Genomic DNA, 55,241 nt, shown 5'->3' with positions numbered 1-55,241 from the left:
TAGGCGGTGATAAACCCGATCAACCGTGGCTCGGTGACGGTGAGGTTGAAGGTCACGGCGGAAACCTTCGCCGGAATCCCGTGGGCCCCGCCGGCCTGGAAGGACACGCTCCCGTCCGGGCGCACTGCAGCAGAAGTCCGCGTGTCCAGTGCCCGGAAGGGCGTGACCGGGACCAAAGCACCCGGCACGGTCGGCTTCGCGTACGTCTCGGCCACCGCGACAGGGGACGTCAGCACGTCGTTTGCCTTCGCCGCTGGCGCGGCCACCGCTGATGCTGCAAGCAAGACACCCAACGCGGCAGCCAGACAAGCGGTCCGCCGCCGAAATTGCGCACTCAAAGTAGCCATGATTCCCCCAAAACATGGCCCCGGGACAGCAGACCTCGGATACTTCTCGCGAAACTACCACACCTGCGCGCGCGGTCAAGGTTCACCCAGGACCTGTCGGCCGCGGGAAGGGGTTGACGGCCGGGAGCCGCACCCGTAATCTAGTTATTAGACGTCTGACGACTTACGCAGATGGTGATGGCTTCGGGGGAAGGCCGCTGGGATACAAAGGAGTATTTCATTGGGATATGTAATTGGCTGTGATCTTGGCTCGCAGAGCGCGAAGGCGGTGCTGATGTCGCCGGAGGGCGTGATCGTCGCGACCGCAAGCAGCGGGTATGCGATGGCGCACCCGCACAGCGGCTGGGCAGAGCAGGATCCGGCGCACTACCGGCACGGGATTGCCTCCAGCGTCCGTGCCGTGCTGGCCCGGACCGGTGTAAAGCCGGCCGAGGTGACCCATATCGGGCTCTCGAGCCAGGTGGACGGCGTCGTGCCGGTGGACGCCGACATGCGTCCGCTGCGGCCGGCCATTATCTGGCTGGACCGGCGCGCTACCGAGCAGGTTGCCCGGCTCGGGAACGCAATCGATCCGGACCGGCTGTTCGCCCGGACGGGGCTGAACCTGAACGCCAGCCACACCGGACCAAAGCTCATGTGGCTGGCCGACAACGAGCCCGAGGTGTACCGGAGGGCCGCGTCGCTGCCCTCGGTCGGGGGCTACGCCGTCGCGTGGATGACCGGCCGTTCAATCCAGGACCACGCGAATTCCTCCTCCTCGCTGCTCTATGACGTGGTGGCCCGGGACTGGAGCGATGAACTCATCGACGCCGCCGGGCTGGACCGGGCCAAGCTCCCGGAGATCGGCCGCGCCACCGACGTCGCCGGGACCCTGACCGCGGAGGCGGCTGCGGCGCTGGGGCTGACCACGGGCTGCGCCGTCGTGGTCAGCACCGGCGACGACCACGCCGCATGCCTGGGCGCCGGCGGAGTCCGGCCCGGGGTGGTCGTCGATATCCTCGGCACGGCCGAACCGGTCGGGGTCTCCAGCGCCTTCCCGGTCTTCGACGAGACCAAACTCGTCGAGACCCACGCGCACGCCGTGGACGGCACCTACCTGATCGAGAACCCCGGGTTTGTCTCGGGCGGCAACACGCTGTGGTTTGCCCAGAACGTCCTCGGCGTCAGCCAGCAGGAGTTCTTCGACCGCGCCGCCCGCTCAGAACCCGGCGCCCGCGGGGTCCGCTTCATCCCGGCACTGACCGGCTCCATGGCGCCCCGGTGGAACGACTCCCTGCGCGGGACGTTCGCCGGGCTGTCGATGAACCACGACTCCACCGACATGGCCCGGGCGATCATCGAGGCGAACTGCTTCGCGTTCCGCGACATCTACGACCGGATCGACGCCATGGGCCTGGCCCAGTCAGTCCGGGTCGTCGGCGGCGGGGCCCGCTCCGCGCTGTGGCTCTCGGCGAAGGCCACGCTCTGCAACACCCCGATCCAGAAGGTGCTCACCGAGGAGACCAGCGCCACCGGCGGGGCCCTGCTCGCCGCCGTCGCCGCCGGCACCTTCGCCAGCCTCGAATCCGCCGTCGATGCCGTCGTCGAACTCGACCCGGTCAGCATCGACCCCGACCCTGCCCATGCCGAGGCCCTTGAAATGGCCTACCAGGACTACCGCTCCCTCTTCGACGCCGTCGAATCCATCCCGCAGAAAGAAACACGCCATGACGCTCTCGTCTGACCTCGACCGCTACCTCTCCCACCCCCTGGTCGGCCTCGAGCAGGTCGTCATCGGCGCCGACGTGCTGGACTCCGTCCACGACATCGTCGCCGCCCTCCCGGCCCATAACAGCATCGCCGTCCTCACCGACGAGGACGTCTACACCACCGGCTCGGGTACCCACCTCAAGCCCGCCGTCACGGCCCTCCTGGAAACCCTGGGCACGGTCACCACCGTGGCCCTCCCGGGCCACGTCCACGCCGACGAGACCACCGTGAGCGCTGCGACCGCCGGCTGTGCCGGCGCGGACGTCATCGTCACCATCGGCTCCGGCACCCTGTGCGACATCGGCAAGGTCGCCGCCGGGACCCGGCCGCACGTCGTCGTGCAAAGCGCCGCCTCCGTCAACGGCTTCGCCGATGACCAGTCCGTGCTGCTGATCAACGGCGTCAAGCGCACCGCCCACTCCGGCTGGCCCAACGCACTGGTGGTCGACAGCAACGTCCTGGAAGGGGCGCCGGCACTGCTGAACCGCTCCGGACTCGGCGACATGATCTCGATGTTCACCGCCCCCGCGGACTGGTACCTGTCCTCCCTCGTCGAGATGGACCGCGGCTACTCCGCCGAGGCCGCGACCATGACCCGCCGCCACGGCGCCGAACTCCTGGGCCTTGCCCCCGGCGTGGGGACCTCTGACCCGGAGTCCTTGTCGACGCTGGCCAAGTTCGTGACCTTGTCGGGCATTTCAATGGGCGTCGCGGGACAAACCTCCCCGTCCTCCGGCATGGAACATGTCATCAGCCACCTCCTGGACATGGCCAGCACGGCCCGCGGCACAGACACCGCCCACCACGGCGCCCAGGTGGGCGTCGCGACCGTCATCGTCGCGATCCTCTGGCGGAACATGAACGAGAAGCTCCGCACCGGAAGCCTCGGCGCCCTCCGGCTCCCCGAGCCGGACGACGCCGAACGCACCGTCCGGGAGGCCTTCGACTGGATGGACGAGGCCGGTTCCACGAGCAACGAGTGCTGGTCCGACTACTCCAAGAAACTCGAACACCTCCGCGCTGTCGATGCCGGGGCCAAAATCCGCGACGCCGCCGCAGCCTGGCCGGCCCACGCCGAGGTGCTCTCGGGCCTGCTGGGCGAACCGGAAGCCATCGTCGCGGCACTCCGCGCCGCCGGCGCGCCGACCCGCTTCTCCGAACTGGAAAACCCCAGCAAGGAAGACGACGTCATCTGGGCGCTCACGAACTGCCACCTCATGCGCAACCGCTTCAACATCGCCGATCTCGCCTACCTCACCGGAGCCTGGACCAAGACCGACGTCCTGGCCGCCCTCGCCGAGGCAGAACGGATCGGCGCCGGACTGTAAACGCCGGGCCCCACCGCAAGCGAAGCCCATTCCCGAACCAACAATACCCACTTTTATTCGTCAGACGTCTAATGACATCCCACGCTGATGACGCCTGGCCACGAAAGGCAGGCAGACCCATGGAGGCCACAATGAGCAAGACCGCCACTTCCGCCGGAACCGGGCGACTCAACACTGCGCAACGCGAATCAGCCCGCGCTGCGATGAAGTCACAAGTACTCGACGTGCTTGTTATTGGCGGCGGCGTTGTCGGCGCCGGCGCTGCCCTCGATGCGGCATCGCGGGGACTTACGGTCGGCATTATCGAGAAGAGCGACTGGGCCAGCGGCACCTCCAGCCGGTCTTCCAAGTTGGTGCACGGCGGAATCCGCTACCTTGAGCAGCTCAACTTCAAGCTGGTCAAGGAGGCTCTTGTGGAGCGCGGCCTTCTCCTGCGCGCAATCGCACCCCACCTCGTCAAGCCTGTCTCGTTCCTCTACCCCGTCACCGCGCCGCTGGCCGAGCGGTTTTATGTGGGGGCCGGGATGGCCCTGTATGACCTGTTCAGCTATGCCGGCGGCCGCCACCCGGGCGTCGGCCTGCACCGCCACCTCAGCCGCAAGCGCGTCAGGGCTGAACTGCCCGGCCTGAACCGCGCTGCATGCCGTGGGGGCATCAGCTACTTTGATGCCCAGGTCGATGACGCCAGGCTGGTCGCAACGATCGTGCGCACTGCGGTGTCGCGGGGCGTCCATGCGATGAATCGCGCCGGCGCAGTGGAGATCATGCCCGGCACCGGCAGCGCGGACCACACAGTACTCGTCTCGGATGAAGAGACGGGTGAGCGGTTCGAGGTGCGGGCCCGCTCCATCATCAACGCAACGGGTGTGTGGACCGCAGAATCGCAAACCATGATCGGCGTCGACTCGGCAGTCGAAGTCACCATGTCCAAGGGGGTTCATATCCTCGTTGACCGTGATCGCTTCCCGTCCACCATGGGATTGATCCTGCGGGCAGGGGCAAGTGTCCTTTTCGTCATCCCCTGGGGCAACTACTGGATCATCGGCACCACCGACACGCCATGGGACCTGGGAAAAACGAATCCCTCCGCCACCTCCGCGGACGTCCAGTACCTGCTCGATCACGTCAACAAGGTGCTCGAGGTCCCGATCGTCCACGAGGATATCCTCGGTGTCTACGCCGGACTCCGCCCGCTCGTGAAAGGCAAGGCAGGCTCGACCGCGCAGCTGAGCAGGGAACACGTCGTTGACGTGCCCCACGAGGGCATCGCGGTGATCGCCGGCGGCAAACTCACCACCTACAGGGTCATGGCAAAGGACGCTGTGGACGCCGCGACACAGGGGCGAAGCACTGCCCGCCCCTCGCAAACACTGGACCTGCCCCTCCTCGGTGGCGAAAACTTCGTTGCCGCCGAGATTGAAAGCGTCTGCGCCTACATGCTCGAAACCCTCGGACTGCCGTCCAGCCACGCAGCACGCCTGGTCGGTCGATACGGAAACATGGCCACTGAAGTCTTGAAGCCTGTGGCCGAGAACAGGGTGCTCGGGCTGGAGATCTGCGGCGGCGGCGGCGCCCTTCTGGCTGAAGCGCTGTACGCAGTGACGCACGAAGGGGCCCTGCATTTGGAGGACGTCCTTGAGCGCCGCCTGCGTATTTCCATTGAATCCAAGGATTTCGGCGAAGAAGCCGCATCCGAGGTTGCCAGGGCCGTGGCCCCGGCCCTGGACTGGACTGCGCAAGACGTCGACGACGAACTGGAGCGCTATCAGGAATTCGTGCGCCTCCAGCGGGAAGCGATCTCCGTACCCGATGACGCCTCTGCCGATGCTGTCATGAAAAGGGCAGTTCCTGCCGCCCGCGCGGCGGCCGGCCTGCACGCTTAACCGTCCCGGAAAACAACAAAACTTTCTCTTGTCAGACGTCTAACGACTTGGTATGCTTGATGAACAAGGTCGCGAAAGCCCCTTCCGGACACTTTCCCTGCCGATGACGCCAGAGAAAAGCCAGGCCCGCCGCCCCCGCGGCGGCCGTTCGTAACACCCCTTCGAAACACCCGGTCCCGGAGCGCTGATTTCAGCCCGGCACCCAGCCACCGGAGCAATCCCGCGGCTTCCTCGTCAAACATCAGACGGCCCGCCTCCCGTGGCGCCGATGATGGATACAACCCGCAAAGGAGCAGGTCAGTGTCACAAGCCACAATTTCGCCAGTGCAGGCGGAGCACAAGAAGAAGAATCTTCACAAGGTTGCAGGGCCCGTCCTGCTCTGGGGCATCGGCGTCGGCGCCGTGATCTCCGGTGATTACTACGGCTGGAACGCGGGCCTGGGCCTGACCGGCTACTGGGGTTACCTGATCGCAATCGCGATCATGGGCCTGCTCTACGCCGGCCTCTCAACCGTGATCGGCGAACTGTCCGCAGCAGTACCCCACGCCGGTGGAGCCTACGCCTACGTCCGCACAGCACTGGGCCGGGTCTGGGGCTACCTCGCCGGAGTCAGCGTCCTTCTGGAATTCGTGTTTGCCCCGGTCGCGGTGGCGCTGACCGTCGGCGCCTACGTGCAGGTCCTCTTCCCCGACGTGCCGGTCCTGGTCAGCGCCGCAGTCCTCTACATCGGCTCGACCGTGGTCCATCTCCTGGGCGCCGGCAACTCGATGAAGATCGAATTCGTGTTCACCGCCGTCGCGGTCGTCGGCCTCATTGTCTTCATGGTGATCGGTGCGCCGAAGATGTCACTGGATAACCTGAACGCCTACTCGGGCGGAGCCATCCTGCCCAACGGCATCGGCGGCCTCTGGGCCACCCTGCCGCTCGCCGCATGGTTCTTCTTCGCCATCGAAAGCCTCCCCATGGCTGCCGAAGAGACCAAGAACCCGGCCAAGGACATCCCCAAGGCCCTGATCATGGCCTTCATCACCCTCGCCGTGATCGGCCTCGGCACCCTCACCGTCGCCGCCGGCGTCGGCGGGTCCGACTTCCCCGGCGCAGCGGCCCCGCTGACCGTGGCCCTGTCCAACGTCGTGGGATCCCAGACCTGGATCGTCCCGGTGATCGCGATCTTCAGCCTCGCCGCCCTGGTCGCCTCGTTCCACGCGATCGTGATCGCCTACTCACGCCAGACCTTCGCCCTGTCCCGTGCAGGCTACCTGCCGGCATCACTGTCCAAGCTCAACAAGCATCACGCCCCGGTCGGCTCGCTGATCGTGCCCGGCGTCATCGGCTTCGTCTTCGTCATCCTGGGCGCCACCATCCTCCCGGACGCCATCCCGGTCCTGGTCACTCTCTCCGTGCTCGTCGCGGCCGTGTCCTACATGCTGATGATGGCCGCAGCCCTGGTGCTGCGGAAGAAGCGCCCCGACCTGCACCGCCCCTACAAGGCACGCGGTGGACGCGTCACGATGTGGATCGCCCTGATCCTGGCCGGGATCCTGATCCCCGCAGCCCTGGTCAGCTTCCCCCTCGCGTTCGTCATCGCCGTGATCATGGTGGCCCTGTTCATGGCCTACTACTTCGCCGTCGGCCGCAAGCGCGTCGGCAACTACACCGCCGAAGAAGAACTCGCCCTCACCGACCAGGCCCTCACCGCAGACGCCTGACCAACCCAGCCCCACCAAAGAGCCCGACAGCCCGGCCAGCCCGGCAGGCTGATCTGGCCGACCGCCCGGCGGGGGCGCCGCGACCCGGCAGCCCCCGCCCGGCACCAGCACCACCGGCACCACACCGCGAAACTTTCTTCCAGAGATTCCATCATCGACTTGAGTCGTTAGACGTCTAACGTTAGACTTATATTGTGCCCCGCAAGGGGCCGAAAGGAGGGCAACGATGCCCGTTGAACTACTGGCCAAAGAAGCCGGCCGCCGCGAAGCGGCCCCGCTCTACCGGGGCTACGCCTTCGACCTGGACGGCACGCTGTATCTGGGCGATGACCTGATCGAGGGCGCGGACACCGTCGTGGCGGCGCTGCGCAACTCCGGGGCCCGGGTGGTCTTCGTGACCAACAAGCCGCTCGAGACCGCCGAGGCCTACGCCGCGAAGCTGACCCGGCTCGGCATCCCGGCCCAGGCCCAGGACGTAATCTCCGCGCTCGACGCGCTCACCCTGTACCTCGCCGGCCGCCATCCCGGGGCCCGTGTCCTGGCCGTGGGCGAACCGGTCCTGATCGAATCGCTGCGCGGCGCCGGGTTCACCCTGACCGATGACCCGGCCCAGACCGACGTCGTGGTGGTCTCCTTCGACCGGACCTTCGACTACGACAAACTCACCCGCGCCTACCAGGCCGTGAACGCCGGCGCCGTGATCGTGGCCACCAATCCCGACCCGTACTGCCCCACCCCCGACGGCGGCCTGCCCGACTGCGCCGCGATGCTTGCGGCCATCGAGGCCTGCACCGGCGGACGCGCCGAAGCGATCGTCGGCAAACCCAGCGTCCATATGGCCAACGCCTTCCTGCACCGCCTCGGCATCCCGGCCCACGAGGCCGTGATGGTCGGGGACCGGCTCCTGACCGACGTCGCCATGGGCCTGAATGCCGGCATGGCCTCGGCCCTGGTGATGTCCGGAGCGACCACCGATGACCACCTCGCCGCCTCCGGCATCCTGCCGACCCACGTCCTGGACGACGTCCGCGGACTCCTCCCCGCCTGACCCACACACGCACCACCCCACCAGCAGCACCACCCCACCTGGCAGTACCCACCCAGCAGCACCCACCACAAGCGAAAGAACAAGAACAATGTCTGAATTCATCTTCATGCTCACCCACAACGACCGCACCGTCGACAACGCCCTGGAGGTCCTCGAGCAGGTCAAGGACACCGGGCTGCGCCACATCGGCTTCAAGGACGTCGGCGCCACCGCCGAGAAGGCCCGTGAGCTGACCGCCGCCGCGCACGCCGCGGACCTGGTGGTCTACCTCGAGGTGGTCTCGGTCGACAAGGCTGATGAGATGGACTCCATCGACGCCGCCATCGCCGCCGGCGTGGACTGGATCGTGGGCGGCAAGTTCGCCGCCGAGGCCGTCGAGAAGCTCGCCGGCACCGGAATCAAGTTCGCCCCCTTCCCCGGCCGCGTCGCCGGGCACCCCAGCGCACTGCTCGGCACCATCGAGGAGATCACCGCGCACGCCGCCGAACTCTCCAAGCTCGAGGGCGTCCACGGCGTGGACCTGCTCGCCTACCGCCACGCCACCGTCGATCCGCTGGAACTCACCGCCGCCGTCGCCCGCGTTGTCGATGGGCCCACCATCGCTGCCGGCTCGGTCGTCAACGAGGACCAGGTCCGCGGTCTCGCCGAAGCCGGCGTCTGGGGCTTCACCATCGGCGCGGCCATCTTCGACGGCAAGCTCCCCGGCGAAAAGGACGTCGTGTCCCAGGTCCGCACCGCCCTGTCCTACGCCGACGCCGCCGCCGGCGCCCGCGTCTAACCAGAACCCGCACCGCCAGTACACTGGATTTATTGCCCCAGGGAGGACACCATGTCAGGTCGCCGGCCAAATCTTGCAGAACAGGTTCGAGATGAACTCACCGAGCTCATCAGCAACGGCACGTATAACGTCGGCGACCGGCTCCCCAACGAGGACGAAATGTCGGTGAAGTTCGCGGTGAGCCGCGCCACGGTCCGCGAAGGCTACCGGGCATTGATCGACGCCGGGTACCTTTCCCGCCTCCATGGCAAAGGCACCTACGTCACCAGGGTGCCGCAGCGCCACGCGCTGGACCTGAACGTCAGCTACACCGCGATGATTCAGGCCGCCGGATTCACCCCCAGCATCCGGATCATCTCCCAGCGCGTGGTACCCGCCGATGACGGCGACCGGGCCCGGCTCCGCCTGGACCGCGGGGCCGAGGTCGTCATCGTCGAACGGGTCCGGTTCGCCGATGCCCGGCCCGTCGTCTACAGCCTCGACCGCGTCCCTCTGGCCCTCGTGCCCGAAGCGGCCCGGTCCAACCTCGGCCCGTCCCTGTTCGACCTGCTCGAGACCCTCAACTACGGCGTCCGGAACGGGCGGGCCAAGCTGCTCCCCGTCCTCGCCGGACCCCCTGAGGCCGCACAGCTCCAGGTCAAAGAAGGCGTCCCGCTGCTCTACTTCGACGAGGTCGACTACGACATCAACGGCACCCCGGTGCTCGCCTCCTTCGAGTGGCACACCAGCGACGTCTTCGAAATGTGGCTCAACCGCCGCGCCCAGCCACCCGCCCAGCAGGTCCAGGCCGCTCCGGCCCTCTCAGAGTCACGGACCTGACCGGGCAACAACCACAACCACCGGACACACGGCCGGGCACGCTCCCCAGCGTGCCCGGCCGTTCCCGTTGTGGAGGTTGTTCGGCTCGCAACCGGCCGATCACTTGAAGATCACCTGGAGATCACCGGCGGTATTCGGCCCAGATCCCTTCCACTGCCGCTCCACGGGCATGCAATGGGGCCCCGGCCCGGGGCCCTTCTGTACCGAGTGGCAGAGGACTTCAAAGCCGGACGCTCACCCCGGGATTTTCCCGAAGAGCACTATGAAGCCGACTGGGATAACCGGTTCCATGAGAAGGAACTCAACCCCATCGGCAGGCGCGGACTCGGGCTGGAGGCATAGCCACGCCCGCTCGAACGTGACTGGGCCGCTTCCGCCAGCGGAAACGGCCCAGTCACTCGCCAAACATCAGCAGAATGCGGCTACCCGATCAGCGCGAGCACCGCGCCGGCCGTGACAACCCCGCCCGCTTTGGTGCGGACGTCGGTGACGGTGCCGTCCCGGTGCGCGGAGACCTGGGTTTCCATCTTCATGGCCTCAAGGACCACCACCGGGTCCCCGGCCGAGACTTCGGCTCCCGGCTCGACGAGCCATTTCACGACTGTCCCTGCCATGTCCGCGCGCAGCTCCCCAGGGTCGCCAGCGGCGGCGGCACCGCCGTCGGACGCTACCGACACCCCGGCGGGCGCGGAGCTGCCCGAGCGGGCCCAGGCGTCCAGCAGATCGGCCGGAAGGCCGACGGCGAGGCGCCTGCCGTCCACGTCGACAGTGATGGTGCGGCGTTCGCCGTCGGGCGCGGTGGTGCTGTAGTCCGGATCGGCAGGGATGCTGTCCGCGAAGTCGGTTTCGATCCATCGGGTGTGGATGCCGAGGCCGTCCTCGGAGGTGAAGTCCGGGGATTCCAGCACGGCCCGGTGGAAGGGCAGCACGGTGGCGACCCCGGTGATCCGCATTTCGGCGAGGGCCCGGCGGGCACGGCGCAGGGCCTGCTGGCGGTCCGCGCCGGTGACGATCAGCTTCGCGAGCAGGGAATCGAACTGCGGCGCGACGAAGGACCCGGAGCGGACGCCGGTGTCGAGGCGGATGCCCGGGCCGGTGGGACCGGCGAATTCGCCGATGGTGCCGGGCGAGGGCAGGAAGCCGCGGCCCACGTCCTCGGCGTTAAGCCGGAATTCGAAGGCGTGTCCGTGCGGTGCCGGGTCTTCGGCCAGGCGCAGCGGCTCCCCCGCGGCGATCCGGAACTGTTCCTGGACGAGGTCGATCCCCGTGGTTTCCTCGGTGATCGGGTGCTCCACCTGGAGCCGGGTATTGACCTCCAGGAAGGCCACGGTGCCGTCCGCCGCGACGAGGAATTCCACCGTGCCGGCGCCGGAGTAGCCCGCTTCCCGGCAGACGGCCTTGGCGGCGTCGTAGATCAGCGTGGTCTGCTGGTCGGTCAGGAACGGCGCGGGGGCCTCTTCGAGGAGCTTCTGGTGCCGGCGCTGCAGGGAGCAGTCACGGGTTCCGACGACCACGACGTTGCCGTGCGCGTCCGCCAGGACCTGCGCCTCGACGTGGCGCGGACGGTCCAGGTAGCGCTCCACGAAGCACTCGCCCCGGCCGAAGGCGGCAACGGCTTCGCGGACGGCGGAGTCGAAGGCTTCCTCGACCTCGTCGATGACCCGGACCACTTTCATGCCGCGGCCACCGCCGCCGAAGGCGGCCTTGATGGCGATCGGCAGGCCATGCTCTTCGGCGAAGGCGCGGGCCTCGGCCGCCGTGTCGACGGGACCGTCACTGCCGGCCACCAGGGGTGCGCCGGCCCGGACGGCCGCGTCGCGGGCCGTGATCTTGTTCCCGAGCAGCCGGATCGCGTCCGGCGTCGGACCGATCCAGGTCAGCCCGGCGTCGAGGACGGCCTGGGCAAAGTCGGCGTTCTCGGAGAGGAAGCCGTAGCCGGGGTGGACGGCGTCCGCACCGGACTGGGCCGCCACGGCGAGGAGCTTGGGGATGTTCAGGTACGTGTCCGCGGGCGAGTTGCCGTCCAGGCTGAAGGCCTCATCCGCGGCCGAGACGTGCAGGGCGTCGGCGTCGATGTCGGCGTAGACAGCGACGGACGCCAGCTGCGCGTCGTCGCAGGCCCGGGCTATGCGGACCGCGATTTCTCCACGGTTGGCGATCAGGACCTTGCGCATCAGTTACTCGCTTCTTCTGTGGTGGTGGCGTGTTCAGTAGTGCCGTGTTCGGTGGGGTGTTCGGTGGTGGCGGATTCGGCCCAGCGGAAGCGGATCCTGCCGCCGATCGGGACCTGGGCGGCGAGGTCCAGCTGGGAGTCGACCACCACGGCGATCACCGGGTAGCCGCCGGTGATCGGATGGTCGGCCAGGAAGAGCACGGGCAGGCCCTCCGGCGGGACCTGCAGGGCGCCGGCGACGGTGCCTTCGCTGGGCAGTTCGCCCTGGCGGCTGCGCTGCAGCGGCGTACCGTCCAGCCGCATGCCGACGCGGTTGGACTGCGGCAGCACGGCCCAGTCCTGGGCGGTGAAGGAATCCAGTGCCGCCTGATCGAACCAGTCGGCGCGGGGGCCGGGGACGACGTCGAGGACGGTCGCCCCGGTGCCCGGGTAGTCCGGCTGCAGTTCGGGATTTCCGACGACGCCGGTCTCGGCTTCTCCGCCGGCGCCCAGTTGCTGCCCGGCGGCCAGGGGCGCAGGACCGATCCCGGACATGGTGTCCGTGGAGCGGCTGCCCAGTACCGGGGCGGCATCCACCCCGCCGCGGACCGCAAGGTAGCTGCGGAAGCCGCTGTGCGGCGCACCGATGCTGAGCGTTTCGCCGTCGAGCAGCGCGAAGGCAGTGGCCACCGGCACGGTGCGCTGCCACGTATCGCCGGCGTCGTCCGGTGCGGACGCGATGCTCAGTTCCGACGGCGCCCCGGCGACGGCGAGGACCTGGTCCCCCACGGCCTGGACCTTGAGTCCGCCCGCGACGGTCTCGATGCCGGCTGCGCCGGGGGCGTTGCCGACGAGGCGGTTGGCCCGGCGCAACGAGGCCCGGTCCAGCGCGCCGGCGGCGGAGACGCCCAGGCCGGAGTGGCCGTCCCGGCCGAGGTCCTGGATCAGGCTCTGAAGGCCCGGTGAAACGATCCGGATCCCGGCCATGACGTCCTGCCCGGCAACCGGTTCCGGCGCGGTGCCCTCGGCCGCAGGCGCCGCGGCCGGCTCGACAGCTGGCTCGGTGGCTGGCTCGGTGGCTGGCTCGGCCGCGAGGGCGAGTGCATCCCGGACCGGACGGAACTGCACCCGGTGGCCGGGGGCGGCCAGGGCGGGCGGCTCCCGGTCCAAGTCCCACATCTTGGCGTTGGTGCGCCCGATCAGCTGCCAGCCGCCCGGGGAACGGCGCGGGTACACGGCCGAGTAGTTGCCGGCCAGCGCCACGGAGCCCGCGGGAACTGCGGTGCGGGGCGAGCTGCGGCGCGGCACTTCCAGCTGCTGGTTCTCCCCGATCATGTATCCGAATCCGGGGGCGAAGCCGGCGAAGGCCACGGTCCAGACCTGCCCGGAGTGGGCGGCGATCACGCCGTCCGTTCCCAGGCCGGTGAGCCGTCCGACTTCGGCGAGGTCCTCGCCGTCGTACACGGTGTCAATGACCACCAGCTCGCCGTCGCGTTGCACGGGTGCGGTGAGGTCGAGCTGCATCAGGCGGGCGGCGATGCGCCGGGCCGAGGCCGGGGATTCGGCCTTGACCAGGACGGTCTCGGCCGCGGCCAGGATGTCCTGCTGGCCCGGCAGCGGTTTCTCGAGGAGCAGCGCCTGGAGGGCGAGCACGTCCTGGGTGCCGGAGAGCTCAGCGAGGACCGCACGCGTCCCCACGGCCCGCACGGAGCGGACCTTGTGAACTGCGGTTTCGCCTGCTGCGGCGGCTTGTGCCTTCAGGGGTTCCCCTGCTGTCTCAATCACGGGTTGCCTCAATCATTGTGCCGGTGAAATCATGCCGGCGGACAGGATCCGCCGAAGAAGATCCGCGCCGCTCAGGCGCGGGCTTCCTGCAGGAGCCGCTCCTCCTCGTCGGTATGCGGGTTGCGCCCGATGGCCAGCCCGATCACGGTCACGATGGAGGCGACCGCGAGGTAGCCGGCGATCAGGAACCAGTTGCCGCTGACAGCGAAGAGGGCAGTGAAGACCAGCGGTGCGATAGCGCCGCCGACCACGCCGGCCAGGGTGTAAGCCAGCGAACTGCCGGCGTAGCGCAGCCGCGCCGGGAACTGTTCGGTGATGTAAGCCGCCTGCGGGCCATACATGAAGGCGTGGAAGGCCAGCCCGATCACGATTCCGATGGTCAGCGTGAGGACCGACTTGTCCTGAATCATGAGGAAGAACAGCGGAATGTAGACGGCGGTTCCGACGGCGGCGATGCCGTATACGAGTCGGCGGTTGACGCGGTCCGTGAGGGCGCCCGCCGCCGGGATCAGGAACAGTTGGAAGGCTGAGCCGATCAGGATGGCGGTCAGTACGTTGCTGGTGCTCATGCCCAGTTCCTTGGTGGCGTACACGGCCATAAAGACGGTGAGCAGGGAGTACAGCACGTCCGGGCTGATGCGGGACAGGGCGGCCGAGACGAGGGCGCGCGGCTCCTTGGTGAAGACCTCCTTGATGGGGGCCTTGGGCTGTTCGCCGTGGGCCTGGATGGCCTTGAAGACGGGAGTTTCCTCGAGCTTCAGCCGGATCAGCAGGCCGAAGCCCACCAACACCGCCGAGGCGAGGAAGGCCACGCGCCAGCCCCAGGAGAGGAACTCTTCGTTGCTGAGCGTCGCGGCGAGCACGGCCAGAACGCCGTTGGCCATCAGGTTGCCGGCGGGCGGGCCAATCTGCGCGGCGGAAGACCAGAAGCCGCGCCGCTTCGCGTCGCCGAATTCGCTCGAGAGCAGCACGGCCCCGCCCCACTCGCCGCCGACGCCGATGCCCTGCGCCAGGCGCAGCAACACGAGGATGATGGGTGCGGCTATACCGATGGTGGCGTAGCCCGGGAGCGCGCCGATCACCACCGTAGCGATGCCGATCAGCAGCAGGGTGGTCACGAGGACCTGCTTGCGGCCGATCTTGTCACCGAGCCGGCCGAAGATCACGCCGCCGATGGGACGGGCGAGGTAGCCAACCGCAAAGGTCGAGAAGGACAGCAGCAGCCCGACGTATTCGTCGTTACCCGGGAAGAAGACCTTGGGGAACACGAGGGCCGAGGCCACGGAGTAGATCGCGAAGTCGTAGTACTCCAGCGAAGTGCCGGTGAGGCTCGCGACATAGGCCTTGAGGGCACCAGGCGGGATCCTCCTCTTGCCGGCGGCCGGGGTGGCCTGATGCGGTGCTGCAGTCATGGTTTTCCTCCAGGTGTGCGGGGTGCTGCCTGTTGCTTGGGTTTAGGTGCGGGTGGTCCCGGCAGAACCGGGGTGTGAAGCGTGAAGCTGCGGCCTAGACGAAGGCGGCGGTGGTGATGTCTGCGGCGTTGAGCGCTTCGCGGACGGCAGCGGCCATGGCGACGGCCCCCGGGGAGTCACCGTGCACGCAGATGCTTTCGGCGCGGATTTTCAGGATGGAGCCGTCGATGGTGCGGATGGCGGAATCGGTGGCCATCCGGAGGACATGCTCAGTGACGAGAGCGGGGTCCTCCAGCACGGCTCCGGGAAGCGTACGGGACACGAGGGTGCCGTCCGGGTTGTAGGCCCGGTCCGCGAAGGCTTCGGTCACCGCGCGGAGGCCGGCGGCCTCGGCCAGGCGCAGCACTTCCGAGCCCGGCAGGCCCAGGATGGGCAGGTTCGGGTCAACGGATTTCACGGCGTCGACGACGGCCTTCGCCTGGCCGGTGTGCGAGACGATCGCGTTGTAGAGGCCGCCGTGCGGCTTGACGTACTTGACCGTGCCGCCCTCGACGGCAGCCAGCGCCTGCAGCGCACCGATCTGGTAGACGACGTCGTCGGCCAGTTCGATCGGGTCGATGTCCAGGAAGCGGCGGCCGAAGCCGGCGAGATCGCGGTAGCCGACGTGGGCGCCGATCACGACGCCGGCGGCAACCGCCTCGCGGCAGGTCCGGCGGATGACGCTGGGGTCGCCCGCATGGAATCCGCACGCCACGTTGGCGCTGGAGACCGAGCGGAACATCGCCGAGTCGTCGCCCAGGGTCCAGCGGCCGAAGGACTCGCCAACGTCGCTGTTCAGGTCAATGGTTGCCATTTGTGATCCTCGTCTCATGATAGCCCCCTACTAGGATGCATCAATTTCTCGGATTGTTCAACAATCCGACGATTCAACATTGGGACAATCGTGTAGATTCGGCACTATGACCACTCCCGATGCAGCTGCCGGCTCTGCCCTAGGCGCAGCTGCGGCGCGGCTGCGCGTGGCCGTCCCCTCCGTGGCGGACCGGGTGGCGGCCGAGCTGCGCCTGCAACTGGCGGAGGGCCTGCTCCTGCCGGGAGCCCGGCTCACAGAGTCGACCATCGCCGAAGACCTGGGCGTCTCCCGCAACACGGTCCGCGAGGCCTTCGCCGAACTGGCGGCCGAGCGCCTGGTGGTCCGGCACCCCAACCGCGGCGTCTTCGTGGCCAGACTCGAGGCCGGCGACATCCACGACGTCTACACCGTGCGCCGCGCCATTGAAGTCAGTGCGATCCGCGGCGGCGGTAGCCCGGAGCGCGTGGCCGTGGTCCGCGCTGCCGTTGAAGAGGGCAAAGCCGCCGCCGCCGCCAATGACGAGGAGGGCCTGGGCAGCGCCAACCAGCATTTCCATGGCGCGATCGTGGCCCTGGCGGGCAGCCGGCGGCTGGACACGATCATGTCCCAGGTACTGGCTGAGATGCGGCTGTTCTTCCACAAGGCCACCGTGGACGCGCACTTCTACCGGGGCTACCTGCCGGACAACGAGGAAATCTGCACCGCCCTGGAAGCCGGAGACCTGGACCGCGCCGGCGCGCTGCTGCTGGCCTATTTGAACCGGTCCGAGGAGCGCCAGGCCGCCGTCCACGGCGAGTGAACGATTCCATGGAATCGATTCCATGATTCGTTTTGAGCGCGGGAGGCGGCAGCAGTGACGGGACCATCCATCACCATCAAGGACGTGGCGGCACTGGCCGGTGTCTCCCCCGCCACGGCGTCCGGGGTGCTCTCCGGAAACCCGGCGACCTCCGCCGAGTCCCGCCAGAGAGTGGCCGCCGCCGTCACAGAGCTGGGCTTCCACCCCAACGCCCAGGCGCGCGCGCTCCGTTCCACCAGGACCAACGTCATCGTGACGGCAGCGCCCCTCAATTCCGCCCCTATGTACTGCGGCTTCGGGCACCGTCCCGCACCACCGAAGGAGCAGGTCCAATGAGCACGGTTTTTGTGGTCGGAAGCCTCAATATCGACCAGAACATCCGCGTCAGCGCCCTGCCCCGGGCGGGCGAAACCGTCCGGGGCTCGGACGCAACGTACAGCCCCGGGGGCAAGGGCGGCAACCAGGCCGTCGCGGCCGCCCGGGCCGGCGCCGCGGTGAGGTTCACCGGCGCCGTCGGCGACGACGCCCATGGCCGGCGGATTCTTGAGGTCCTCGCCGAGGCCGGCATCGATGCCGGCCACGTTCGGGTCAGCGGCACCGCCGCCACCGGAACGGCGGTCATCGCGGTCGATGACCAGGGCGAAAACCAGATCATCGTGAGTCCGGGCGCGAACGCCGGGCTTACCGCCGCCGACGTCGAAGCGGGACTCGCCGGCGTCCAGCCCGGCGACGTCCTGGTCCTGCAGCTGGAAATCCCGACGGCGCTGGTCCGGCAGGCCGCGCGGACCGCGAAGAGTCGCGGGGCATTCGTCATCCTCAACGCCGCGCCGGCCCCCCGGCAGATCGAGGCGCTGCTCGACGACGTCGACCTCCTGGTGGTGAACGAACAGGAAATCCAGGTTCTCGCGGGCCTCACCGGCCTGGCCGGAATCCAAGGAAACCACCGGGAGCTGGTCGTGTCGCTCCCGCCCGTCCTGGGGCCCGCCATCGTGTGCACCGCCGGCGCGGAAGGATCCTTCACCGTCGTCGACGGCAGTCCCTTGCACGTGCCAGCAAGGAAGGTGGACGCCAGGGACACCACCGGAGCCGGCGACACGTTCGTGGGCTACCTCGCCGCATCCCTCGCCGGCAGCGACCGCGAGATGCCTGCGGCAATGCTCCACGCCACCCATGCCTCCGCTGTCGCCGTGACGCGCCCCGGCGCTATGGAATCGATTCCATGGCGCGATGAAGTACCGGCATAGCCGCCAAACCCCGCAACACCCCGCCTGAACGTCCCGCACTAAGTCCCACACGAAGGAGACCCATGAAAATCGCACTCGGCAACGACCACGCCGGCTGAACACCCGCGAAACCTGGGGCGCCAAGGAAAAGGCTGAAGTGGACGCCATCATCGCCGGCGAGCCGGCCGCCGCCGGGAACCAGACTGCGCCATCGGCTGCCCGGTAGCCGCACAGCAAAGACCCGCAATAAACGTCCGACCGGGGCCGCCCTCTTGGAGGCCGCCCCGGTCGCAGCAGTCTGAAGTATCCCGTGCTACTTTCCGGCCGCTACCGGGACCGGATGCTCTGCCGCCGGCTTCCCGGCGTCGACATCAGCCGCTGGCGGGGTTTTCAGTTTGAGACGCTCGATGATCGAGATCCCACCGCCCTTGCCGCTGCGGTTCTTGTTGAAGATGTCGAAGCCGACGGCGAGGAGCAGTACCAGGCCCTTGATGAGCTGCTGGTAGTCGGTGCCGAGGCCCAGGATCGACATGCCGTTGTTGAGGACACCCATGATGAGACCGCCGATCATGGCCCCTGCCACGGTTCCGATGCCGCCTGTGACTGCGGCGCCGCCGATGAATGCCGCTGCGATGGCGTCCAGTTCGAAGCCCGTGCCGCCGGCCGGCTGGGCGGAGTTGAGCCGGGCCGTGAACACGAGGCCGGCCAGTGCGGCAAGGACGCCCATGTTCACGAACAGCCGGAAGGTGACGACCTTGGTTTTGATGCCGGACAGCTCAGCCGCGTGCAGGTTGCCGCCGAGTGCGTAGGTGTGACGGCCGAAGACGCTGTTGTTCATCAGGGCCGTGTAGACGATCACCAGGACCGCCAGCACGATCAGGACGATTGGGGTTCCCCGGTAGCTGGCGAGCAGGAAGGTGATGGTCAGCATGAGCAGGGCAATGAACGCGGTCTTGGTGGCGAACCAGGCCATCGGCTCGTTCTCGAGTTCGAACTTCTTGCGGATCCGGCGTTCCTTGACCGCCTGGATCACCAGCGCCAGGGTGGCGCCGACGCCAAGGATGACCGTCAGCCACTCCAGCACCGACGTGCCGCCGGAAATGTCCGGCAGGAAGCCGCCGCCCAGCGCCCGCAGTTCGCCGGGGAACGGCGTGATCTGCTGGTTTTTGAGAACGATCAGTGTCAGGCCGCGGAAAATCAGCATCCCGGCGAGGGTGACGATGAAGGCGGGAATGCCGACGTACGCGATCCAGTAGCCCTGCCAGGCACCCACCAGCGCGCCGATCAGCAGGCAGGCCGGAATAGCAAGCCACCACTCCCAGCCCCAGTGCACGATCATGACACCGGCACAGGCGCCGATGAAGCCGGCGACCGAACCGACGGACAGGTCGATGTGGCCGGCGATGATCACCATCACCATGCCGATGGCCAGGATCAGGATATAGCTGTTCTGGACCACCAGGTTGGTGACGTTCTGCGGCTCCAGCAGGATCCCGTCCGTCAGGATCTGGAACAGCAGAACGATCAGGATCAGGGCGACAAAGATGCCAACCTGGCGGAGGCGGCTTGTCAGGAAGCCCAGGGATTCTCGGAGGGCGGACATGTTCGCTATTCCTTCTCTTTGGTCATGTAGTGCATGAGGGTTTCCTGTGATGCTTCGGCGATCGGGACCTCGCCGGTGATGTGCCCGGCAGACAGGGTGTAAATCCTGTCGCAGATGCCCAGCAGTTCGGGAAGTTCGGAGGAGATCACAATGACCGCCTTTCCTTCCGCGGCCAGCTTCGCGATGATCGTGTAGATCTCAAACTTCGCTCCGACGTCGATGCCGCGGGTGGGTTCGTCGAGGATCAGCACGTCCGGATCGGAGTACATCCACTTGCTCAGCACCACTTTCTGCTGGTTGCCGCCGGACAACTTGCCCGTGACGGCGGCAACCGAGGGGGCCTTGATATTCATGCTCTTCCGGTAGTCGTTGGCCACCACGGTTTCCTGGTTCTTGTCCACCCAGCCGCCCTTGACCAGCTTGCGCAGCGCCGCCATGGATACGTTCCGCTTGATGTCCTCGATGAGGTTCAAACCGTAGTGCTTGCGGTCCTCAGTGGCGTAGGCGATGCCGTGCTTGATGGCGTCGGAGACGGTGGAAGTGTTGATTTCCGTGCCGTGTTTGAACACCTTCCCCGAGGTGGCGGTGCCGTAGCTCCGTCCAAAGACGCTCATGGCCAGCTCCGTCCTGCCGGCACCCATCAGTCCGGCCAGCCCCACCACTTCCCCCTTGCGGACGTTGAGGCTGGCGTTGTTGACCACCACCCGGCTGTAGTCCTGCGGGTGACGGACGGACCAGTCCTCGATCCGCAGGACTTCCTCGCCAATCCGTGGTTCCCGGTCCGGATACAGGCTTTCCAGGTCCCGGCCCACCATTCCGCGGATAATGCGTTCCTGGGTGATCTCGCCGTCTCCCAGGCGGAGGGTCTCGATCGTCTTGCCGTCGCGGATGATGGTGACGGCGTCCGCAACCTTGCGGATTTCGTTGAGCTTGTGGCTGATGATGATGCTGGTGACACCCTGGCCCTTGAGGTGCAGGATCAAGTCCAGCAGGTGGCTCGAGTCCTCGTCGTTGAGGGCCGCCGTCGGTTCATCGAGGATAAGGAGCTTGACCTCCTTCGAGAGTGCCTTGGCGATTTCCACGAGCTGCTGCTTGCCCACGCTGATGTGCTGGACGGGGGTGACCGGGTTTTCGCTCAGGCCCACCCGGGCCAGGAGTTTCGCGGCCTCCAGGTTGGTCTTGCGCCAGTTCACCCAGCCGCGGTTGGCCTGTTCATTGCCGAGGTAGATGTTCTCGGCGATGGACAGGTAAGGGCTAAGTGCCAGCTCCTGGTGGATGATCACGATTCCGCGCTTCTCGCTGTCGCTGATGCTGGAGAAGTTGCAGGGTTCGTTTTCGAAGAGGATGTCGCCGTCGAAGGAGCTGTGCGGGTAGACGCCGGACAGGACCTTCATCAGGGTGGATTTCCCTGCGCCGTTTTCACCGCAGATGGCGTGGACTTCGCCGCGGTTCACCTGCAGGGTGACGTCCTGGAGGGCCTTCACGCCCGGGAAGGTCTTGGTGATTCCTCGCATTTGAAGAATGGGTGTGTTCATCGCCAATTCTCACTGACTGGTAGTACCTGAGACGTCCTGCGGCTGCAGGGGTCTACGGGAAAGGCCTGCGGCTGCAGGGGTCTACGGGAAAGGGTGGCGGCCCGGACTCGACGGCGGCCCGCCACCCTTCGACGTGGCTACTTGACGTCGGCCGCGGTGTAGTAACCGGAGTCGATGAGTTCCTTCTTGTAGTTCTCGTTCGTGATGATGACGGACTTGAGCAGGTACGCAGGGACGACCTTGACCTTGTTGTTGTAGGTCTTGGTGTCGTTGACCTCGGGTTCCTGACCCTTCAGGAGGCCGTCGACCATCTTCACAGCCTGGGCTCCCAGCTGGCGGGTGTCCTTGAAGATCGTGGAGTACTGTTCGCCGGCGGTGATGGACTTCACCGAACCCTTTTCGGCGTCCTGGCCGGTGACGATCGGCAGGCTTCCCTTGGCGTAGCCGCCGGTGCTCGTCAGGGCCGAGATGATGCCGATGGAGAGGCCGTCATACGGGGAGAGGACGCCATTGAGCTTGGTGCCGGAACTGTAGGCGGCCGTGAGGATGTCCTCCATGCGCTTCTGGGCCACGGGGGCCTGCCAGCGCAGGATGGCAGCCTGCTCAAACTTGGTCTGGCCGCTGGGCACCTTCAGGGTTCCGGCGTCCAGGTACGGCTTGAGGGTGTCCATGGCGCCGGTCCAGAAGAAGTTGGCGTTGTTGTCATCCGGGCTGCCGGCGAAGAGCTCCACATTGAACGGGCCCTTGCCTTCGACCTTCTTGCCGCTGGCGTCAACAAGGCCCAGGCCGGTCAGCAACGAAGTGGCCTGCTGGACGCCCACCGTGTAGTTGTCGAAGGTGGTGTAGAAGTCGACGTTCGGCGTGCCGTTGATGAGCCGGTCGTACGCGATGACCTTGACGTTCTGCTCCTTCGCCTTGGCGAGGACATCGGTCAGCGTGGTGCCGTCGATGGCTGCGACGATGAGGGCTTTGGCACCCTTGGTAAGCATGTTCTCGATCTGGGACACCTGGGTGGGGATGTCATCATTGGCGTACTGCAGGTCGGCTTTGTAGCCGAGCTTCGTCAAGGATTCCGAGACGTTCTTGCCGTCGGCGATCCACCGCTCCGAGGTCTGCGTCGGCATCGAGATCCCGACGAGGGAACCGGCGGCGTCGGCGCTGGCGGCCGGGGCGGCCGTGCCGGCCCGGCTGCCGCAGCCTGTGGCCCCTACGGTCACAGCGAGGACAACCGCGACGGCGCCCAGGAGTTTCCTGATCTTCACAATTTTCTCCTTCCGCGGACCCATAGTCCGCGAAGTTGCTCCTGATCGCAGTCCTGCACGTCATCGTGCCCCTGCGGGGCGGTAACAGCGGGAGGATTGCGGAGGTCTGAATGGAACGGGGATTCAGCCGTCAAGGGATCTGCGGCTGATTGTTATCGCTAACAATATGGTCAAAGATAGCTTCTTGAAACATGTGAGTCAACGCACATTCGGCGCCAGTCTCCTTCTTACCGCCGCCGGACCCTCATGCGGCGAAGATGCGCCAGGCCACGCGGTGCGAGTCTCCGGGTTCGAGCCGCACGAGGTCCGTGCCGGTGTTGAAGGCATCCGGCGGACACGTCATGGGTTCCACGGCGAGTCCGAGTCGGCCGGGCAGCGGCGGTTCCGCATCCCCGGTGTAGAGCTGCAGCCAGGCGCAGCTGCGGTCCCAGGCCATGCCGACGCCGGTCCCGCCCGGGTCCCGGACCACGACGTGCGCCTGCCCGTCGCCGTCGAACACCATGTCGGTGAAGGCATGATCGATCTTGGTAGAACCGATGACGCGGGCCGCGCGGAAGTCATATCCGTGTCCTTCAACGGACCGGGTGGCGACCGGCAGCAGCCGGTCCGGCGTGACCTCAAGGAACGTCCGCGCCGGCACCTCCAGGCTCCATTGGTCCAGCGGCGCCGGCCCGGCCAGCAGATACGGGTGGGGACAGACCCCGTAGGGCGCGGACCGCTGCCCCACATTGGCTGCCGTGACGGCAGTGTGCAGGCCCCCGCTGGCCAGCCGGTAGCTGGCGGTGATCGACAACGCGAAGGGGTAGCCCGGCGTCGGCCCGATGGCGCAGGAGAGCTCCACGGCGGAATCCGTCCGGGACTCCAGCCTCCACTCCAGCTCCGGGGTGAAGCCGTGCAGGGCGCATTGCCGGTCGGGTTCGTTGACCGGGAGCTCGTAGTCCGCACCGCCAAAGGTGTACGTCCCGTCGGGAATCCGGTTCGGCCAGGGTGCCACGATGACGCCGCGGAAGTCCGGGTTGGGCCCGCCTGCCGGAAACGGGACGATCAGGTCCCGCCCGCGGAACTGCAGCGTCCGCACCGCGGCACCGCGGGCGGCGACGACGGCGGTGTACTCCCCGTGCCGGAGCCCGTATTCGTCCCCGGTCACAGACCGCCGGCCAGCTTGTAGTAGGCGGCGTTCCAGGCGAGTTCCTTCTTGAAGCCCCTGATGGTGGTGCCATCGTCAATGGTCAACAGCTCGGTTTGGGCGATCTCGGCGAAGTCCTCGAAGACGTCCATGCCGACGGCGGTGGAAAGCACAGTGTGGTGGGCGGCTCCGGCGGTCAGCCAGGCAGCAGCGGAGGTGGCGAAGTCCGGCTTGGGCGACCAGAGGGCACGGGCCACCGGCAGGTTGGGCAGCGGCTGCTCAAGGTCCACGACGTCGACGGCGTTGGCCACGAGGCGGAAGCGGTCGCGCATGTCGGACAGCGCCACCACGACGCCGGGGCCGGCATCGGTATCGAAGACCATGCGGACGGGATCTTCCTTGCCGCCGATGCCCAGCGGGTGGATTTCCACGCGCGGCTTCGCGGCAGTCAGGGACGGGCAGACCTCCAGCATGTGCGCGCCCAGGATTTTCTCCTGGGCCGGGACGAGGTGGTAGGTGTAGTCCTCCATGAGCGAGGCGCCGCCGGGGAGCCCGGCGCCCATGACTTTGGCTGCCCGGACCAGGATGGCAGTCTTCCAGTCGCCCTCGGCGCCGAAGCCGTAACCGTCGGCCATGAGGCGCTGGACGGCCATGCCCGGCAGCTGGCGCAGTGCGCCGAGGTCTTCGAAGGACGTGGTGAAGGCGGCCGAGCCGTTGGCCTCCAGGAAGCTGCGGAGCCCAAGCTCGATCCGGGCGCTGTAGCGCAGCGACTCGTGGCGCGGGCCGCCGGCGCGGAGCTCGGGGGCCACCTCGTAGAGCCGCTCGTATTCGGCGACGAGGGAGTCGACGTCGGATTCTGCCGCGCCGTGCACGGCGTCGGCGAGTTCATTGACGGACCAAGTGTTGACCGAGACACCGAAGCGCAACTCGGCCTCGGTCTTGTCCCCTTCGGTGACGGCGACATTGCGCATGTTGTCGCCGAAACGGGTCAGCTTGAGGGTCCGGACGGCCGCCCAACCCGCCGAGGCGCGCTGCCAGGATCCGACCTGGCGGGACACCTCGGGGTTGGACACGTGGCCGACGACGGTTTTGCGCGGGATGCCGAGGCGGGACTGGATGTAGCCGAACTCGCGGTCGCCGTGCGCGGCCTGGTTCAGGTTCATGAAGTCGAAGTCGATGTCCGCCCACGGCAGTTCGACGTTGGCCTGGGTGTGCAAGTGCAGGAGCGGCTTCCGGAGCAGGTCCAGGCCCTGGATCCACATCTTGGCCGGGGAGAAGGTGTGCATCCACGCGGTCACGCCGATCACGGCGTCGTCCGAGTTGGCATCCAGGGCGGTGCGGCGGATGGCGTCCGAGTCCGTGAGCACGGGCTTCCAGACGATTTTCACCGGGACGTCGGCGGAGGCGTTCAGCGCGTCAGCGATGTCTTGGGACTGGGCGGCGACCTGCTTGAGGACGTCCTCGCCGTAGAGGTGCTGGCTGCCGGTGAGGAACCAGACCTCGTACTGCTCAAGGGACGTGTTGTTGGCGTTGGACATGTTTTCTCCTGCGGATGGTGGGGGCGACGGCGGCTTCGCGGCCTGGCGGCCTGGTTTTGGGCCTGGCGGCCCGGTTTTGGGCCTAGCGGCCGTAGACGTTCTGGTAGCGGGCGTAAAGCGAGTCGATCTGGGCCGGGTCGATCGGCAGGGGTTCGCCGAGTTGCCGGGAAATATGGACGGTCCGTGCCACTTCCTCGCACATGACGGCGGCTTTGACCGCCGAGCGGGCATCCTTGCCCACGGTGAAGGGCCCGTGGTTCTGCATCAGCACGGCCGGCGAGCTGGATTGGGCCAGGGTGTCCACGATGCCGCGGCCGATCGAGTCGTCCCCGATCAGCGCGAACGGGCCCACCGGGATCGTCCCGCCAAACTCGTCACCCATCATGGTCAGCACGCAGGGGATCTCCTCTCCCCGCGCAGCCCAGGCCGTGGCGTAGGTCGAATGCGTGTGCACCACTCCCCCGACCTCCGGCATGTGCCGGTAAACGTAGGCGTGCGCCGCGGTGTCCGAAGACGGTGACAGCGCGGGGTTGCTCCAGTCGCCCTCCGCGGGCGTGCCGTAGAGGTCCGTGACAACCATGCTCTCGGGCGTGAGGTCCGCGTAGGAGACTCCGGACGGCTTGATGACCATCAGGTCATGGCCGGGGACGCGGGCGGAGACGTTGCCGGCCGTCCACACCACCAGTTCGTAGCGCGTGAGTTCGGCGTGCAGTTCGCAGACCTCGCGACGGACCTCCGCGATGCTTTCCAGCAGGTTGCTCATGCGGACACTTCCTCTGCGACCGAGCCGGCGGGGACGGCGTTCTGCTGCGGAGCGCCCGCAGCGGCGGCAAACGAGGGCCTGGCCGCACGCTGGATCGCCTTGAGGCGGTGCATCACGCTGTTGCTGCCGCGGCCGAAATAGTCGTGCAGCGTGCGGTACTCCTGGAAGAGCTTTTCGTAGGCGGCAACATTTTCCGGGATGGGAATATAGATGCTGCCGGGCTCCGATCCCATGGCAGCCGCAGCGGCACGGATATCCGCGTATTCACCTGCGGCCACGGCGGCGTGGATGGCCGACCCCAGGGCGGGCCCCTGGGTTGAGCCGATGGTGGAGAGCGGCAAGCCGGTGATATCCGCGTAGATCTGCATGAGCAGCTTGTTCTTCAGCAGGCCGCCGGCCACGATGAATTCCCTGACCGGCACTCCGGAGTCGCGGAAGGCGTCCACGATGGTGCGCGTGCCGAAGGCCGTGGCTTCCAGCAAGGCCCGGTAGGTGTCTTCGGGCCTGGTGGCGAGGGTCTGGCCCACCACGACGCCGGAGAGTTCGTGGTCCACCAGCACGGAACGGTTGCCGGAGTGCCAGTCCAGGGCAATGAGGCCGTGTTCGCCGATGGCCTGGCGCGAGGCCAGATCCGTGAGGTATTCGTGGATGCCCAGGCCTGCCGCCTCCGCTGCCTGGTGGTACTCGGGCGGGACGCCGTTGTTCGTGAACCAGCCGAAGATGTCCCCCACTCCGCTTTGGCCAGCTTCGTAGCCCCAAAGTCCGTCGACGATTCCGCCGTCCACCACGCCGCACATGCCCGGGACTTCCCGCAGTTCGGCACCGTTCATAACGTGGCAGGTGGAGGTTCCCATGATGGCCACCAGCTGCCCGGGCTCAACTGCCTTCGCTGCGGGCGCCGTGACGTGGGCGTCCACGTTGCCCACTGCGACGGCGATGCCTTCCGGCAGTCCGGTCCAGGCGGCGGCCTCGGCCGTCAGATAGCCGGCCGCATCGCCGAGCCGGCCGATGGTGTGCGCCAGCTTGGCGCTGACAAAATCCTTGAAGTCCGGGTTCAGGGCGGACAGGAATTCCTTGGACGGGTAGCGGCCGTCCTGGTAGATCCCTTTGTAGCCGGCCGTGCAGGCGTTGCGGACGTAGTTGCCGCACAGCTGCCAGACGATCCAGTCAGCCGCTTCCACCCAGCGGTCCATCGCGGCGTAGCTTTCCGGGTCCTCCTCCAGCAACTGCAGGCCCTTGGCGAACTCCCATTCGGAGGAGATGAGTCCGCCGTAGCGCGGCAGCCAGTTTTCGCCGAGTTCCGAGGCCAGGGCGTTGATGCGGTCCGCCTGCGGCTGGGCGGCATGGTGGCGCCACAGCTTCACGTAGGCGTGCGGGCGGTTGGCGAATCCGGGAAGCTCGTTCAGCGGTGTGCCGTCGCCCTTGACGGGGACCATGGTGCAGGCCGTGAAGTCGGTGGCGATGCCCACCACGGCGGCTGGGTCGATCCCGGCGTCGGCGACGGCCGCCGGCACAGCCCGGCGGAGCACGTCGCGGTAGTCGTTGGGCACCTGCAGGGCCCATTCGCCCGGAAGCCGGATGCCGGCGACGCCAGCCGTGTCCTTCGGAAGCTCGCCGGTGACCACGGCATGCGGGTATTCAAATACCCCGCTGCCCAGTTCCTTGCCGTCCCGGACCCGGACGACGACGGCCCGCCCGGAAAGCGTGCCGTAGTCCACGCCTATGACAAAGTTTTCGGTTCCGTCCACTGAGAAGTCCATCAAATCCTCCAATAGGTTCCGCAACATTGCGAACCCCCTTATTGTTAGCGCTAACAAACTTGCTGTCAAGAAGCCTGGCACGTATTGCCGGAACGGAGGACTTCGGCCCTTAGGAGAGACGGGGGCGGGGTGCGGTGCTGGCGCGCACCACGAGAGCAGGTTTGACCACCAGGGCGCCGCTGGCGGCATCGCCCTCGACCTGGGCGCGTATCAGGTCCACGCAGCGCTTTCCGAGTTCCTCGAAGTCCTGTCGCACGGTGGTCAGCGGCGGCATGAAGTAGGCGGATTCGGGCTGGTCGTCAAAGCCAACCACGGAGACGTCTTCCGGAACCCGGATACCCTTCTCGCCGAACGCCCGCAGCAGTCCGAGCGCCATCTGGTCGTTGCTGACGAACACCGCGGTGGCGCTGCGCTGTTCTGCCAGCTGCTGCCCGATCCGGTACCCGCTGTCCGCACTCCAGTCCCCCTCGACCAGAAGTTCGTCGGAGAGGCCGGCTTCCGCCAACTCCTCGCGCCACCCGTCAACCCGGGCTTTGCCGTCCACCCAGTCGAGCGGTCCGGAGACATGGCCGATCCGCTCGTGGCCAAGGCTGATCAGATGGGCGACGGCCAGCCGCGCACCGAGCTTCTGGTCGACCATCGCGCCGCTCAACCGCCCTTCTCCGGCTCCGCCGACGACGATTACCGGGAGATCCAGGTTCAGGTCCTCGAGCACCTGAAGTGTCCCGTCGTGCGGCACGATCACAATCAATCCGTCCGCGCCCTGGTCCGTCAGGTGCCGCACCGCATCGCAAATGGCGTTCGCCGCGGCCCCCTTGATCGCGGCAATGCTCACGAAATAGCCTGCCTCCCTGGCGGCTTGCTGGACCCCCAGCAGGGTATTCGCCGGGCCGTATTGCCCGAGCTCGGAGGCGAGGACACCGATGGTCTGGGTGCGCCGGGTCACCAGGCTCCGGGCGGCCGTGTTGCGCCGGTAGCCGAGTTCGGCAATCGCCGCCTCGACCCGGGACTTTGTTCCCGCGCTGACATTCGGGTGGTTGTTGATCACCCGCGAGACGGTCTGGTGGGAAACCTTGGCCAGCGCTGCGACGTCTTCGAGCCGCGGCTGCCGCCGGTCATTGTTGTTCCCCATGCGAGGCCCCTTTCGCTCCGATGCCGTCCACCGGCCTGAATCAAAGTGTGAAATCGAACGATAGGAGGGCACGGGGCGCCCGCTGGTCGCCCGCCCCCCTGGCTCCTGTTAGCGCTAACGATAGTCCATAGGGCCCCTGGTGTGACGCCCGCAGGGAACGACGCCCGGAACCGCAACGACGTGCCCGGCGGGGACCCTACCCGGCCGGCTCGGCCGCAACCGGCGCGGCGGGCCCGGGCGCGGCAGGCACCGGCGCGCAGCCGCAGGACGCGCGCAGGACCAGCTCCACGGGGAAGATCATGTTCCGGGTGGGAGACACGCCGTCAAAGCCAATGAGCGCTTCGACGGCGGCCTCGGCCATGGCCTGGACGGGCTGCGCGACCGTGCTCAACGGCGGCCAGCTGAACTCCGCCTCAGCCGAGCCGTCGAAGGAGAAGACCGCCAGGTCCTCGGGGACCCGCAGCCCGGCCTCGGACACGGCGCGCAGCAGGCCGACGGCCTGCAGGTCGGAACTGACGAACACGGCGGTGGGTCGGTCCGCGGCCGCGAGCAGCCGCTGCCCGGCCCGGTAGCCGCCCTGCCGGTCGAAGTCACAGCGCAGAATGGGTCCTTCCGGGAGGCCGGCCTCCGCGAGCCCCTGCTGCCACCCGACCTCGCGGGCATCGAGATCATTGCCGGCGTTCATGCCCATGACCAGTGCGATGTTGCGGTGGCCGTGGCCCACCAGGTGCTCGACGGCACGCCGGGAGCCTTCCAGCAGCTCCACGCCGACCGAGTTGAAGCCCGGCACCTCGGTGCTGTGGTTGAGCAGCACGGCGGGGATCTCCGAATGCTCCAGCTCGGTCAGGTCGGGTTCGAACAGCACGCTGGAGAGGAAGACCCCGTCAACGCGGCGGCTCGCGAGGTTCCTGACCTGGCGGCGCTCATTGGCCGCCGATCCGCCCGAGTTCGCCAGCAGCAGGGCATAGCCGCGCGCCGCCGCGGCTTCCTCCACGGCGCGGGCCAAAGTGGCGAAGAAGGGGTTGGTGGTGTCCGGGACCACCATGCCGAGCATCTCGCTGGAGCCAAGTTTCAGTGCCCTCGCCGCGGCGTTCGGACGGTACCCCAGGGCGCTGATGGCCTCGCGGACTTTCGCAGCGGTCACCGGGGAGACCCGCTTGGGGCCGCCGTTCACCACATAGCTGACGACGGCGGTGCTGACGCCCGCCAGCCTGGCCACGTCTTTTCGGGTGATCGTGGGCCTGGCGGAGGCGGGCGAGTGTGGCACAGTGACCATGCTACCGCCGGAGTTCCCCGGCTAAGCCTTCCTCGTTGGTTCCCTGCGCAGGCAGCAGGACGGGGGCGTCGCCGTGGTCCGGGACGGGCAACCGCTCCCCGCCGCGGAGGGCGGACTCGTGCGCCACGATCCCCGGCAGCGTGTAGCGGGCGGCTTCCCAGGCGTTGACGGGCGGGAGCGTTCCCGTGTCGACGGCCGTGGCAAAGTCGTCCACCAGGAAGTGGTGGCTGCCCTCGTGCCCGTTGTGAAGTCCGCGGAACTCGGCCGGAAGCCGGCCGGCGTCATGCACGGGTGCCATTCCGGAGCTGAAGGCGTCCCGCAGTGCCGGTGCGACACTGGCCAGCGAAGGATCGTCGGCAGCCAGCGTGGCCCCGGTGGCCAGTTCCGCGCTGACGTCGGTCACGGACTCCTTGTCCTGCCACACACTGACCGTGGCCAGCTGCTCGAAGCTGGCGTCCGTGCCGAAGTACCGGAAGCGGCTTTCGCGCAGGTGGGAGGGGTAGCCGACGCGGCGCATCTCGTTGATGCGCATGGACCCGCCGGTTGAGAGTTCGAACAGCGCGGTGGCATTGGAGAAGTCGTTGCCGAACATGCTGACATCCTTATCGAACACGCCGTCGCCGCGCTCGTCGGAGACGCCAATGCAGCTGACGCTGACGGCATGGCCGCCGATTGCGCCCAGTACCCCGCCGGTGGAGTGAGTCGGATACAGCATGGGCGGGTAGCTGGCGGTGCGTTTCCAGTCCTCCCCGCCGCTGTACTGGTAGGCCTCGTAGAAGCCGAGATCCATGTCGTGGACGTAGTCGCCCTCGGCGTAGAAGATGCGGCCAAAGGCGCCTTCAGCCTGGCGCTTGCGGGCATAGACGGTGGCGGGGTTGTAGTAGCTTGTCTCGCCCATCATGTAGGTCAGGCCCGTCTCCCGGACAGCCTCGATGATCCGGGCGATCTCGTCCTCGCTGATGGCCATCGGCACTGCCGAATACACATGCTTGCCCGCCCGGAGCGCCTGCAGCACCAGCGGCCCGTGCGTCCAGCGCTGGGTGAAGATCGCCACGGCGTCGAGGCCGCCGTCGAGCATGGCCTCAAAGCTGGGATAGGTCCCCGCCAGGCCGAGCCGCTCCCGGAGGGCCTCGGCCCGTTCCGGCAGGACGTCCGTGACATGGACTTCTGAAATCGCGGGATGGGCGTCGAAGAGTTTGGCGAAGGCGCCTGCGAACTGTCCGGCGCCGACAATGCCTAGTGAGAAAGTCATGCACGCAAGTTTTACACCAGTTTCTACTCGAGTCAATAGCAGAAGATGAGCAGAAAGATTCCTCCCGGAAACATAAAAGAAACGCTTGCGCATAAGAAAGTTACTCGTGTAGATTCAGGCCTCAGTTGTAATCCACGTCACAGCATCCACGTAACTGCGGAGGACCCACCAATGACCACCACAACTGCCCGCGGAGCCGTTCCGGCCCGCAAGGCGCCCGGCACGGGAACGGGCAATGCTGCCCCCCGCGGCCGGCGCCGAACCCGCAGCGACCTGAGGGTCGCCCTTCTCTTCATCGCCCCGGCCTTGCTCGGCTTCGTTGCCTTCTACCTGGTGCCGAGCATCCGCGGCGTCTACCTCAGCTTCACCGAGTACAGCGTTTTGGGCGATCCCACCTGGATCGGCACCAAAAACTACACCGCGATCTTCGCGGACGATCTCTTCTGGAACGCCATGGCCGTGACGGTCCAGTACGTGGCACTGAACATCGGCTTCCAGACCGTCATCGCGCTCGGACTTGCCCTGCTGATGCACAACGTCGCCAAGTCCACGCTAATCCGCGGCGCCCTGCTGCTGCCCTTCCTGGTGGCGAACGTGATCGTCGCGCTGCTCTGGTTCTGGATGCTCGACTACCAGCTGGGAATCGTCAACGAGGTCATCAACTGGCTGGGCCTGCCGCGCATCGCCTTCTTCGGCAGCGAGCAATGGGCCATCCCCACCATCGCCGGCGTCAATGTCTGGCGGCACATGGGCTACACCGCCCTGCTGATCTTCGCCGGCCTGCAGTCCATCCCCAACCACGTGTACGAGGTCGCCTCGCTCGACGGCGCCTCCCCGACCCGGACCTTCTGGAGCATCACGATGCCGCTCCTGCGCCCGGTGCTGGTGTTGGTCCTGGTGGTCACCGTCATCGGCTCCTTCCAGGTCTTCGACACCGTGGCAGTGACCACGGGCGGCGGCCCGATCAATGCCTCCCGCGTCATCCAGATGTACATCTACCAGAAGGCCTTCGGTGAATCCGACTTCGGCTACGCCTCGGCCCTGTCCGTCATTCTCTTCGTCATTCTCGCTCTCGTGGCCTTCGTCCAGATGAAGTTCCTCAAGGGCAACGAATCGGATCTGGACTAAGGAACCCCAGCCATGACTACCCTCGCCCCTTCCCGCAAGAAGCCCGCCACCTCCGCTCCCGCTCCCAGGAAGCCGGTCAACTGGCGCCGCGTCGGCGCCTGGACCCTCGTCGCCATTGCCGTCGCCGTGACGATCGCGCCGTTCCTCTGGATGCTCCGCACCGCACTGTCCAGCAACGCCTCCCTGGCCTCGAACGCCAGCAACCTCCTGCCGGCCGATTTCAGCCTCGGCGCCTTCAAGCGGGTCCTGGGGCTGCAGAGCCCCGAGGAAGCAATCGCCGAGGGAGGCTCCGGCGCCGCCATCAACTTCTGGCTGTACCTGCGGAACTCCGTCATCTTCGCCACCGTCACCACCGCCGGGCAGGTCTTCTTCAGCGCGATGGCCGCCTACGCCTTCTCCCGGCTCCGCTGGCCGGGCCGGAACGTGGTGTTCGGCCTGTTCCTGGCCACCATGATGGTCCCGCCGATCTTCACAGCCCTGCCCAACTTCCTGATGATCAAGAACCTCGGCCTGCTCAATACCTTCGCCGGTCTGGCCCTGCCGTTCCTGTTCATGACCCCCTTCGCCATCTTCTTCCTGCGCCAGTTCTTCCTCTCCATGTCCCGCGAGGTGGAAGAGGCCGCCATGCTCGACGGCGCCAAGCACGTGCGGATCTTCTTCCAGATCGTGCTCCCGAACGCCGCGGCCCCCCTGGCCACCCTTGCGCTGCTGACCTTCATCGGCCAATGGAACGAGTACTTCTGGCCGCTGCTGGTGGGCCAGGACGAAAGCGTCCGCGTCCTCACCGTGGGCCTGGGCGTCTTCAAGTCCCAGTCCCCGCAGGGCGCCCCCGACTGGTCCGGCCTGATGGCCGCCACCCTGATCGCGGCCCTGCCCGTCCTCCTGCTCTTCATCGCCTTCGGCAAGCGGGTGGTCAACTCCATCGGCTTCTCCGGCATCAAGTAACCCCGGCCCAACACGCAGTGCCCCGTTAACAAACATTCCCCTCAAAGAAGCACTTCCATGAAAGGTCCACCATGAAGAAGACCCTCGGCGCCGTCGCTGCCGCTGCAGCCATCGCCATCTCCCTCTCCGCCTGCGGCGGGTCCGCCCCGGCATCCTCCGAAGCCAAGGGGGAGATCAACTACTGGCTCTGGGACGCCAACCAGCTCCCGGCCTACCAGCAGTGCGCCGACGATTTCACCAAGGCCAACCCGGATATCAAGGTCAAGATCACCCAGCGCGGCTGGGACGACTACTGGACCACCCTGACCAACGGCTTCATTGCCGGCACGGCGCCGGATGTCTTCACCGACCACCTCTCCAAGTACCCCGAGTACGCGGCGAAGAAGCAGCTCCTGGCCCTCGATGACGCCGTGGCCAAAGACGGCATCAAGCTGGACAGCTACACCAAGGGCCTGGCCGAGCTCTGGGTCGGCCAGGACGGGAAGCGCTACGGGCTGCCCAAGGACTGGGACACTGTAGGCCTCTTCTACAACAAGGCCATGACCGACTCCGCCGGTCTCACCGCCGAGCAGATGGCTACCCTGGACTGGAACCCGCAGGACGGCGGCAGCTACGAAAAAGCCATCGCCCACCTGACCGTGGACAAGCGCGGCAAGCGCGGCGACGAGGCCGGCTTCGACAAGGACAACGTGGCCGTCTACGGCCTCGGCCTGGAGTCCTCCGGCTCGGGCCAGGGCCAGACGCAGTGGAGCTTCCTCAGCGCCACGACCGGCTGGACCCACACCGACAAGAACCCCTGGGGCACCAAGTTCAACTACGACGACCCCAAGTTCCAGGAGACCATTGCCTGGTGGGCCGGCCTGGCGGACAAGGGCTACATGCCCAAGCTTGAAACCACGGTAGGCGCCAGCATGTCGGACAACTTCGGCGCCGGCAAGGCCGCCATCAACACCTCGGGCGACTGGCTGATCGGCCAGTACACCGGATACAAGGGTATCCAGACCGGCTTCGCACCCACCCCGACAGGGCCGGACGGCAAGCGTGCAAGCATGTTCAACGGCCTGGCCGACTCCATCTGGGCCGGCACCAAGAAGCCCGCAGCAGCCACCAAGTGGGTTGAATACCTCGCTTCCACCGCCTGCCAGGACGTCGTAGCTTCCAAGGCCGTCGTGTTCCCGGCTCTCACCAGCTCCTCCGAGAAGGCAGCCGAAGCGTTCAAGGCCAAGGGCACCGACGTCTCCGCCTTCACCACCCACGTCAAGGAAGGAACCACGTTCCTGTTCCCGATCGCGGACAAGGCGGCCAAGGTGGACGGCATCATGAAGCCGGCTATGGACGCCGTCCTCTCCGGCAAGCAGCCGGCCAGCTCCCTCTCGCAGGCCAACGAGCAGGTCAACTCACTTTTCAACAAGTAAGCCTGTTCAACAAGTAAGCCCCTGAAGCCACAGCCGCCCGCAACGGCGGCGCCCGGTGCGCGGGGTCCCCAACCCGGGATCCCGCGCACCAGCACCTGACTTCCGCACTACTGAAAGCGAATCCCCATGCACCCCGTGCACCTGCGTTCTGCCGGCACCAGCGTCCTGCTGGCCTTCGACTCCGGCGAGGCCGAGATCGTCCATTGGGGCGCCGACCTCGGGGAGAACCTCCCCGATCTGGCGATCCTCCACGGGGCCGTCCAGCACTCCGCCCTCGACATCCCCGTCACCGCCGGACTGCTCCCTCAGGCCTCCTCCGGCTGGGCCGGGCGGCCGGGCCTGCGCGGGCACCGGAACGCCGCCGGCGGCCCCGGCCTGGACTTCTCGCCGGCCCTGCGGGTGGTTGCCGCCCAAGTGCAGGACGGCGGGCGCACGGTGGTGATCATCCACCGGGACTCCGAGGCCGGGCTGGAGGTCAGTTCCGAACTCACCCTGCACCCCGGCGGCCTCCTGGAGCTGGCTCACACGCTGACCAACAGCGGCACTGCCGAATACCAGCTCGACGAACTCGCCACGGTGCTGCCGGTGCCGCGGGACGCCACGGAACTGCTCGACCTCACCGGACGCTGGTGCCGCGAAAACCACCCGCAGCGGCACGCCGTCCAGCAGGGCACCTGGGTCCGCACCGGCCGGCACGGCCGGACCGGCCACGACTCGTCCCTGCTGGTGGCAGCCGGGACCGCCGGCTTCGCCAACCGCACAGGCCAGGTCTGGGCCACGCACCTGGGCTGGAGCGGCAACCACGAGCAGTACCTCGACAGCCTCGCGGACGGCCGGCGCATGCTCGGTGCCGCCGAGCTGCTCGGCTCCGCCGAAGTGGTGCTGCGCCCCGGCGGCAGCTACCGGACGCCGTCGCTCTATGCCGCCTACTCCGGCCGCGGCCTGGACGGCATCACCGAGGCCTTCTACCACTGGTTCCGTGCCCGGCCGCAGCATGTGGACACCACCTCCGGCCGGGTCCGCCCGGTGGTGCTGAACACCTGGGAGGCCGTCTACTTCGACCACCGCCTCGAGCCCCTGCTCGAACTCGCCGAAGCGGCCGCCGGCCTCGGCGTGGAACGCTTCGTCCTCGACGACGGCTGGTTCCGCGGCCGCCGCGATGATCACGCGGGCCTTGGCGACTGGTACGTCGACGAGGGCATGTGGCCCGAGGGCCTGACTCCGCTGATCGACGCGGTCACCGGCCACGGCATGGAGTTTGGGCTGTGGGTGGAGCCGGAGATGGTCAACCTGGACTCCGACGTCGCCCGCGAGCACCCGGACTGGATCGTGGGCCCGTCGCTGCTTTCCCACAAGGACGGCGGCCGGCTTCCGCACGCCTGGCGCCATCAGCACGTCCTGGACCTCGCCAACCCGGAGGCCTGGCAGTACATCTACGGCCGCCTCGATGCCCTGTTGCGCGAGAACAACATCGCCTACCTCAAATGGGACCAGAACCGCGACCTCACCGAGCACGGCCGCGGCGGCCGGCCGTCCGTCCATGAGCAGACGCTGGCCGCGTATCGTCTCTTCGACGCGCTCAAGTCAGCCCACCCGGACGTGGAGATTGAAAGCTGCTCCTCCGGCGGGGCCCGCGTGGACCTCGGCATCCTGCAGCGCACCGACCGGGTGTGGGCCTCGGACTGCAACGATGCCCTGGAGCGCCAGACCATCCAGCGCTGGACCCAGGCCGTCCTCCCCCCCGAACTCGTCGGATCACATATCGGCCCCACCACCTCGCACACCACGGCCCGCACCCACGACATCTCCTTCCGCGCCATCACGGCCCTCTTTGGCCATTTCGGCATGGAGTGGGACATCCGCGCAGCCACGGACGAGGAACGGGCCACGCTGCGCCGCGCCATCGCGCTCTACAAGCGCCACCGCGCACTGCTCCACTCCGGCAAGCGCGTCAACGCGGACACCGCCGAGCCCACCCTGAGCGTCCACGGTGTAGTTGCGCACGACGCCGGCGAGGCCCTGTTCGCCGCCGTGTCCCTGGCCTCCGCCCCGGCTGAGGTCCCCGGACTGGCCTCACTGCCGGGCCTTGACCCGAAGCGGAACTACCGCGTCCGGGCCGAACTGCCTACCCTTCTCGACGGCGACTACGCGCACACCTTCACCCAGATCCGGCCGCCGGCCTGGCTGGAAGACGGGGCCGTTGCCACCGGCGCCTTCCTGCAGCACGTCGGCCTGCCCCTGCCGGTCCTGAACCCGGAGCACGCCCTGCTCCTCCACGTCCAGGCCCTCTGACTGTCCGGTCCCGCCCCCTGCTTCCGGGTCGGGCACCGCACGTCCCCTCACTTTCGAAGGAACCCCATGACCAGCATCATCAGCCGCAGCGACGCCCCGGCGTCGGTGTCCGCGGTGACCAGTACGCGCCTCGCCGACGGGCGCGAACTCCTGTATTTCGACGACACTTCCCATCCCCTGCAGCGCCCGTCGAGGGACCGCCGCGCCCTTCCCGAGCGCGGACCGTCCGGGGAAATCCGGTTCGACGCGCTGACCGGGGAATGGGTGGCGGTCGCCGCACACCGGCAACACAGGACGCATCTTCCGCCGGCGGACGAGTGCCCGCTGTGCCCGAGCACCGACGCGCGGCCCTCGGAGATCCCGGCGGATTACGACGTCGCCGTGTTTGAAAACCGCTTCCCCTCGCTCGGTCCGGATCTCGCTGCCGCCCCGGCAGCGCCGGGCTGGGGTACCCGCGGGACCGCCGGCGGCCGGTGCGAGGTCGTAGCCTTCACGCCCGAGCACACCGGGACGTTCGCCGCCCTCAGCACCCGGCGGGTGCGCACCGTGATCGACGCCTGGGCGCACCGCACCGAGGCCCTGAGCGCGCTGCCCGGCGTGGCTCAGGTGTTCTGTTTCGAGAACCGCGGCCAGGACATCGGCGTGACACTGCACCATCCGCACGGCCAGATCTACGCCTACCCCTACGTCACGCCGAGGACCGCGGTGATGGCCGCGGCCGCCCGGCAGTTCCATGAGGCGGCGGGCGGGACGGCCACCCTGACCGGGGCGATTTTGGCGAGCGAACGTGCCGACGGCGCCCGGATGGTGCTCGAGGGCGAATTTTTCAGCGCCTACGTGCCGTTCGCGGCGCGCTGGCCGCTGGAAATCCATCTGGTCCCGCACCGCCAGGTTCCGGACCTCGCAGCGCTGACCGGCGCCGAGCGTGACGAGCTCGCCGTCCTGTATCCGGACCTGCTGGGCCGCCTCGACAGGCTCTACGGCAGCCCGACGCCGTATATCAGCGCCTGGCACCAGGCCCCCCTTGACCCGGTGCTGCGCCGGTCCGGGTACCTGCACCTGCAGCTCACCTCCCCCCGGCGGGCCGCGGACAAACTCAAGTTCCTGGCCGGCTCCGAGGCCGCCATGGGCGCCTTCATCAACGACACGACTCCCGAAGAGGTTGCGGCCCGGCTCCGGGACGCCAGGAAAGGAACGGCATGACCACCACCGACACCGCAGGAACGGCCCTGGCGGACGCGGTGACCCGCGCCTTTGCCGGCCACTTCGGCCATGACGCCGACGGCGTGTGGCAGGCGCCGGGACGGGTCAACCTGATCGGCGAGCACACGGACTACAACGACGGCCTTGTCCTGCCGTTCGCCATCAACCGCACCACCACCGTGGCCGTGTCGGCCCGGGCGGACCGCACCGTGCGGCTGGCCTCGGCGTTCGCGGCCGCTGACCCGGTCGAATTCGATCTCGATACCTTCGCCCCGGACCAGGCGGCCGGCTGGTCCGCGTACCCCGCCGGAGTGGCGTGGGAGCTGGAACGTGCCGGCATCACGGTGCCGGGCTTTGACCTGTACGTGACCTCCGATGTCCCGGTCGGCGCCGGGCTGTCCTCCTCCGCCGCCCTGGAATGCGCCGTCGCGTTGGCCCTTTCCGACCTCACCGAAGCGGGCCTGGGCCGGACCGAACTGGCGGACATCGGGCGGCGGGCCGAAAACAACGTCGTCGGCGCCCCCACCGGGATCATGGATCAGTCCGCGTCGATGCTCGGCACCCGGGACTGCGCGGTCTACCTGGACTGCCGCGACCTCAGCTCCCGCCCGGTGCCGCTCGGCCTGGAGGAGTCCGGGCTTCTCTGCCTGGTGATCGACACCAAGGTCTCGCACGCCCATGCCACCGGCGGGTACGCCGAACGCCGGTCCTCCTGCGTCCGCGGCGCCCGGGCCCTGGGCGTCGGCGCCCTTCGCGACCTTGACGCCGCCGATCTGCCGCGGGCCGGGCGCGTCCTCGACGACGTGACGTTCCGCCGGGTCCGGCACATTGTCACCGAGAACGAACGGGTCGCCCGGACCGCGGAATGGCTCACGTCCCATGGGCCGCTGGCAATCGGAGACCTGCTGGACGCCAGCCACCGCTCCATGCGGGACGACTTCGAAATCTCCTGCCCGGAACTGAACCTGGCCGTTGACACCGCACGCGCCAACGGGGCCATCGGGGCCCGGATGACCGGCGGCGGGTTCGGCGGCTCCGCCATCGCCCTGGTTCCAGTGGACGACGCCGATGAGGTCCGGTCCGCGGTCCTGGCCGGCTTCGCCGCCCGCGGGCTGCAGGCACCCGATGTCTTCGCCGTCCTGCCGGCAGAGGGGGCGCGCCGGCTGTGATCAGGCCGCCGGCCGGGTGGTCAGCGCCCGAAGCCGGCGGAGCGCAGTCCTCTGCTGGGTCCCGGCCATCAGTACTTCCTCAGATCCAGCGGATCCTGGCCGTACCAGCGCTTGCGCAGCAGGGCGGTGGCGGCTCCCAGAACACACCTCAGTTCCTCCGTGCTGTTCGAGAGCGACCTCAGCACCAGCCCGGCCGTTCCCAGCACGGCGGCGGTGAGCGAGATGCCGGTATGGGCGCCGAGCCCGGCCGTGATCTCGTGGAGTTCGTCGGCAAGGGCTTGGTCCACCCGCGGGTCCACCACGATCAGCGACCCCAGATGGCTGAAGCCCTCCATGAACGCCAGGCCCGTCACATCGCCCAGGGGCGGCCGGATGAGCACGTTGTCCAGGGCCAGCAGCCCGCCCGCCTCCCCGACGGACGCCTCCGACTCGACCCGGATCTCGGTCCGCAACCGCAGCTCCTCGTACCGGAACGAGGCCCCGTCCGGCGACCACCCCGGGGTCACAATTTCGGCCATGATGAGGCTCGACGACGGCCGCACCGTCACGTGCGTATTCTGCCGGTAGCTGGCCTCCCGGTAGGCGATCACCTGATCCGGGGCGAGCTCCAGCCGGGCCCCCTCCCCGAGCCGCAGCCGCATCCGCTGTTCGGCAAAGGATCCCGGAGTCCGGTAGATCTTGGTGGCCGACTGCGTGGCGAGCAGCAGCTTAGCCTCATCGGCCACCTCCACGTCAATCACATACAGGTCAGCGCCCAGATAGGCACCGCCAGGATTGACGAGCACATAACAAACCTGCCCGCTGCCATCCAAGTAATGCGGCCGCAAAACCCTCAAAGCCCCCCGATGGAACTGATGCGTGGCAACAGAACGTCCGTCCCGATTTTCGACGACGAGTTCCAGCTCCCCCATCGGCGACTTAACCGCTGAGGCGGCGAGGCCGGATTTTGGGGCCGCGGCGTGGCGGGCACCGCGGGGGGCCCACTGCCGCGAGGGTCCCGACTCGAGCTTGCGAGAGTCGGGAGCGGCTGGGGACGGGCACGGCCCCAAATCCGGCGAAGCCGCCGGACTCCGCACAATCGCCGTCACGACGCCAGGTCGAGCATCAGGACGTCCCGCCGCACCCATTCGATGACGCGGTCCAGCCCTTCGTCGGTCTTGAGGTTCGTGAAGCAGAACGGCTTCTCGCCCCGGAATTCCTTGGAGTCCCGCTCCATGACGGCCAGGTCCGCGCCGACGTGGGGTGCGAGGTCGGTCTTGTTGATGATGAACAGATCGGACTTGATCATGCCCTGGCCGGCCTTGCGCGGGATCTTCTCACCCTGGGCCACGTCGATGATGTAGATGGAAAAGTCCACCAGTTCGGGGCTGAACGTTGCGGAGAGGTTGTCGCCGCCGGATTCCACGAAGATCACCTGCAGGTCAGGGTGCCGCTTCTTCAGCTCCTCGATGGCGGCCGTATTCATGGACGTGTCTTCGCGGATGGCGGTGTGCGGGCAGCCGCCGGTTTCGACGCCGATGATCCGGTCGATCGGCAGGATCCCGTTGGCGGCGAGAATCTTGGCGTCCTCGATTGTGTAGATGTCGTTGGTGATGGCCGCCATGGAGGTCTCCCGGCTCATATGACGGGTGAGCCGCTCCACGAGCTGGGTCTTGCCGGCACCCACCGGGCCGCCGATGCCGATTTTGACGGGCTCAGACATATTCTTCTCCAGACATATTTCGTGTGTAGCTCGGTTAACTCATGAACATGCGGGCGCGCTGGCGTTCGTGCCGCATTTGCGAAATTTCCAGCCCGGGGCTGACGGCCCCAAAGTCGTCAGGCGTGAGGTGACTGGAGCGCTCGGCGGCGGCAGCTACGCCGTCGGCCGCCTTCCGCAGGATCCGCTGGCCGGCGTTCTGCCCCAGGGGGATCGCCCGGACGGCGTTCTGCGTCAAGGACGTCACCGCGGCGAAAAGATAAGCGGCGAGGGCCTCCGGGAGCGGTACGTTCAGGGACCGTGCGACGACGGCGAACGCCAGCGGCTGATGCCCGGCGACACGGCCGGAACCCACCAGCTCCCGGTACTCCGCCAGATCTGCGGACGGAAAGATCTCGGCGCCGATCTCCAGCAGACGCCCGCCCATTTTGGTACTGGCCTCGCGCAACTGCCGGGGCAACAACTGGGCGGTCAACAACGCATCCAGTTCGGCAACCGGAACGTCCTCATAGAGGAACCGGATTGCCAGGGCGTCCGAGTACGTCAGCTGCTGTGAAATGAACGCCGCCAGCCACACCCCAAAGGACTCCTCGTCGTGCACCAGCCCGCGCTCCACATACGTCTCAAACCCCAGCGAGTGAGCAAACGCCCCGGTAGGCAGAGCAGAATCCGTCAGCTGCTGCAACGCCAACTGGTACTGGGTCACGACCGCCCCCGAATGCGCGAAGCTGGGAAGGGGGGTGCGGTGTGGTGGGCACCGCGAAGCGGGCACAGCCCCCTTCCCAGCGGAGCGCCCAGCGCGGCCGCGGCGAAACTAGTGCGAGTGTTCGGCATGGCGGAAGGGGACGGGCATCACGCGTTCCTGGCGGTTGTAGGGCGCTCCGACGTGTTTGAGATAGTCCTCCACGGTGTGGTCGTACTGGCAGACCATCACCTCCGCCATGTACTCCGAGGAAGCGTCGAAGAACTGGGCCTGCAGGTGCCGGTTGCCCAGGGAGTGGGCCACCACCCCCATCTCGTGGATGGAGCGCGGGGCGATCACCAGGACGTCGGTGGGCAGGACCGACACCACGATCATGTTGGTGCCGGCCACGTGCAGGATGTCGCCGTCGCGCAGGTCCCCGGAACCGGCGGGGAGGCGGATGCCGAGTTCCTTCCCGTGGTCGGTGGTGACGCGCTGGATGCGTTTGACCAGCTGGGCGCTGGGCAGCACCACCTTCTCGCGGTGGAGCCCAAGGTAGGGGTCCGGACCGGGAGGGAGGTCGTGGGTGTTGCCGAGGACCTTTTCGATGATCATGGTGGTCTCCTCTGGAAGCCTAGAAAAGGAAGTAGCGCTGCGCCATGGGCAGCACGTCTGAGGGCTCGCAGGTGACGTCCTCGCCGTCGACGCTCACCTGATACGTTTCCGGGTCCACCTCGATATCAGGGGTGGCGCCGTTGTACTTGAGGTCCGCCTTGGTGAGGTTCCTGATTCCGGACACCGGCCGGATGACCTTCTCCAGTCCGAGCTCCGCCGGGATCCCGGCCTCGATGGCGGCCTGGGAGAGGAAGGTGATGGAGGACTGCTGCAGCGCCTTGCCATAGGCGCCGAACATCGGCCGCATGGTGCGCGGTTGCGGGGTGGGAATGGAGGCGTTGGCGTCACCCATGAGGGCGTAGGCGATCTGGCCGCCCTTGAGCACAAGGTCCGGCTTCACTCCGAAGAACGCGGGGTCCCAGAGCACAAGGTCGGCGAACTTGCCGACCTCCACGGAGCCGATGGAATCGGCCATGCCCTGCGCGATAGCCGGGTTGATGGTGTATTTCGCCACGTAGCGCTTCAGGCGGAAGTTGTCGCTCTCCGCGCCCAGGCCTGACGCGGCCCCGTGGCTGCCGCCGGCAGGATCCTTCAGGACGCCGCGCTGTTTCTTCATCTTGTCCGCCACCTGCCAGGTGCGGATGACCACCTCGCCCACCCGGCCCATGGCCTGGGAGTCCGAGGACGTGATCGCGAAGATGCCCAGGTCCTGCAGGACGTCCTCGGCGGCGATGGTCTCGGCGCGGATGCGGGAGTCCGCGAATGCCACGTCCTCCGGGATGTCCGGGCTCAGGTGGTGGCAGACCATGAGCATGTCCAGGTGCTCTTCGATGGTGTTGCGCGTGTACGGCAGGGTGGGGTTGGTGGACGCCGGCAGGACGTTGGGCAGCCCGGCGATCTTGATGATGTCCGGGGCGTGGCCGCCGCCGGCGCCTTCGGTGTGGAAGGTGTGGATCACGCGGCCGTCGATGGCCCGGATGGTGTCCTCCACGAAGCCGCACTCGTTCAGGGTGTCGGTGTGGATGGCCACCTGGACGTCGTACTGGTCCGCTACCTGCAGTGACGTGTCGATCGAGGACGTGGTGGAGCCCCAGTCCTCATGGACTTTCAGCCCGATCGCGCCGGCGCGGATCTGCTCGGCCAGGGGTTCGACGGCGGACGCGTGGCCCTTGCCGAACAGGCCGATGTTGATGGGCAGCCCTTCGGCGGCCTGCAGCATCCGCTGGATGTGCCATTTTCCGGGGGTGACGGTGGTGGCCTTGGTGCCTTCGGCGGGGCCGGTGCCGCCGCCGATCATCGTCGTCACGCCGCTGCACAGGGCGGCGGGGACCTGGTCCGGGGAGATGAAGTGGATGTGCGAGTCCACCCCGCCGGCGGTCAGGATTTTCCGTTCACCCGCAATGATCTCGGTGCTCGCGCCGATCACGATGTCCACGCCGTCGGTGATCTGCGGGTTGCCGGCCTTGCCGATCCGGAAGATGTGGCCGTCCCGGAGCGCTACGTCGGCCTTGTAGATGCCGGTGTAGTCCAGCACCACGACGTTGGTGATCACGGTGTCCGGGACTCCGCCGCCGGAACCAATACCGCCGGAACCAATACCTCCGGAACCGTCACCGTCCCGGGTCACCTGGCCGTTCTGGCCCATGCCGTCGCGGATCACCTTGCCGCCGCCGAACACCACTTCCTCGCCGTAAACGGTAAAGTCCTTCTCAATCTCAAGAAACAGATCCGTGTCGGCCAGGCGGATGGCGTCGCCCGTCGTCGGGCCGTAGAGGTCCGCATACTGCCTGCGGGATAGCTCGAAACTCACTGTGCGTCACCTTCCCATTCGGAAACAGGGAGTCCGCTCTTGCGGAGTGCGCCGTTGACGGCGTTGCTGAGGCCGTACACTTCCCGTCTGCCCGCGAGCTCGATCAGCCGGACGGTCCTGCTGTCCCCGGGTTCGAACCGCGCGGCCGTGCCGGCCGGGATATCCAGCCGGCGGCCATAGGCGGCCGCCCGGTCAAACTGCAGCGCGGAGTTGGCTTCGGCAAAGTGATAGTGCGAGCCCACCTGGACGGGCCGGTCTCCGGTGTTGGTGACCGCGACGTCCACCGCCTCACGGCCGGCGTTGATGACCAGCGGCGCGGAACTGAGCACGTATTCTCCCGGAATCATCGAAGCTCCTAACGGATCGGGTCGTGGACGGTGACGAGCTTGGTGCCGTCCGGGAAGGTTGCTTCGATCTGGACGTCGTGGATCATTTCCGGCACGCCCTCCATCACGTCGTCGCGGCCAAGGATGGTGGTTCCGTAGCTCATGAGCTCCGGAACGGTCCGGCCGTCCCGGGCGCCCTCGATCAGTTCGTAGCTGATCACCGCGACGGCCTCGGGGAAGTTCAGCTTCAGTCCGCGCGCCTGGCGGCGGCGGGCGAGATCCGCCGCGACCACGATCATGAGCTTTTCCTGCTCACGGGGCAAGAGGTGCATGACGGTATCCCTTCAAGAACCAGCCGACTGGCGGACCGCAGAAGCCGCGGTGTGACCAGAGTAGGCCGCGGAGATTTCCTGCAGGTTTCCGGGACCCGTCAGCATCTCAGGAGCTAACCCCTGACAGCCCTATCCGGTGATCCGCCAGTGCGCCTGGAATTCGGGGTGGTCCGCATACGGCAGCGCCAGGGTGTGCAGGGAGAGCGTGGTCCATTCGATGACGTCCGGCACCCATCCGGCCTCGGCGGGTTCCTGGCTGACCAACATGGCCAGCACGGACTGGCGTGCGGATTCAATGATGCCGATGAGCTGGCGCTTGGCCTCGCACTCACGGAGCAGGCGGCGTTCATACCACTCGCCGGAGACGGCAAGCGTGGGGTCGCCGAGCAGCTTTAGGGCGACGGCTTCGTCTTCTCTAATGCGCGCGGTCAGGAACTCGACGATGTCCACTCACCGAGCCTATGCGCGCCGGTGCCCACACGGCTACGGCCTGGCGTTTGCCCTTTTTCCTCAGGCCGGCACAAGCCGCGCTTGTTAGGGTGGGTGGATGAAACGACGTCTCGCCGCCCTTGCCGCTGCCGCCTTCTTGATCGGACTTACCGGCTGTGGGCAAGTGCAGGACGCTACCGAAAAGGCCGTCAACGACGGGGCGTCACGGGCTGCGACGGCGGCCGGCAATGAAGTGAAGAAGCAGGCCTGCGCCATCGTGAAGAACGGCCTGGTCAGCGCCAAGGACAAGGAACTGCTGGGCGGTCTTGTCACCAGCGCGGAAGCCGCGGGTGCACCCGCTGAGATCACCACCCCGCTGCGCCAGATCGCCGACTCCGGCGACCAGGTTCCGGCCGAATCCGTCAAGGCCCTTCAGGACGCCTGCGCCAAGTAGCGGGCGGCACCCCTGGCGTGTGGAGTTCGGCGCCTCGTGGCGGCGTTCCGTGATCGCCCGGTCTCTGAATGAGGAGGGTGAGGGGCCAGTGCGCCTGACTTCAGTCATTGCCTCTCTGCGTGTCCTTTGGGAGGCAGGGCGCGCTTCAGCTCGGCAATACGCAGCCGGAGAAAGACGATCACGAGGATCAGAACGTACAGTGCCAAGCCGATCAGCACGGCAGTGAAGATCAGATAGAGGACGTACGAGACGCCAAAGACTTCGATGTTGTTCACTGATTACCCCCAATAGTTGTGTCTTCGCGGTAGCCTACGTGGCTAGCCAGGCCAACTTGAGATTTGCGTCCAAGCGAACTCTGGACAAGGTCTTGCTGGGTGTGTCCCTATTGAAGGGCCGAGCGCGAGGCCGGCGGGGCTTACCAAATCGACCGTGAGTTCCAGCCCGGTCCCGCGTTTTCAGGCACATCCACCATCCGCGCGAACTTTGGGGGCACGTTTGAAACTCTTGCTTACGTCAGGCGGCGTGACGAACCCGAGCATCCACTCGGCGCTCGTGCAGCTTCTCAACAAGCCGATCGCCCAGTGCCACGCCCTGGTCGTCCCGACAGCGCAGTGGGGTCACCCGATGTGCGGACCGGCATCGGTGCGGGGCCTCCTGGCCGCCGAGCCCGGCTCCCGTCACTTGTCCGGCCTGGGCTGGGCGACGCTCGGCGTTCTTGAGCTCACCGCGCTGCCCACCATCGGCGCGGAGCGATGGGTCCCCTGGCTTCGGGAGGCCGACGTGCTCCTGGTCGACGGCGGCGACGCGACGTACCTGTGCCATTGGATGCGTGAGTCCGGGCTGGCCGACCTGCTGCCGTCGCTGCCGGACACGGTGTGGGTGGGAGTGAGTGCCGGGAGCATGGTGATGACGCCCCGGATCGGGAAGTACTTCGTCGAGTGGCCGTCCGCGCCGGACGACCGCACCTTGGGGGTGGTGGACTTTTCGATCTTCCCGCACTTGAACGCTTTCCCGACCAACACTCTGGCCCACGCAGAGCGGTGGGCCGCCGACCTCGGCGGCCCGGCCTATGCCATCGACGAGCAGACAGCTATCAAGGTCGTCGACGGCTCCGTCGTGGTGGTTTCCGAAGGAGAATGGACGAAGTTCGGGTGATAGCAAACCGCCGGAGTGACCCGTTCGAGGAGCCTTCACCGGGCAGCTCAGTTGAAACGCGGACCGAAGGCTATGGCAACCAGATCATGGGCAGTTACGGTGGCTCCATGAGGGACAGGATGCTGCCGATCATGTGCGGGACGGCAGAGTTCAATGACGCCCTCGACCACGACAAGACGGAAGGCTGGCGCCGTGCGAAAACTGATCTACGGCATGAATCTGACCCTGGACGGCTACATCGCCGCGGCTGGCGACGACATCAGCTGGGGCGGGCCGAGCGACGAACTGTTCCAGTGGTGGCTCGACCAGGAGCGGGCTAGCAGCCTGTCGCTGTACGGCCGCAAGCTCTGGGAGACCATGAGCTCCTACTGGCCGACCGGCGACCAGCAGCCCGACGCCACCGCGGCGGAGATCGAGTTCGCAAGAAACTGGCGGGACACACCGAAGGTGGTGTTCTCCTCGACGATCGACAAGGTCGACTGGAACACCCGCCTGGTCACCGGCGACGCGATCGCCGAGATCACCCGGCTCAAGGCCGGGGACGGCGGCCCGATGAGCGTCGGCGGCGCATCGCTCGCCGGGGCGGCCATGCGGGCCGGGCTGATCGACGAGTACGTGCTGGTCACCCATCCGGTCGTGGTGGGCGGCGGCACTCCGTTCTTCACCGCGCTGGACAGTTGGGTGAACCTGGACCTGGTGGAGACGCGGACGTTTCCCGGCGGCGTGGTCCTGACCAGGTACGAGGCGAGGCGCTGAGCACGCTTCCTCCGGGCGGTCGAGGAAGGACTCCACACCAGCGTCTGCCAATCGACGGGCAGTAGATAGTCCGGAATGTCATCGGTGGGTTCAACCTTGAGTGGTCACTGAGACAACCGTTCCTGGTTTCGGTGCGTCGTCGTCTGCCGGGCATTCTCCACAACATAGACCTTCCCGTCGGGCGCTTTTTTGTGGGACTCCGTGGTGTAGAAGCGGATCTCGTGTCCGTCCGGGTCCGAGAGACCGGGCAGAATCCACCCCAGAGAAGCGACCTGGACGCCAGCATGGGCGTCCCCCAACTGCGTCAGCCGCGCGGAGAGCTGGTCAATTGCCGCCTTGGTCGGAACGCCTATGGAGAAGTAATCGAATCCGGAAGAGGCCGCCGCTTTGCCGGGGTCCAGCCGCAGGGCCAGTCTCGGTCCGCCATCCGGGTGATTAAGAGCAAGGCCCATGACTTTGCCATCTTCGCGGAACTCCATCGCAACGGCATAACCAAGCCGGCTCTGGTACCACTCGCGGCTGCGGTCGAGATCACTGACCGGGAGTTTGAGGTGGTGCACGCCATCGAACTGGGGAACCTGAGTGTCCACGGCAAATCCTTTGATCGCGGGGTCGTGTTCCAACGATAGGTCCGAATCATCTGCGGGAGGCCGCAATCGTGGCGCCCCTCGTAGTAAGGCCTAGCGTTTCCCCTTTTTCCGGGATCCCTTGCCGCGGCCCTTGTCCGGGTTGGGTGCGTAACGCTGCGCCACCTTGGGCTTCTTGGCGGCTCCGGTGCCGCGCCGGTCCGGCTTGGGCTCGCGTTTGGGTTTCTCCTGCTGCGCCGAGGGCTGGCGGGAGCTCGCGGCGGTGCGTCCGCGGACAATACCGATGAATTCCTCGATGACCTCGTCCGTGGCGTCGCTCGGCCAGGCCAGGGCGATCTCCGTGCCGGGCGCCCCCGTGAGTTTCCGCGCCACGGTGTCCTTGACGTTGAAGTGCCGGGCCACGGACATCGGCAGGATCACCAGCCCGGCACCGGACGCCACCACCTGCAGCGCCATCGCGGGTCCGCCGAGCTCCTGCACATCGAGAAACGTCTCGGCAGACAGGTCCGCCAGGTCCACTTCTTCAAACAAGGAGACCTCGTGCCCCTTCGGTGCCACCACCACCGGCTGCTCCTCGTAGAGCGGGATCACGCTGAGGCCCTCGCGTTCCACCGGGAGCCGGACGAAACTCAGGTCCGCGGAACCGTCGCGGAGCACGGACAGTTGCGCGCCGTCGTCGGACATAAAGGAGTGCAGCGGAACATCGGGCATCCGTTCCTCCCAGCGGCGGATCCATTTGCCCGGTGTCACACCGGCCACGTACGCGAAGCGCAGCTCCCGCCCGACTGCGACGGCTGGGACGACGGCGGTTTCGTCGGGGGTCTGGGATGGTTCTTCTGCTGCGGACACATGTTCACAGTACCGCCCGGGGTGGCGCGGGGGTCCGCCTCGATGGCGGCACCGTGCTGATCCGGCGCTGGTTTGGTACTGGGTTGGTGCTGGGTTGGTGCCCTGCGGGCGTGCCGGCAGATACCCTTGGACTATGACCTCTGCAAACTCCCAGTCCATGAAACCGGCCACCGTTGCCAAGAAGCTTGGCATCTACCTGCCGGCGACACCCCAGGAGTTCCAGGATTCAACCATCACCCGCGCTGATTTTGCCGATCTCCAGGCCAACCCGCCCGAGTGGCTCGCGGAACTGCGCCGCAACGGCCCGCACCCGCGCCCCGTGGTCGCGCAGAAGCTCAACGTCTCCATCGCCGGCCTGGCCCGCGGTGGTGTTGAGGAAGCGCTGACGACGGCGGAAATCACCGCACTGCTTCAGGCTCCCCCGGCCTGGCTGGTGGCCGAGCGCGCCACCCACGCCGCCGTCCGCGCCGAGGCCCAGCGGGTCAAGGACGAGGCCGCCAAGAAGGACGCCAAGAAAGCCCGCGCCAAGGCCGAATAGCGGCACGCGCTTTCTCCCGGCCCCTCTTTTCAAACCCGCGGACGCAGGACTACGCTCGCGGAATGGGTCGGGGCCGCCGGTCCGATCCCCTCCGCATCCCAATTCACCTGCCACCGGCGGCGTATCGGGAAGGAACAAGGCCATGGGCTTCAAGATCGGATATTTTGTCGGGAGCCTCTCGAGCAATTCCATCAACCGCACCTTGTCCAGGGCGCTGATCCGGCTTGCACCCGCGGAACTGGAGTTCACGGAGATCCCCATCAGGGATCTGCCGTTGTACAGCCCGGATTTTGATGCCGCTTTCCCACCCGTTGGGCGGGCCCTCAAAGATGCCATCTCGGCTTCCGACGGCGTACTGTTCGTCTCGCCCGAATACAACCGGTCCATCCCCGGAGCGCTCAAAAACGCCATCGACTGGGGATCCCGGCCCTGGGGCACGAACTCCTTCGCCCGCAAGCCCACCGGCATCATCGGCGCCTCCCCCGGCGGCATTGGGACGGCCGTGATGCAGTCCTCTTTCCGCAGCGTGCTGAGCTTCCTCGACGCGCCGCAGCTGAATGCTCCGGAGGCCTACATCCGCTTCGTCCCGGAGGCCTACGGCGAGGACGGTGAGGTCAAGGACGAGGCTACGGCCGGGTTGCTGCGCCACTATATGGAGGAGTATGCCTCCTTCGTGGCCCGGGTCCTGGCCGCCAATGCACCGGGCCATATCGGCGACGAGCACCCGGACAAGGACAAGACGAGCCGTTAGGCAGAGTCAGGGCGCGGTGGTCCGGCATCTAGTCCTGGTGCAGCTGCACGAAGTTCCCGCAGCCGTCATCCAACACCACACTGGTCCCGCCGGGCCCCTCGGACGGTTCCCCCTGGAACATCACGCCCTTGGCCGCCAGCCGGTCGTATTCGGCGCGCACGTCCGGCACGCCAAAGACGATCGCGGGAATCCCGGCGTCGTGCAGACCGTTCATGTAGGCCGCGCCGATCGGGTTGTCACTGGGTTCCAGCAGCAGTCCGGCGCCTCCGGCACCATCCGGATCCTTGATGATGAAGAGGTTGTGCTCCGGCATGGCCATCAGCGTTTCGAAGCCCAGCGTGCCGGTGTAGAACTCATGGGCCGAGGCTGGATCCTTGACGTGGATACTGCACATTTTCAGTCGCATGGCCCCTAGGCTACGCCGGGAGGCTCGGCGTAGGAACCGCGACGCGGCCTCCGCACCGGCCCTGGCGCCTGGGTTTGCGTCCGCGCTGGCGCCGGGCATTGCCCCGGCCCGGCAGGCATTGACGGCCCCGCCGCCAGGGATTCCAATGGAACTAGCGGAACAGCGCCCGCCCGGGACCGTTCCGGGGAGGTGTGCAATGACGCTTTCACTATCCGGCGCCCTCGCGGCCTGGCAGTTCCTGGCCCTCGCCATTCTGGTTGCCGGGGCAGCGTTCGCCTCGGTCTATTTCGCCCGCAAGCACCTGGCGGCCGACGACGGGCCTTCCGAAGGCGCGGACGGCGCGTTTTGGGACGCATTCGCCGGACTCGCCGTCATTGTGCCCGCCATCGTCCTGGCCTCTTCCACATGGCCCTGGGCCGGCCTGGCGCTCGGGATGCTGGCCGCGGGGGCTGCCCTGGCGGCCGTCGCTGCGGCACCCCGGCTGCTCCGCCGGCAGGAAGCCCGCCGGGCCAGCCGGGAAACCCGGCTCTTGAACGAGGCGGCCGCCGCACGGCACCGGAGCGCCCTCGCCCGATGGCAGCGGTACGAACTGGATCCGGGGTTCTCGATTGACTATCCCGCGATGAGCGATACCCGGCAACCAGAAACCGCGGCACTGATCCGGGCGATCAAGGCCGCCGAGGGCCTCGGCGGCCGTACGGACCGCGCCTGCACCGATGCCGCCTACGCCCCGGCCGTGGAACGGCTGGAACATGCCCTCGCTGCCGCCGAACGCGCGGCCGGCGTCAGCGCCGCCGGGCCGCCTGGCCCGGACCACGCGCACGGCTGATTCCCCGGAATTGCCGATCCGGCAGTTCGCGGCCACCTTGGAAAGGTTCCATCATGACTGACATCACGATCATCGGCAGCGGCAATATGGCACGGGCGATCGGAACCCGGGCTGTCGCCGCCGGGCGCTCCGTCCAGATCTTGGACCGGACGCCGGAGAATGCCGCCAAGCTCGCTGCTGAACTTGGCGGCACCACCAGCTCCGGCGGCCTGAGCGAGGTTCCCGAGGGAGACATCGTCGTCCTCGCGCTGTACTTCGGCCCGGCCAGGGAAGTTGCCACGCATTTCGGCGACACGCTCAGCGGCAAGACGGTGGTGGACATCAGCAATCCGATTGACACCGAAACCTTCGACTCGCTGGTGGTCGCCCCGGGGACGTCGGCGGCGGAGGAAATCGCCGAACTGCTCCCGGGCGCACGGGTGGTGAAAGCCTTCAACACCACCTTTGCCGGCCCGCTCGGGTCCGGGGCAGCCGGCGGCCAGCCGATGGATGTCTTCATCGCCTCGGACTCCGAAGAGGCCCGCAACGAGGTTGCGGTCTTCGCCGAAGCCGCCGGGCTGCGTCCGCTCCAGGTGGGCGGACTGCGTCACGCCCGAGAACTCGAGGGCTTCATGCTGCTGGTCATGGCGCTGCAGGCCAACCCCGCGTATCCAACCTTCAACTGGGGCACCGGCCTGAAAATCACCGACTAGGAACAGTCCGGTCCCGATCGGCCGTCATCGGCTCTGAGCGGTGATACAGAGCGGTGATATCGAGCGGCAATATCCACCGGTGAGACCGGGCGGTGGCCCGGGTTCGGCGCGCTACAGCTCGACCGTTCCGCTGTTGCCCACGCTCATCCGGCTGTTGGTCACCTTGGACTTGATCCACTGCAGCACGGTGGCCGCCGTGCCGCCCGGGCTGGTCCAGTACTCGGCGGAGTCCGAGTCGACGTGGAGCAGGACCACCTCAGGGGTGTCCGGCCCGTCCGGGAACCAGGCCTCCACCACCTGATTCCACATGTCGTGGATCAGTTGCCGGTCAGTGACCACTTCAGCGGTCCCGGCCACCGAAACCCACTCGGTGCGCTTGCCGAAGGAGACGTTCACCGCCGGGTTGGCGCGGATGTGGGCCACCTGAGAGGTGGTCGCCGACGTGAAAAACCACATGTCGCCGTCGTCTTTGACCTCCTGGACGGCCAGTGGCCGGCTGACGAGCGCGCCTGCTTCGTTGATGGTGGTGAACATTCCGATGTGCGAATCGTTGATGATGTCCGTGACCTTGCTGATGCTTTCGGCATCCGACATGCTCTCACCTCGTTCTGGTTCCAACGGAGGAAGGTCCCCCTCCGGACAGCCTATTGGTAAGTGTGCTTACTTTCCAATGGCTGCCGGCCGGAGACCTTCCCGGGACCTTCCCTGAACCGGCAGTGGACTCAGTGCCCGCGGGTCAGGACCTGGCCCCTGAAGAACTCGGGGCGGAGCTTGGCCATGACCAGCATGAGCACCACGCCCAGCAGGAGGACGCCCATGCCCAGGATGAAGACCAGCCCCACACCGCCGATCGACGACCCTGATCCGTACGCGGGATCCATGGAGTCGTAGGCGGTCTTGACGAACATGACCAGCAGGATGACGCCGCCCAGGAGTGGCGCGAGGAACTTGAAGAAGAAGGCCCTCGCTCCGCTGAACGCCTCGGCGCGGAAGAACCAGACACAGGCCAACGCGGTGATGCCGTAGTAGAAGCAGATCATCATACCCAGGGCCGTGATGGTGTCCCACAGTGCGTTTTCCGACGTGGTCCGGGTGATGACATAGAACGCCGCGGCCGCGATGGCAGAGGCGATCGTGGCATAACTCGGCGACTTGTATGTGGGGCTGATCCTGCCGAACTTCTGCGGCAGCGCCCGGTAATGGCCCATGGACAGCAGGGTGCGCGCCGGCGAGACAAATGTGGACTGCAGAGACGCGGCGGAGCTGCTCAGGATAGCCAGGGACATCAGGATGGCGAACGGGCCCATTACCGGTCCCGCCAGAACGGCGAAGATGCTGCCCTGGTTCTCCGGGTTGCCGGTGCCCAGCCCCGTGTCGCCGACGCCGGCGTAGCTCAGCGTGGCCAGGGCAACCGTCATGTAGATGATCACGATGACCAGCACGGTGATCGTGGCGGCACGTCCCGGCGTTTTCTCCGGGTTCTTGGTCTCCTCGTTCATGGTCAGCGTGACGTCCCAGCCCCAGTAGATGAAGATGGACAGCGAAACGCCGGCGGCGAAGGCGGAGAAGGATCCCACGGCGAACGGGTTAAACCAGTCCGGGGAGATGGCCGTGGCGTCAAAGGCGGTTCCGTTGGCGACGTGGCTGAACGCTGAGATCGAGAACCAGGCGAGGACCAGCAACTGAAATCCCACGAGAACGTACTGGACGGTCTTGGTGGTTTCCATGCCGCGGTAGGAGATCCAGCACGCGAGGGCGATAAACACCAGCGTGGTCGCGATATTCAGCGGCAGGTTGGTGGTGAGGTCGGCGAGTTCGGGATTGCCGAAGATCTGCGCCAGCATGAGGTAGAAGAAGTCCACCGCTACGGCGGCCAGGTTCGAGAGCACGATGATGGTGGCGGCGATGAGTCCCCAGCCGCCCATCCAGCCAATCCAGGGGCCGAACGCCCGCGACGCCCAGGTGAAGGAGGTCCCGGCGTCGGGCATGGCGTTGTTCAGCTCCCGGTAGCCGAAGGCCACCAGCAGCATGGGGATAAAGCCCACCAGGAAGATCGCCGGCAGTTGCACGCCGACCTCGGCCACGGTGGGACCCAGGGCGGCCGTGAGGGTGTATGCCGGGGCGATACAGGAAATGCCGATGACGACGGCGCCAATGAGCCCCACCGATCCTGCTTTCAGGCCCTTCTCACTCAGTCCGTGCTGCTGTTCGGTGTGCTGTCCTGTGTGCTGTCCTGTCTGCGACGGCTTGGACATCGCATGGTCTGCGCTCATTGTTGTGCCTCTCGGGGGGTGTCACTCGACGCTGAATGATTGAGGTGCTTGAGTTCATAGTCGCTGGGGACCACGATCATCGGCACCGGCAGGGCGCGCAGAATGCGGCCCGCTGTGCTGCCGAGGAAGATGGACCGGCCCTTGGCAAGCCGGCTGGATCCGATCAACAGGACCTCGCCGTCTTCCCAGTCCAGGCGGTCCACGGCTTCCTCGATGCTGCGCCCGTGGGCGACGACGATTTCCGTCTTCGCCTCCACCTGGGCTTCCGTCTTGGCCTCCCCCGGGACCTCCGCCTTCGCCTCCCCCGGGACTGCCGGCCCGCCGGCAGCCAGTGCGTCGGCAAGGCACTTGGCCGCATACTCCCGGGCCGCGTCGGCTGAATCGGCCGCGTCGCCGTCGAGGGCCAGAAGCGACACCACCCGCAGTGGCACGTCCCGGTTCGACGCCATGCCTAGGGCGAATTCGAGCAGCTTCTCCGCACCGGCCCGGGTTCCGAGCCCGCAACTGATCCGGGTCAGAGCCTCCTGGCGGTGATAGCCGTGCGGTGCCAGGGCCACCGGAACGGTCGAGGCGTGGAGCAATGCACTGGCCACCGACCCGATCGTGAACCGTTTGAAGAGTCCGGTGCTGGTGGCCCCGATGATGAGCATGTCCGCGCCCAATTCCTCGGCCGCCTCGATCAGTGCGTGCGCGTCGGAATCATGGCTGCGGATGTGTGCCTGCGCCGGGACACTGGATGGAACCAGCGCCAGGGCCTGGTCGAGCCACTCCTG

General features: G+C 67.2%; 53 protein-coding genes (1 of these 53 only partly in view). 23 read left to right on the top strand and 30 right to left on the bottom strand.

Annotation, left to right across the window (positions count from 1 at the left end):
- Positions 1-236: hypothetical protein (locus AC1DBX_RS12060; protein WP_476931827.1), on the bottom strand; the 236-nt coding region annotated here is incomplete at its 3' end.
- Positions 237-567: 331 nt separating this feature from the next.
- On the opposite strand from AC1DBX_RS12060, the gene AC1DBX_RS12055 reads away from it, so the two are divergent.
- The 7 genes from AC1DBX_RS12055 to AC1DBX_RS12025 all read left to right on the top strand — a co-directional run bounded on the left by AC1DBX_RS12055 (position 568) and on the right by AC1DBX_RS12025 (position 9,662).
- Positions 568-2,070 carry a xylulokinase gene (locus AC1DBX_RS12055; protein ID WP_476931826.1) on the top strand — a complete coding sequence of 501 codons (1,503 nt, stop codon included), beginning with the start codon at positions 568-570 and terminating at the stop codon, positions 2,068-2,070.
- Entirely contained in the window at positions 2,054-3,424 is a 1,371-nt protein-coding gene (locus tag AC1DBX_RS12050) for an iron-containing alcohol dehydrogenase (protein WP_476931825.1), read from the top strand. Before AC1DBX_RS12055 ends, AC1DBX_RS12050 begins: the two co-directional genes overlap by 17 nt.
- A 131-nt stretch (positions 3,425-3,555) precedes the next feature.
- Positions 3,556-5,307 carry a glycerol-3-phosphate dehydrogenase/oxidase gene (locus AC1DBX_RS12045; protein ID WP_476870274.1) on the top strand — a complete coding sequence of 584 codons (1,752 nt, stop codon included), beginning with the start codon at positions 3,556-3,558 and terminating at the stop codon, positions 5,305-5,307.
- Between the two features lie 300 nt (positions 5,308-5,607).
- A complete protein-coding gene (gene eat, locus AC1DBX_RS12040) occupies positions 5,608-7,017 on the top strand; it encodes an ethanolamine permease (RefSeq protein ID WP_028278167.1) in 1,410 nt (469 codons plus the stop codon).
- Between the two features lie 226 nt (positions 7,018-7,243).
- On the top strand, positions 7,244-8,065 hold the full coding sequence (locus AC1DBX_RS12035; protein ID WP_476931824.1) for an HAD-IIA family hydrolase: 822 nt from the start codon (positions 7,244-7,246) through the stop codon (positions 8,063-8,065).
- Between the two features lie 88 nt (positions 8,066-8,153).
- Positions 8,154-8,843: an aldo-keto reductase family protein gene (locus AC1DBX_RS12030; protein ID WP_476931823.1), complete on the top strand. Its 690-nt coding sequence runs from the start codon at positions 8,154-8,156 to the stop codon at positions 8,841-8,843.
- 51 nt (positions 8,844-8,894) lie between these two features.
- The gene (locus AC1DBX_RS12025) at positions 8,895-9,662 is read left to right on the top strand and encodes a GntR family transcriptional regulator (protein WP_476873882.1); all 768 of its coding nucleotides are present in this window, start codon (positions 8,895-8,897) and stop codon (positions 9,660-9,662) included.
- A gap of 422 nt (positions 9,663-10,084) precedes the next feature.
- Here AC1DBX_RS12025 and AC1DBX_RS12020 read toward each other — a convergent pair whose 3' ends face one another.
- The 4 genes from AC1DBX_RS12020 to AC1DBX_RS12005 all read right to left on the bottom strand — a co-directional run bounded on the left by AC1DBX_RS12020 (position 10,085) and on the right by AC1DBX_RS12005 (position 15,864).
- Positions 10,085-11,836 carry an acetyl/propionyl/methylcrotonyl-CoA carboxylase subunit alpha gene (locus AC1DBX_RS12020; RefSeq protein WP_476931822.1) on the bottom strand — a complete coding sequence of 584 codons (1,752 nt, stop codon included), beginning with the start codon at positions 11,834-11,836 and terminating at the stop codon, positions 10,085-10,087.
- Complete coding sequence (locus AC1DBX_RS12015; RefSeq protein ID WP_476931834.1) at positions 11,836-13,596, bottom strand: 5-oxoprolinase subunit B/C family protein; 1,761 nt, start codon at positions 13,594-13,596, stop codon at positions 11,836-11,838. Before AC1DBX_RS12015 ends, AC1DBX_RS12020 begins: the two co-directional genes overlap by 1 nt.
- Positions 13,597-13,670: 74 nt before the next feature.
- Positions 13,671-15,011, bottom strand: a complete 1,341-nt coding sequence (locus AC1DBX_RS12010; RefSeq protein WP_476859679.1) for an MFS transporter — start codon at positions 15,009-15,011, stop codon at positions 13,671-13,673.
- 94 nt (positions 15,012-15,105) lie between these two features.
- Positions 15,106-15,864, bottom strand: a complete 759-nt coding sequence (locus AC1DBX_RS12005; RefSeq protein ID WP_223914816.1) for a LamB/YcsF family protein — start codon at positions 15,862-15,864, stop codon at positions 15,106-15,108.
- A 106-nt stretch (positions 15,865-15,970) separates the two neighbouring features.
- Here AC1DBX_RS12005 and AC1DBX_RS12000 point away from each other — a divergent pair, with 106 nt between their 5' ends.
- Genes AC1DBX_RS12000 through AC1DBX_RS11990 form a run of 3 tightly spaced genes read left to right on the top strand, consistent with a single transcriptional unit; the run spans position 15,971 to position 17,907 of the window.
- Positions 15,971-16,663 (top strand): GntR family transcriptional regulator, encoded by a 693-nt coding sequence (locus AC1DBX_RS12000; RefSeq protein ID WP_476931821.1) that lies wholly within the window; start codon positions 15,971-15,973, stop codon positions 16,661-16,663.
- Positions 16,664-16,717: 54 nt separating this feature from the next.
- Positions 16,718-16,999: a LacI family DNA-binding transcriptional regulator gene (locus AC1DBX_RS11995; RefSeq protein WP_476931820.1), complete on the top strand. Its 282-nt coding sequence runs from the start codon at positions 16,718-16,720 to the stop codon at positions 16,997-16,999.
- Complete coding sequence (locus AC1DBX_RS11990; protein WP_476931819.1) at positions 16,996-17,907, top strand: ribokinase; 912 nt, start codon at positions 16,996-16,998, stop codon at positions 17,905-17,907. The genes AC1DBX_RS11995 and AC1DBX_RS11990 overlap by 4 nt, the downstream gene beginning before the upstream one ends.
- A gap of 292 nt (positions 17,908-18,199) precedes the next feature.
- On the opposite strand, the gene mmsB is transcribed toward AC1DBX_RS11990, so the two are convergent.
- The 10 genes from mmsB to AC1DBX_RS11940 all read right to left on the bottom strand — a co-directional run bounded on the left by mmsB (position 18,200) and on the right by AC1DBX_RS11940 (position 31,133).
- Entirely contained in the window at positions 18,200-19,489 is a 1,290-nt protein-coding gene (gene mmsB / locus AC1DBX_RS11985) for a multiple monosaccharide ABC transporter permease (protein WP_028278178.1), read from the bottom strand.
- Between the two features lie 5 nt (positions 19,490-19,494).
- Positions 19,495-21,024, bottom strand: coding sequence for a multiple monosaccharide ABC transporter ATP-binding protein (mmsA, locus tag AC1DBX_RS11980; RefSeq protein ID WP_476931818.1), 1,530 nt, complete (start codon positions 21,022-21,024; stop codon positions 19,495-19,497).
- A gap of 137 nt (positions 21,025-21,161) precedes the next feature.
- Positions 21,162-22,286, bottom strand: a complete 1,125-nt coding sequence (gene chvE / locus AC1DBX_RS11975; protein ID WP_476859674.1) for a multiple monosaccharide ABC transporter substrate-binding protein — start codon at positions 22,284-22,286, stop codon at positions 21,162-21,164.
- 244 nt (positions 22,287-22,530) lie between these two features.
- A complete protein-coding gene (locus AC1DBX_RS11970; protein WP_476931817.1) occupies positions 22,531-23,433 on the bottom strand; it encodes an aldose 1-epimerase family protein in 903 nt (300 codons plus the stop codon).
- Positions 23,430-24,950 (bottom strand): L-arabinose isomerase, encoded by a 1,521-nt coding sequence (araA, locus tag AC1DBX_RS11965; protein ID WP_476931816.1) that lies wholly within the window; start codon positions 24,948-24,950, stop codon positions 23,430-23,432. Before araA ends, AC1DBX_RS11970 begins: the two co-directional genes overlap by 4 nt.
- A gap of 82 nt (positions 24,951-25,032) precedes the next feature.
- Positions 25,033-25,713, bottom strand: a complete 681-nt coding sequence (locus AC1DBX_RS11960) for an L-ribulose-5-phosphate 4-epimerase (RefSeq protein ID WP_476859671.1) — start codon at positions 25,711-25,713, stop codon at positions 25,033-25,035.
- Positions 25,710-27,473: a ribulokinase gene (gene araB, locus AC1DBX_RS11955; RefSeq protein WP_476931815.1), complete on the bottom strand. Its 1,764-nt coding sequence runs from the start codon at positions 27,471-27,473 to the stop codon at positions 25,710-25,712. The genes AC1DBX_RS11960 and araB overlap by 4 nt, the downstream gene beginning before the upstream one ends.
- A 109-nt stretch (positions 27,474-27,582) precedes the next feature.
- Positions 27,583-28,605, bottom strand: a complete 1,023-nt coding sequence (locus AC1DBX_RS11950; RefSeq protein ID WP_476931814.1) for a LacI family DNA-binding transcriptional regulator — start codon at positions 28,603-28,605, stop codon at positions 27,583-27,585.
- A 196-nt stretch (positions 28,606-28,801) separates the two neighbouring features.
- Complete coding sequence (locus AC1DBX_RS11945; RefSeq protein WP_476931813.1) at positions 28,802-29,881, bottom strand: LacI family DNA-binding transcriptional regulator; 1,080 nt, start codon at positions 29,879-29,881, stop codon at positions 28,802-28,804.
- A gap of 1 nt (position 29,882) precedes the next feature.
- Positions 29,883-31,133 (bottom strand): Gfo/Idh/MocA family protein, encoded by a 1,251-nt coding sequence (locus AC1DBX_RS11940; RefSeq protein WP_476931812.1) that lies wholly within the window; start codon positions 31,131-31,133, stop codon positions 29,883-29,885.
- Between the two features lie 171 nt (positions 31,134-31,304).
- On the opposite strand from AC1DBX_RS11940, the gene AC1DBX_RS11935 reads away from it, so the two are divergent.
- The 6 genes from AC1DBX_RS11935 (at position 31,305) to galK (ending at position 39,285) form a co-directional block, all read left to right on the top strand.
- A complete protein-coding gene (locus AC1DBX_RS11935) occupies positions 31,305-32,261 on the top strand; it encodes a carbohydrate ABC transporter permease (RefSeq protein ID WP_476856738.1) in 957 nt (318 codons plus the stop codon).
- A gap of 12 nt (positions 32,262-32,273) precedes the next feature.
- The gene (locus tag AC1DBX_RS11930) at positions 32,274-33,206 is read left to right on the top strand and encodes a carbohydrate ABC transporter permease (RefSeq protein WP_476856739.1); all 933 of its coding nucleotides are present in this window, start codon (positions 32,274-32,276) and stop codon (positions 33,204-33,206) included.
- Between the two features lie 71 nt (positions 33,207-33,277).
- The gene (locus AC1DBX_RS11925; protein ID WP_476859667.1) at positions 33,278-34,621 is read left to right on the top strand and encodes an ABC transporter substrate-binding protein; all 1,344 of its coding nucleotides are present in this window, start codon (positions 33,278-33,280) and stop codon (positions 34,619-34,621) included.
- 126 nt (positions 34,622-34,747) lie between these two features.
- Positions 34,748-36,913: an alpha-galactosidase gene (locus tag AC1DBX_RS11920; protein WP_476931811.1), complete on the top strand. Its 2,166-nt coding sequence runs from the start codon at positions 34,748-34,750 to the stop codon at positions 36,911-36,913.
- A gap of 66 nt (positions 36,914-36,979) precedes the next feature.
- Positions 36,980-38,116: a galactose-1-phosphate uridylyltransferase gene (gene galT / locus AC1DBX_RS11915; RefSeq protein ID WP_476931810.1), complete on the top strand. Its 1,137-nt coding sequence runs from the start codon at positions 36,980-36,982 to the stop codon at positions 38,114-38,116.
- On the top strand, positions 38,113-39,285 hold the full coding sequence (galK, locus tag AC1DBX_RS11910) for a galactokinase (protein ID WP_476931809.1): 1,173 nt from the start codon (positions 38,113-38,115) through the stop codon (positions 39,283-39,285). The genes galT and galK overlap by 4 nt, the downstream gene beginning before the upstream one ends.
- Positions 39,286-39,353: 68 nt before the next feature.
- On the opposite strand, the gene AC1DBX_RS11905 is transcribed toward galK, so the two are convergent.
- The 8 genes from AC1DBX_RS11905 to AC1DBX_RS11870 all read right to left on the bottom strand — a co-directional run bounded on the left by AC1DBX_RS11905 (position 39,354) and on the right by AC1DBX_RS11870 (position 45,199).
- On the bottom strand, positions 39,354-40,070 hold the full coding sequence (locus tag AC1DBX_RS11905; RefSeq protein ID WP_476859663.1) for an urease accessory protein UreD: 717 nt from the start codon (positions 40,068-40,070) through the stop codon (positions 39,354-39,356).
- Between the two features lie 299 nt (positions 40,071-40,369).
- The gene (gene ureG, locus AC1DBX_RS11900) at positions 40,370-40,987 is read right to left on the bottom strand and encodes an urease accessory protein UreG (RefSeq protein WP_476931808.1); all 618 of its coding nucleotides are present in this window, start codon (positions 40,985-40,987) and stop codon (positions 40,370-40,372) included.
- Between the two features lie 34 nt (positions 40,988-41,021).
- Positions 41,022-41,690, bottom strand: a complete 669-nt coding sequence (locus tag AC1DBX_RS11895; protein WP_476931807.1) for an urease accessory protein UreF — start codon at positions 41,688-41,690, stop codon at positions 41,022-41,024.
- 108 nt (positions 41,691-41,798) lie between these two features.
- A complete protein-coding gene (ureE, locus tag AC1DBX_RS11890; protein ID WP_476931806.1) occupies positions 41,799-42,281 on the bottom strand; it encodes an urease accessory protein UreE in 483 nt (160 codons plus the stop codon).
- Positions 42,282-42,300: 19 nt separating this feature from the next.
- Complete coding sequence (gene ureC / locus AC1DBX_RS11885) at positions 42,301-44,091, bottom strand: urease subunit alpha (RefSeq protein ID WP_476931805.1); 1,791 nt, start codon at positions 44,089-44,091, stop codon at positions 42,301-42,303.
- Positions 44,088-44,438 (bottom strand): urease subunit beta, encoded by a 351-nt coding sequence (locus AC1DBX_RS11880; protein ID WP_476931804.1) that lies wholly within the window; start codon positions 44,436-44,438, stop codon positions 44,088-44,090. Before AC1DBX_RS11880 ends, ureC begins: the two co-directional genes overlap by 4 nt.
- An 8-nt stretch (positions 44,439-44,446) precedes the next feature.
- Positions 44,447-44,749: an urease subunit gamma gene (locus AC1DBX_RS11875; protein WP_079552648.1), complete on the bottom strand. Its 303-nt coding sequence runs from the start codon at positions 44,747-44,749 to the stop codon at positions 44,447-44,449.
- 129 nt (positions 44,750-44,878) lie between these two features.
- Positions 44,879-45,199: a DUF6221 family protein gene (locus AC1DBX_RS11870; protein ID WP_230010922.1), complete on the bottom strand. Its 321-nt coding sequence runs from the start codon at positions 45,197-45,199 to the stop codon at positions 44,879-44,881.
- 97 nt (positions 45,200-45,296) lie between these two features.
- On the opposite strand from AC1DBX_RS11870, the gene AC1DBX_RS11865 reads away from it, so the two are divergent.
- Complete coding sequence (locus AC1DBX_RS11865; protein ID WP_230012656.1) at positions 45,297-45,632, top strand: hypothetical protein; 336 nt, start codon at positions 45,297-45,299, stop codon at positions 45,630-45,632.
- 104 nt (positions 45,633-45,736) lie between these two features.
- On the opposite strand, the gene AC1DBX_RS11860 is transcribed toward AC1DBX_RS11865, so the two are convergent.
- Positions 45,737-45,907 carry a hypothetical protein gene (locus AC1DBX_RS11860; RefSeq protein ID WP_476873863.1) on the bottom strand — a complete coding sequence of 57 codons (171 nt, stop codon included), beginning with the start codon at positions 45,905-45,907 and terminating at the stop codon, positions 45,737-45,739.
- A 220-nt stretch (positions 45,908-46,127) separates the two neighbouring features.
- Here AC1DBX_RS11860 and AC1DBX_RS11855 point away from each other — a divergent pair, with 220 nt between their 5' ends.
- Together AC1DBX_RS11855 and AC1DBX_RS11850 are read left to right on the top strand one after the other, a co-directional pair.
- Complete coding sequence (locus AC1DBX_RS11855) at positions 46,128-46,787, top strand: Type 1 glutamine amidotransferase-like domain-containing protein (protein WP_476931803.1); 660 nt, start codon at positions 46,128-46,130, stop codon at positions 46,785-46,787.
- Positions 46,788-46,979: 192 nt separating this feature from the next.
- Positions 46,980-47,543, top strand: coding sequence for a dihydrofolate reductase family protein (locus AC1DBX_RS11850; RefSeq protein ID WP_476931802.1), 564 nt, complete (start codon positions 46,980-46,982; stop codon positions 47,541-47,543).
- A gap of 104 nt (positions 47,544-47,647) precedes the next feature.
- On the opposite strand, the gene AC1DBX_RS11845 is transcribed toward AC1DBX_RS11850, so the two are convergent.
- Together AC1DBX_RS11845 and AC1DBX_RS11840 are read right to left on the bottom strand one after the other, a co-directional pair.
- Complete coding sequence (locus tag AC1DBX_RS11845) at positions 47,648-48,133, bottom strand: VOC family protein (RefSeq protein WP_476931801.1); 486 nt, start codon at positions 48,131-48,133, stop codon at positions 47,648-47,650.
- Positions 48,134-48,223: 90 nt separating this feature from the next.
- Positions 48,224-48,979: a LysR family substrate-binding domain-containing protein gene (locus AC1DBX_RS11840; RefSeq protein ID WP_026538047.1), complete on the bottom strand. Its 756-nt coding sequence runs from the start codon at positions 48,977-48,979 to the stop codon at positions 48,224-48,226.
- A gap of 133 nt (positions 48,980-49,112) precedes the next feature.
- On the opposite strand from AC1DBX_RS11840, the gene AC1DBX_RS11835 reads away from it, so the two are divergent.
- Both AC1DBX_RS11835 and AC1DBX_RS11830 read left to right on the top strand, forming a co-directional pair.
- On the top strand, positions 49,113-49,517 hold the full coding sequence (locus AC1DBX_RS11835; RefSeq protein ID WP_018775636.1) for a DUF5997 family protein: 405 nt from the start codon (positions 49,113-49,115) through the stop codon (positions 49,515-49,517).
- Between the two features lie 142 nt (positions 49,518-49,659).
- Positions 49,660-50,268 (top strand): NADPH-dependent FMN reductase, encoded by a 609-nt coding sequence (locus AC1DBX_RS11830; protein ID WP_476931800.1) that lies wholly within the window; start codon positions 49,660-49,662, stop codon positions 50,266-50,268.
- Between the two features lie 28 nt (positions 50,269-50,296).
- Here the strand turns inward: AC1DBX_RS11830 and AC1DBX_RS11825 are convergent, their stop codons facing one another.
- Positions 50,297-50,674: a VOC family protein gene (locus AC1DBX_RS11825; protein ID WP_223914848.1), complete on the bottom strand. Its 378-nt coding sequence runs from the start codon at positions 50,672-50,674 to the stop codon at positions 50,297-50,299.
- Between the two features lie 196 nt (positions 50,675-50,870).
- Here AC1DBX_RS11825 and AC1DBX_RS11820 point away from each other — a divergent pair, with 196 nt between their 5' ends.
- Complete coding sequence (locus AC1DBX_RS11820) at positions 50,871-51,503, top strand: hypothetical protein (protein WP_230008241.1); 633 nt, start codon at positions 50,871-50,873, stop codon at positions 51,501-51,503.
- A gap of 53 nt (positions 51,504-51,556) precedes the next feature.
- Positions 51,557-52,195, top strand: coding sequence for an NADPH-dependent F420 reductase (locus AC1DBX_RS11815; protein WP_476931799.1), 639 nt, complete (start codon positions 51,557-51,559; stop codon positions 52,193-52,195).
- A gap of 111 nt (positions 52,196-52,306) precedes the next feature.
- On the opposite strand, the gene AC1DBX_RS11810 is transcribed toward AC1DBX_RS11815, so the two are convergent.
- The 3 genes from AC1DBX_RS11810 to AC1DBX_RS11800 all read right to left on the bottom strand — a co-directional run.
- Positions 52,307-52,789 (bottom strand): pyridoxamine 5'-phosphate oxidase family protein, encoded by a 483-nt coding sequence (locus tag AC1DBX_RS11810; RefSeq protein ID WP_230008243.1) that lies wholly within the window; start codon positions 52,787-52,789, stop codon positions 52,307-52,309.
- Between the two features lie 128 nt (positions 52,790-52,917).
- On the bottom strand, positions 52,918-54,450 hold the full coding sequence (locus tag AC1DBX_RS11805; protein ID WP_476931833.1) for an APC family permease: 1,533 nt from the start codon (positions 54,448-54,450) through the stop codon (positions 52,918-52,920).
- Between the two features lie 14 nt (positions 54,451-54,464).
- Positions 54,465-55,241, bottom strand: partial view of a universal stress protein gene (locus AC1DBX_RS11800; protein WP_459383496.1) — the 3' portion only. The gene runs 183 nt beyond the window's last position; 777 of the gene's 960 nt are visible here — the last part of the coding sequence; its start codon lies beyond the right edge, outside the window; its stop codon occupies positions 54,465-54,467.

The sequence above is a fragment of the Arthrobacter sp. 10N44_2 genome (assembly GCF_056394385.1).
This window is presented reverse-complemented; position numbering and strand designations above follow the sequence as displayed.

Coding starts and splice junctions, on each gene's coding strand:
- AC1DBX_RS11950 (WP_476931814.1), bottom strand. CDS start 28,605: ATGGGGAACAACAATGACCGGCGGCAGCCGCGGCTCGAAGACGTCGCA.
- AC1DBX_RS11825 (WP_223914848.1), bottom strand. CDS start 50,674: ATGCGACTGAAAATGTGCAGTATCCACGTCAAGGATCCAGCCTCGGCC.
- AC1DBX_RS12000 (WP_476931821.1), top strand. CDS start 15,971: ATGACCACTCCCGATGCAGCTGCCGGCTCTGCCCTAGGCGCAGCTGCG.
- AC1DBX_RS11945 (WP_476931813.1), bottom strand. CDS start 29,881: ATGGTCACTGTGCCACACTCGCCCGCCTCCGCCAGGCCCACGATCACC.
- mmsB (WP_028278178.1), bottom strand. CDS start 19,489: ATGTCCGCCCTCCGAGAATCCCTGGGCTTCCTGACAAGCCGCCTCCGC.
- ureE (WP_476931806.1), bottom strand. CDS start 42,281: ATGATCATCGAAAAGGTCCTCGGCAACACCCACGACCTCCCTCCCGGT.
- araB (WP_476931815.1), bottom strand. CDS start 27,473: ATGGACTTCTCAGTGGACGGAACCGAAAACTTTGTCATAGGCGTGGAC.
- AC1DBX_RS11925 (WP_476859667.1), top strand. CDS start 33,278: ATGAAGAAGACCCTCGGCGCCGTCGCTGCCGCTGCAGCCATCGCCATC.
- mmsA (WP_476931818.1), bottom strand. CDS start 21,024: ATGAACACACCCATTCTTCAAATGCGAGGAATCACCAAGACCTTCCCG.
- AC1DBX_RS12010 (WP_476859679.1), bottom strand. CDS start 15,011: ATGACTGCAGCACCGCATCAGGCCACCCCGGCCGCCGGCAAGAGGAGG.
- AC1DBX_RS11835 (WP_018775636.1), top strand. CDS start 49,113: ATGACCTCTGCAAACTCCCAGTCCATGAAACCGGCCACCGTTGCCAAG.
- ureG (WP_476931808.1), bottom strand. CDS start 40,987: ATGTCTGAGCCCGTCAAAATCGGCATCGGCGGCCCGGTGGGTGCCGGC.
- AC1DBX_RS11930 (WP_476856739.1), top strand. CDS start 32,274: ATGACTACCCTCGCCCCTTCCCGCAAGAAGCCCGCCACCTCCGCTCCC.
- AC1DBX_RS11880 (WP_476931804.1), bottom strand. CDS start 44,438: ATGATTCCGGGAGAATACGTGCTCAGTTCCGCGCCGCTGGTCATCAAC.
- AC1DBX_RS11940 (WP_476931812.1), bottom strand. CDS start 31,133: ATGACTTTCTCACTAGGCATTGTCGGCGCCGGACAGTTCGCAGGCGCC.
- AC1DBX_RS11935 (WP_476856738.1), top strand. CDS start 31,305: ATGACCACCACAACTGCCCGCGGAGCCGTTCCGGCCCGCAAGGCGCCC.
- galK (WP_476931809.1), top strand. CDS start 38,113: ATGACCACCACCGACACCGCAGGAACGGCCCTGGCGGACGCGGTGACC.
- AC1DBX_RS12035 (WP_476931824.1), top strand. CDS start 7,244: ATGCCCGTTGAACTACTGGCCAAAGAAGCCGGCCGCCGCGAAGCGGCC.
- AC1DBX_RS12025 (WP_476873882.1), top strand. CDS start 8,895: ATGTCAGGTCGCCGGCCAAATCTTGCAGAACAGGTTCGAGATGAACTC.
- AC1DBX_RS11820 (WP_230008241.1), top strand. CDS start 50,871: ATGACGCTTTCACTATCCGGCGCCCTCGCGGCCTGGCAGTTCCTGGCC.
- AC1DBX_RS11990 (WP_476931819.1), top strand. CDS start 16,996: ATGAGCACGGTTTTTGTGGTCGGAAGCCTCAATATCGACCAGAACATC.
- AC1DBX_RS11875 (WP_079552648.1), bottom strand. CDS start 44,749: ATGCACCTCTTGCCCCGTGAGCAGGAAAAGCTCATGATCGTGGTCGCG.
- AC1DBX_RS12005 (WP_223914816.1), bottom strand. CDS start 15,864: ATGGCAACCATTGACCTGAACAGCGACGTTGGCGAGTCCTTCGGCCGC.
- AC1DBX_RS11830 (WP_476931800.1), top strand. CDS start 49,660: ATGGGCTTCAAGATCGGATATTTTGTCGGGAGCCTCTCGAGCAATTCC.
- galT (WP_476931810.1), top strand. CDS start 36,980: ATGACCAGCATCATCAGCCGCAGCGACGCCCCGGCGTCGGTGTCCGCG.
- AC1DBX_RS11810 (WP_230008243.1), bottom strand. CDS start 52,789: ATGTCGGATGCCGAAAGCATCAGCAAGGTCACGGACATCATCAACGAT.
- araA (WP_476931816.1), bottom strand. CDS start 24,950: ATGTCCAACGCCAACAACACGTCCCTTGAGCAGTACGAGGTCTGGTTC.
- AC1DBX_RS11865 (WP_230012656.1), top strand. CDS start 45,297: ATGAAACGACGTCTCGCCGCCCTTGCCGCTGCCGCCTTCTTGATCGGA.
- AC1DBX_RS12030 (WP_476931823.1), top strand. CDS start 8,154: ATGTCTGAATTCATCTTCATGCTCACCCACAACGACCGCACCGTCGAC.
- AC1DBX_RS12020 (WP_476931822.1), bottom strand. CDS start 11,836: ATGCGCAAGGTCCTGATCGCCAACCGTGGAGAAATCGCGGTCCGCATA.
- AC1DBX_RS12045 (WP_476870274.1), top strand. CDS start 3,556: ATGAGCAAGACCGCCACTTCCGCCGGAACCGGGCGACTCAACACTGCG.
- AC1DBX_RS11815 (WP_476931799.1), top strand. CDS start 51,557: ATGACTGACATCACGATCATCGGCAGCGGCAATATGGCACGGGCGATC.
- AC1DBX_RS11960 (WP_476859671.1), bottom strand. CDS start 25,713: ATGAGCAACCTGCTGGAAAGCATCGCGGAGGTCCGTCGCGAGGTCTGC.
- AC1DBX_RS11805 (WP_476931833.1), bottom strand. CDS start 54,450: ATGTCCAAGCCGTCGCAGACAGGACAGCACACAGGACAGCACACCGAA.
- AC1DBX_RS12050 (WP_476931825.1), top strand. CDS start 2,054: ATGACGCTCTCGTCTGACCTCGACCGCTACCTCTCCCACCCCCTGGTC.
- AC1DBX_RS11920 (WP_476931811.1), top strand. CDS start 34,748: ATGCACCCCGTGCACCTGCGTTCTGCCGGCACCAGCGTCCTGCTGGCC.